Below are 55,754 nucleotides of genomic sequence, written 5' to 3'. Positions count from 1 at the left end.
CGCCGCGCCCACCGCCCCATCTTCCGCCGCGACCGCCGCGCCGCTGCCATCGACCATGAAAGACGTCATCGCCCTGATCGACGGCAGGCCGCTGCTGGCGGATCACCTCAATGACTGCGCCGCGCTTGTCGCGTTGGAGGCGCCGCACATCGCCGTCCGCCTGACCCACCCCTGGACGCACGGCGATTTCAAGAAGGATCTGGAACAGGCGCTCAACGCCGCCACGCCGGGGACGCGCTGGACGGTGCGTCTGGAGGAGAGCGGCGGCGAACCCACGCTGCTGGAGCAGGAGCGGGCGGCGCAGGCGGCCGAGCGCGAAAAGATTTTGGAGACCCCGGTGGTCAAGGCGGCGATGGCCGCTTTCCCCGACGCCGAGCTGGACGACCGGCTCGAACAATGGAGTGCAGGCGCATGAAGGATCTGAACGAAATATTGGGCATGGCGAGCCGTGTTCAGGAGGAATTGCAGCGGGCGCAGGACAATCTCGACAAGCTGGAAGTCGAGGGCGCGGCCGGTGGAGGGCTCGTCAAGGTGCGCGCGTCGGCCAAGGGCCGGATCATCGGCGTCAGCATCGACGAGAGCCTGCTTGCGCCGTCCGAAAAGCAGATGCTGGAGGATCTGGTCGCAGCGGCCTTCAACGATGCGCGCAAGAAGGCGGACGAGGTCAGCAATGCCGAAATGGGCAAGATGACCGCCGGCCTGCCGCTGCCGCCGGGCTTCAAGCTGCCTTTCTGAAGGCGCGATAAGGCCGCGTTCATCATGACGGACCTATGACAAGGCGCGATTGATTGCCGCGACGGGCATCCCCATAATGGCGGTGAACCGTAGAAGAAGAGAGCCGCTTCCGATCGGCTCCGGAGATTGAATGACTGTGTACTATCCCCTGCTGCCGCTGCGCGACATCGTCGTCTTTCCGCAGATGATCGTCCCCCTGTTCGTCGGCCGCGACAAGAGCGTCGCCGCGCTGGAGGCGGCGATGGAGGGTAACAAGGAAATCTTTCTGGTGTCGCAGCTGGACCCGGCCGAGGACGATCCGGGTCGGGACTCGCTCTATGACACGGGCGTGGTCGCGGTGGTGCTGCAGCTGCTGAAGCTGCCCGACGGCACGGTCCGCGTGCTGGTGGAGGGCAAGCACCGCGCGCAGCTCGACAATATGGAGGCGCGCGACACCTATCTGGTCGCGACTGTTTCCGATGTCGAGGAAGTCGAGGCGGAGGGACCGGAAGCCGCCGCGCTGATGCGGTCGGTGGCCGAGCAGTTCGAGAATTACGCCAAGCTCAACAAGAAGCTGCCCGCCGAAACCCCGGTGCAGCTGCGCGAGATCGAGGATGCCGGGAAGCTGGCGGATGCGATCGCGGCGAACATCAACGTCAAGGTGTCCGACAAGCAGACCCTTCTGGTCGAGGCCGATCCGGTCAAGCGGCTGGAGATGGTCTTCGCCTTCATGGAGGGCGAATTGGGCGTGCTTCAGGTCGAGAAGAAGATTCGCGGCCGGGTGAAGCGCCAGATGGAGAAGACGCAGCGCGAATATTATCTCAATGAGCAGCTGAAGGCGATCCAGCGCGAGCTGGGCAATGGCGATGGCGAGGAGGGCGACGAGGTCGCCGAACTCACCGAGAAGATCGCCAAGGCGAAGCTGAGCAAGGAAGCGCGCGCCAAGGCGACGGCCGAGCTGAAGAAGCTGAAGGCCATGCAGCCCATGTCGGCCGAAGCGACGGTGGTTCGCAACTATCTCGACGTGCTGCTGGGCCTGCCCTGGGGCAAGAAGGGCAAGGTCAAGACCGACCTTAAAAAAGCGCAGGCGATCCTGGACGAGGATCATTTCGCGCTGGAGAAGGTCAAGGACCGGATCATCGAGTATCTGGCCGTTCAGGCGCGCACCAATAAGCTGAAAGGCCCGATCCTGTGCCTGGTCGGCCCGCCGGGCGTCGGCAAGACCTCGCTTGGACGCTCGATCGCCAAGGCCACGGGCCGCGAATTCGTGCGCCAGTCGCTGGGCGGGGTGCGCGACGAGGCGGAGATACGCGGCCATAGGCGGACCTATATCGGCTCGCTGCCGGGCAAGATCGTCACCAACCTCAAGAAGGCGGGGACGATGAACCCGCTGTTCCTGCTCGACGAGATCGACAAGCTGGGTCAGGATTTCCGGGGCGATCCGGCATCGGCGCTGCTGGAGGTGCTGGACCCCGAACAGAACAGCAAATTCCAGGATCATTATCTGGAGATCGACGTCGATCTTTCCGACGTGATGTTCGTGACGACCGCTAACTCCTTGAATTTGCCTCAGCCGCTGCTCGACCGGATGGAGATCATCCGGCTGGAAGGCTATACCGAGGATGAGAAGGTCGAGATCGCGCAGCGGCATCTGGTGCCCAAGCAGATCGACGCCCATGGCCTGAAATCGGGCGAGTTCGAGGTAACCGAAGCGGCGATCCGCGACCTTATCCGCTACTATACGCGCGAGGCCGGTGTCCGTACGCTGGAGCGCGAAGTCGCGCGGCTGGCGCGCAAGGCGCTGCGGAAGATATTGGAGGGCACCGCCGACAGCATCGTCATTACGCCCGAGACCCTGGCCGATTTTGCCGGCGTGCGGAAATTCCGCCATGGCGTGGGCGAGGAGGAGCATCAGATCGGCGCCGTGACCGGGCTGGCCTGGACCGAGGTGGGCGGCGAACTGCTGACGATCGAGGCGGTGACGGTGCCCGGCAAGGGGATGATCAAGACCACCGGCAAGCTGGGCGAGGTCATGACCGAGTCGGTTCAGGCGGCCTTTTCCTATGTGAAGGCGCGCTCGCCGGGCTACGGGATCAAGCCGAGCTTGTTCAACCGGAAGGACATTCATATCCATCTGCCCGAGGGCGCGGTGCCCAAGGATGGCCCTTCGGCGGGTATCGGCATGGTGACCAGCATCGTGTCGACGCTGACCGGCATCCCCGTTCACAAGGATGTGGCGATGACCGGCGAGGTCACGCTGCGCGGGCGCGTGCTGCCGATCGGCGGGCTCAAGGAAAAGCTGCTGGCGGCGCTGCGCGGCGGCATCAAGACGGTGCTGATTCCGCAGGAAAATGAGAAGGATCTGGCGGAAATCCCGGCCAATATCCGCGAGGGGCTGGAAATCGTGCCGGTCGCGCATGTCGATGAAGTCCTGGCACGCGCGCTGCTTTCGGCGCCGGTCGCGATCGACTGGACCGAGGAGGATGATCTCGCCGCCCAGCCGCCTAGCCCCGCGTCGCGTGATAGCGATCCCACACTTCGTCACTGAAACGTCACGATCGGCGGAACGCCTCGCCTTTGATCCGAAATCTCTGCTGCACTGCGAATTTCGGTCAAAGCGGGGGGCTTCGTCGCTTTCCCTTTGACAGGGGCGGGAATCCTCGCCTTATTGCCGGCCCTACGCCCGCGATTCCTATACAACCAAACAGCACAAGGGGGTTCCCAAGGCATGAACAAGCAGGATCTTATCAGCGCGGTTGCCGAAAGCAGCGGCCTCAGCAAGAATGACGCGACCAAGGCGGTCGAGGGGGTGTTCGACGCGATCACCGGCGCGCTCAAGAAGGGCGATGAAGTTCGCCTCGTCGGGTTCGGCACTTTCTCCGTCTCGCAGCGCAAGGCGTCCACCGGCCGCAACCCGCGCACCGGCGAAACCATGACCATCAAGGCGTCGGCCCAGCCGAAGTTCAAGGCCGGCAAGGGCCTGAAGGATTCGGTCAACTGACGGCTGTGGCGCCGGTGTTGTCGCCGGCGCCTACCGTTTGACCTGAAGCCGGCATCGCGGTCGGGAAAGTTTGACGGAGAGTGGCGCGGCGGCGAGGGGGACAATCCCGGCAGCGGCGCATGTATGCCAAAGGCGGAAGGGACGAGGCTTTCGGGCTGTCGTCCCTTTCTTTTTGCGCGAACCGGGTTTGCCGGTCTAGGGAAGGGGGCATGAAGGGGAAATGGCCCGCTTTGTGGATGGCGCTCGGCCTTGGCGCCTGCGCCGGGGGCGACTATCGCCCGGTCAGCGACGCCCCGGTGCGGATCGGGCCGCCCTATGCCGTTCGCGGCGTCACCTATGTGCCGGCCGCCGATCCGTCCTATGACATGCTGGGGTACGCAAGCTGGTATGGATCGGAATCGGGCAATCGCACCGCCAATGGCGAGCGGTTCCGCGCCAAATGGATCACCGCCGCCCATGTCACCCTGCCGCTGCCGAGCTATGTAGAGGTGACCGCGCTCGACACCGGCCAGTCGATCTTGGTGCGCGTCAATGATCGCGGGCCGTTTTCGGGGAAAGGCCGGATCATCGACCTGTCGCGCGGCGCGGCCGAGGAACTGGGTGTTCGCGCGCAGGGGCATGTGCCGGTTCGGGTGCGGATCGTCGCGGCTTCGGACGAGGACCGGGCGCGGCTTCGCAAGGGCAAGCCCGCGCGGCCGCGCCCGCGCCTGTCCGACGCCGCGCTCGCCAATCTGCGCGCGCAGCTTCGCGCCGGCGGTATGTGAGAAATATCATAACCGTTTCGTTGCGCGCTTGACGGCCGGGGTGGGGGCGCATATGTCGCGCTTCTCTCGGGGCCGGACGGCTCCTGTGGCGATCGTAGCTCAGTTGGTTAGAGCGCCGGTTTGTGGTACCGGAGGTCGTGGGTTCGGATCCCATCGGTCGCCCCATTTTCGCTGTTGTTCAGGGCTTCGCAGCCGCTCCGTTCCGCATTATAGCGCCGCCATGGACGATGCGCGCGACAGGGGCCTGACCCTCAATCCCAAATATGACCGGGACGGCCTGATCACCGCCGTCGTCACCGATGACGCGACCGGCGAATTGCTGATGGTCGCGCATATGAATGATCAGGCGCTGGCCCTTACGATCGACACGGGGCTTGCCCATTTCTGGTCGCGCAGCCGGCAGTCGCTGTGGAAGAAGGGCGAGACGTCGGGGAACATGCTGGCGGTGCGCGACCTGCGGATCGATTGCGATCAGGACGCGATCTGGGTGAAGGCGGAGCCGGCCGGTCCGACATGCCACACCGGTGCGCGCTCCTGCTTCTTTCGTCGCGTCGGGCCGGACGGCCTTAGCAGCGTCGATGCGGCGGACTAGCCTTTCGCTTCTCTTTCTTCTGGCCGCCTGCCAGCGTGCGCCGGCCGGCGGGCAGGGCGGCGCGGCGGCTATGCCTGCGTCGGGCCTTGAACGCGCGGCGATCGAAAGCGGGGCGATCGCCGACGTTTCCGCCGTTTCGCCGGTCGGCCTTTACCAGCGCAGCCATGAGGCCGGGCGCGATGCGCTGTGCGTGACGCCGGCGAAGGACGGGCAGTTGCGCTTTGGGCTGGAGGCGGTGTTCGGCGAGGAGCCGAACTGCAGCGGCCATGGGCTTGCGCGGCGGACCGGCGACAAGCTGGTGCTGAGCTTCAAGGGTGGGGACCGCTGCATCATCGTCGCGCAATATGACGGTGATCAGGTCGCCCTGCCGGGGGTGGTCGACATGGCGTGCGCCGACCTGTGCGAGGGGCGCGGTTCGCTGGAGGGGGTGAGCTTTCCGCGTATCGCGGGCGACGCGGCGAGCGCGCTGCGGGCGCGGGATCGGGACGGCGAGCCGTTGTGCGGCAGCTGACGGCTCAGTCGCCGTCATCCTGCTGCGCCGGCCCATAGGCGTCGATCGCCATGAAGATTTGGGCAAGCGCTTCCCGCTCCTCCGGCTCGATCTCGGGCCGCCAGATTTCGAATAGCAGCACCACGCGGGTTTCGGCGCCGCGGTTCCAGGCTTCATGCTCGATACTGTCGTCGAAGATCAGCATCTCGCCCTTGCGCCAGGCGCGCGTTTCCGCCCCGACGCGCAAGGCGCAGCCATCGGGCGCGAGCAGGGGGAGATGGCAGATGAGGCGGGTGTTGAGCAGGCCGTGATGCGGCCGGATATGCGTGCCGGGCTTTAGCAGCGACCAAAGGGCGAAAGGCGAGCGGCCGGCGATGCGCGGCAGCGGCGCGCGATCCAGCGCGGCCATCGTCTCCGGGCAGAGATCGGCGTGACCCGCGACCGGCGCGCCCCTTTGCCACAGGTAGAAAGCGCCCCAGCTCGGATCGCCGCGCAGCGGGTTGTTGGGTGCCGGACGGTCCGCCGATGTTTCCACATAGGGAGCGAATTCGGGTTCGCGCAACCGCGCCGCCTCAAGCTCGCCAAGGATTGCGTCAGTGCGGGCTTCCAGTTCCGGCACCCAGTCGAACATCGCCCGTTCGTAGAAGGCGCGCTGGGGCAGGCCGGGGAAGTAGAACATGCTGGGTTGTTGCAGATAGAGTTCGGCCCGCCCGAGCAGCAGGTCCGTTGCATAGGCGATGCGCGGCAGGGCGGGGAGCGACCGTAGCGTTTCGGTGAGGTGATCTTCGAACTTCGCGCTGGCCTGCGCGACCTGCGCCTGGGCCTGTTGCAGCAGCGGCTGAAGTTGGGGCGGCGCGCCGGTGGCGGCCGCCTGCGCCAATGCGGTGCGATTGAAGCTCATGGCCATGCGATCGTCGCCGCGTCGCTGGGCATTCCGGGCCATCGCCAGCAACGCCGGAAGATCACGGGGCGCCGCGTCCAGAATGCGGCGGAGCGCGGCCGCTTCGCCGTCGAGATCGCCAAGCCGGTTATGGGCCTGCGCCAGCAGCATCGGCGGAGGGTCGGCCATGTCCGCCATCAGGGCGAGCGCCCGGCGCGCATCGCCCTGTCGCAGCGCCGCGAGCGCTGCCTGTCCCTTTTCCTGCTCCGTCATGCCGTCCGCCTTATCGAGCGGAGCCATGGCGCGGAAGCGCTTATTCGGCAGGGGCGGGGATCAGCGCCGGCGCGCGCCGATCCAGCGCTATGGCCGCGAGGAAGATGACGAGGCCGCCGAGCGCCAGAGCCGCACCGATCCAGCCGGTCGAGACGAGGCCATGGCCGGCTGCGATCGACAGGCCGCCAAGCCATGGCCCGAGCGCGTTGGCGACATTGAACGCGCTGTGGTGGAGCGCGGCGGCGAGCGTCTGTGCGTCGCCCGCCACGTCCATCAGCCGCGCCTGCAAGGGCGTGCCGAGCCCCCCGCCAATGCCGATGAGGAAGACGATGAGGCCGAGCGTCCAGATATTGCCCGCCATCAGCGGGAAGAGCGCCAGCGCCGCCGCGCTCCACAGCAGCACCCCGATCACCGTGCGGTTGCGGTTGCGATCCGCCAGCCACGCCACGGCAAGGTTGCCGAGCGTCATGCCGATGCCGAAGATCATCAGCACGAGCGGCACATATTTTTCGGACACATGCGTCACCTCGATCATGGTGGACGCCACATAGGTATAGACCGCAAACAGGCCGCCGAAGCCGATCGCCCCGGTCAGCAGGGTCAGCCACACCTGCCCCTTGCCGAGCGCGGTCAGTTCGCGCATCGGGCTGGCGTGCGGATCGCCCGCGTCGCGGGGCGCATGAAGGGCGACCAGGGTCACGGTCGCCAGCGCCAGCGCGGCGACGACGAAGAATCCCGACCGCCAGCCCAGCGCCTGGCCCATCCAGTTCGCGACCGGCACGCCCAGGACGGTGGCGATGGTGAGACCCGACATGACCTTCGCGATGGCGAGCGTGCGCTTCTCGATCGGCACGAGGCTGGCCGCCACCAGCGCGGCGACGCCGAAATAAGCGCCGTGCGGCACGCCGGAGAGGAAGCGGAAGACCAGCATCCAGCCATAGCTGGGCGATAGCGCGGAGAGACCGTTCGCCAGCGCGAACATCGCCATCAGGACGATCAGCAGCGTCCGGCGGGGCAACCGCGCGCCGAAGGCGGCGATCACCGGCGCGCCGGCGACGACGCCCAGCGCATAGGCGCTGATGGCATGGCCGGCGGTCGGCGCGTCGATGCCGAGGTCGCGCGCAAAGAAGGGCAGCAGGCTCATCGCCGCAAATTCGGTCGTGCCGATGGCAAAGGCGCCGACCGACAGGGCGAAAAGAACCAGCGCAGGGTGCGCATGATGGGTTTGGGCACGCATCGGGCGGCCTCCATGTTGCAGTGCAATAGCGAGAAGCGCCGCAGATGGGCCGCATGACAGCGCTGGTCAAGGCTGCATATGTATGCGTTTAGCGCATTCGCGCCTGTGGCCGGCGCAACCGGGCGATCAGCCGACCTGCGCCTTGCTGACGTCCAGCATCTTGCCATCGGTGATGACGACCATATCGCCGACCTTCGTCACGCCAAACAGCTTTTGCGCGAACGCCTTGGGCACGCCGATGCAGCCATGGGTCGCGCGGCCCCACTGGACATCGCTGCCGTGGATGAACACGCCGTCGCTGGTCAGCCGCTGGGCGTAGGGCATGGGCGCATTGTCGTATGTGCGCGAATAATAGTCGGCAATCTTCTGGCTGATCGGGAAAGCACCCTTGGGACTGGGTTTGTCGGTCGCGCCGTAGAGGATGACGGCCGCGCCGATCTCATAGCCGGCGCGGAACACCGAGAGCGTCTGCGCGCGCAGATCGACGGTGACGATGACGGGGCCGGCCTTTGGCGCGCCATTCTCGTCCCAGGCATAGTCGCCGTGGCGGAAGGGGCCTTCTATCTTCAGGACGCGCTTGACCCGCAGCGCGGCGGGATCAATCTCCATCGGCTGGTCGCTGCGGCGTTCGACCGGTGCGGCGGGTTTAGGGGCCGGAGCGGCCTTGGCCACGGGCGCGGATTCCGTGCCGGCAGGGCGGTCGATCCATTGCGACGCGATCAGCGCGCCACCGGCCAGCAAGCCACCGATCAGCAGCTTGGGACCGACACTCCAAACGATCGCTTTCACACCACGCATGGCTTCCCTCTTCATGGACGCCGATGCTTTACCGCGAAAAGGTTAAGCCGACCCTGCGCGCGCGACCTCCGCCGCGGCGATGGCGGTGAGGTTCAGGATGCCGCGCGATGTGACGCCGGGGGTCAGCACATGGATCGGCTTGGTCAGGCCCATCAGCATCGGGCCGACCGTGGGCGAGCTGGATGAGGCGGACAATGCGGTCAGCGTGATGTTGGCGGCATCGAGATTGGGCATGACGAGCAGGTTGGCTGGCCCCTCGAACCGCGAGTCCGGGACAAGGCGGTCGCGCAGCGCCTGGCTGAGCGCGGCGTCGGCGTGCATTTCGCCGTCGACCGCCAGATCGGGCGCGGCATCCCGCACGATCTTGAACGCCGTTCGCATCTTGCGCGCGCTGTCGCTGTGCGATGCGCCAAAATTGGAATGGGAGAGGAGGGCCGCACGCGGCACGAGGCCGAAATGGCGCAGTTCGGCGCAGGCGGCCAGCGTCATTTCCGCGACCTGCTCCGGCGTCGGATCGGGCACCATATGGGTATCGGTGATGAAGAGCGCGCCAGCGTCCAGGATCAGGCCCGAGAGCGCATAGACGCGGCTGTGGTCACAGGTTCGGTCGATGATCCGCAGCACATGTTCCACCTGGCCCCAATATTCGGACCGTCCGCCGACCAGCGCCGCATCGACCCGCCCGGTCCGCAGCAGCATCGCGGCGGTGATGGTCGGGCGGCGATAGACGTGGCGCAACACTTCGTCGGCCGGCACGCCCTTGCGCCCGGCGATGGCGCGATAGGCCTCGACCAGTTCGCCCATCACGAGATGGTCGGTCTCCGGGTCGATGACTTCGACATCCCGTTCGAAGTCGAAGGAAAGGCCGAGTTCGGGCAGCTTCTTTTCGAGGATGCGGCGGCGGGCGATGAGGGTCGGGCGCACGATCCCTTCATCCAGCGCATCGCGGATGGCGCGGAGCACGCGCTCATCCTCGCCCTCGCCATAGGCGATGCGGCAATGATTGCCGCGCGCGGCCTCGAACACGGGGAGCATCAACTGGCCCGAACGGGTTGCCTGGCGGGTGAGGCGGCGCTTGTAATCGTCGAGGTCGATCGCGCGGCGAGCGACGCCGCTGTCCATGGCGGCCTTCGCCACCGCGACCGCGATCTCGCCGATCAGGCGGGGATCGAAGGGGGTGGGGATGATATAGTCTGGCCCGAACGCCAGCTTGCGTCCGCCATAAGCCTGCGCCACGCTGTCATGCGCGGGCATACGGGCGAGCGCGGCGATCGCGTCGGCGGCGGCGACCTTCATCGCTTCGTTGATCTGGGTCGCGCCCACGTCCAGCGCGCCCCGGAAGATATAGGGGAAGCAGAGGACATTGTTGACCTGGTTGGGATAGTCCGACCGGCCGGTGGCGACGATCGCGTCGGGGCGGACCTCCCGCGCGGCTTCGGGCCGGATTTCCGGTTCCGGGTTGGCGAGCGCGAAGATCAGCGGATTGGGGGCCATCAGCGGCAGCCATTCGGGCTTCAGCACGCCGGGCGCGGACAGGCCCAGAAACAGGTTCGCGCCCGGCAGCACGTCGGGCAGGGTGCGCGCATTGGTGGTCCGGGCATAGCGCGCCATGTTGGGCAGCATCCCTTCGCGCCCCGCGTGGATCACGCCGTCCTTGTCGGTCATGGTGACATTGTCGACCGGCAGGCCCATCGACACCAGCAGATCGACGCAGGCGAGCGCCGCCGCGCCCGCGCCCGACGTCACCAGCTTCGCGTCGGCCAGCGTCTTGCCCTGGATCACCAGCGCGTTGCGGACGGCGGCGGCGACGACGATGGCGGTGCCATGCTGGTCGTCATGGAAGACGGGGATGTTCATCCGCTCCTTCAGCCGCGCCTCGATGGCGAAGCATTCGGGGGCCTTGATATCCTCCAGGTTGATGCCGCCGAAGGTCGGCTCCAGCAGCGCGACCGCGTCCACGAACTTGTCCGGGTCGGTCGTATCCACTTCGATGTCGAACACGTCGATATCGGCGAACTTCTTGAAGAGCACCGCCTTGCCCTCCATCACCGGCTTCGACGCCAGCGCGCCGATGGCGCCCAGGCCAAGGACCGCCGTGCCGTTGGAGATGACGGCGACAAGATTGCCGCGCGCGGTATAGTCCAGCGCCTTGTCGGGATCGGCGGCGATTTCGACGCAGGGGGCGGCGACGCCGGGCGAGTAGGCCAGCGCCAGGTCGCGCTGGTTCACCATCCGCTTGGTCGGCTCGATCCGGAGCTTTCCGGGTTGCGGATAGCGATGATAGTCGAGGGCGGCGCGGCGGGTGTTGTCGTCCATGCGCCGGGCATTAGAGCCTGCGTTCCGCTAGGGCAAGACAGTGCGCCCCCAGGGCGGCGCGGGCGCATATAGTCCGACCAGAAATTCGACGAAGGCCGTGAGTGCGCGGGTCGGATTGGCCTGCGGCAGGTGAACGGCGTAGAGGCCGACATCGGACGAGCCCGTATGATCGGGTAAAATCTGTCGGACAAGACCCTTGTCCAGCGCTTCGGCGATGTCCCAGAGCGAGCGCAGCGCGATGCCGCCGCCCGCCAGTGTGAGTTCGCGGACCAGTTCGCTGCTGTTGGTGCGCACATGGCTTTGCCCCTCGATCGTGACCGGACCCTTCGGCCCGACCAGCCGCCACGGCATCTGCCCGCGCGCGGCGAGCAGGCGATGCGCCTTGAGATCGGCGATCCGGTGGGGCGTGCCGTGCGCGTCCAGATAAGCGGGCGCGGCGCAGAGGATACGGTGATTAGTCGCCAGCCGCCGCGCCATGAGCGCGGGGCCGGGGTCGGCCGAGATGCGGAGAGCAAGGTCGAAGCGGCCGTCGAGCAGGTCGCTATAGTCGTCGGACAGGTCGACGCTGAGATCGACCGCCGGATGATCGTCCAGAAAGCGCTGGAGATAGGGGGCGAGATGGATCCGCCCGAAGGAGGTGGGGGCGCTGATCCGCAGGGGACCGCTCGCCATCGCCGATGTGCCCGAGACGCGGCGTTCGGCGTCGTCGAGGGCCGCCAGGATCGCGCGCAGGTCGCCATGGAGCCGCTCGCCCGCGGGGGTCAGCGCCAGCCGCCGCGTGGTGCGGTGGACGAGCGTCGCGCCGAGCCTTTCCTCCAGTCGCGCGAGGCGCTTGGACATCATGGCCGGCGAAATATGCAGCCGCCGCCCGGCTGCCGCGAGGCCGCCTTCATCGACTATGGTGACGAACAATTCATGGTCGGGGTCCATCATATTCGTTCACCAGAAGAATGACTGTGTTCGCATAATAGCGGATATGCAGCATAATGCAAAAGCGCTAAGATGGCATCGACGCACCTGTTCTGGGAGAAGAGCCATGACCGACCCGATGATCGACAAAGCCGGCCTTCAGGTCGCGGTGTCGCTCGCCGATTTCATCGAGCAGCGCGCCCTGCCCGGCACCGGCATCGCGCCCGACGCCTTCTGGGCAGGCGCGGCGGACATATTCGCGCGGTTCGCGCCGGAGAATGCGGCCCTGCTGCGGAAGCGGGACACGCTTCAGGCGCAGATCGACAGCTGGCACGAGCAGCGCCGGGGCCAGCCGCATGACGCCGCCGCATATGACGCCTTTCTGCGCGAGATCGGCTATCTGGTTCCCGAACCCGCGCCCTTCGCCATCGGCAGCGCGAATGTCGACCCGGAGGTCGCCACGATGGCAGGGCCGCAGCTGGTGGTGCCGATCCTGAACGCGCGCTTCCTGCTGAACGCGGCAAACGCGCGCTGGGGCAGCCTCTACGACGCGCTTTATGGCGCCGACGCCATTCCCGGCGCGGCGGCGGGGAAGGGCTATGACGCCGCGCGGGGCGCGCAGGTTATCGGCTGGGCCAAGGCGTTCCTGGATGACGCGATCCCGCTGGCGACCGGCAGTTGGGTCGATTTTGCCGGCGGGAATATCGTGCTGGCCGATCCGTCGCAGTTCGTCGGCGCGAGCGAAAAGGGCAAGCTGTTCCGCCACAATGGCCTGCATATCGAGGTCGTCTTCGATTCCTCGCATCCGATCGGCGCGACCGATCCGGCGGGGATCGCCGACGTCATTCTGGAGTCCGCGCTCACGACCATCTGCGACCTCGAAGATTCGATCGCTGCGGTGGACGCGGCGGACAAGGTCGCGGCCTATGCCAACTGGCTGGGGTTGATGCAGGGCGACCTGACCGACACGTTCGAGAAAGGCGGGGCGATGATGTCGCGTTCGCTCAATTCGGATCGCAGCTATACCGCGCCCGATGGAAGCGCCTTCACCCTGCCGGGCCGCAGCCTGTTGTTCGTCCGCAATGTCGGCCATTTGATGACCACGCCTGCGGTTCGCCTGCCCAATGGCGACGAAGCGCCCGAGGGCATAGTCGACGGCATCGTGACCAGCCTGATCGCGCTGCATGACGTCACGGGACGCAAGGCGAACAGCCGCGCGGGCAGCGTCTATATCGTCAAGCCCAAGATGCACGGGCCGGAGGAGGCGGGTTTCACCAACCGGCTGTTCGACGGAATCGAGGACATGCTGGGCATGGCCCGCCATACGCTGAAAGTCGGCGTGATGGACGAGGAGCGGCGCACCTCCGCCAATCTTGCCGCCTGCATCCATGCGGTGAAGGACCGCATCGTCTTCATCAACACCGGCTTCCTGGACCGCACCGGCGACGAGATGCACACGTCGATGCAGGCCGGCCCGATGATCCGCAAGGGCGAGATGAAGACGAGCGACTGGATCGCGGCCTATGAGGACCGCAACGTCCAGATCGGGCTCGCCTGCGGGCTCGACGGGCGGGCGCAGATCGGCAAGGGCATGTGGGCAGCGCCCGATCGCATGGGCGACATGCTCAGCCAAAAGGTCGGCCATCCGATGAGCGGGGCCAACACCGCCTGGGTGCCGTCGCCCACCGCCGCGACGCTGCACGCCACCCATTATCACCGCGTCGATGTGTTCGCGCGGCGCAGGGAACGCGCGGCGGAGGGAGTAGCGCCGCTGTCCAAACTGCTGACTATCCCGGTGGCCGTCGGCCGCAATTTCTCCGAGGAGGAGATCGCGCAGGAACTGGACAATAACGCGCAGGGCATATTGGGCTATGTCGTTCGCTGGGTCGACCAGGGCGTCGGCTGTTCCAAGGTGCCCGACATCCACGACATCGGCCTGATGGAGGATCGCGCGACGCTGCGTATTTCGTCGCAGCATATGGCGAACTGGCTGCTGCACGGCGTCTGCACGGCGGAGCAGATCGACGCCGCCTTCGGGCGCATGGCGACGAAGGTCGATGCTCAGAATGCGGGCGATCCGCTTTACGAGCCGATGCGCGGGCGGGAAGGGGAGAGCCTGGCCTATCAGGCGGCGCGCGCGCTGGTGTTCGAGGGGGGCGAGCAGCCGAGCGGCTATACCGAGCCGCTGCTCCATGCCTTCCGCGCGCGGAAGAAGGCGGCGGCGGCGCTGGAAATCGCCTGACGGCAGGCGAAGGGATGTTGTGACGAGGCCGGTCTGCGGTTAGCCCTTGGCGCCAAGCCAAGGGAGCCGCCATGACCATCCTCGTCCATCACCTCGACAACAGCCGGTCGCAGCGCATCCTCTGGCTGCTGGAGGAACTGGGCGAGCCCTATGAAGTGCGCCGATATGAGCGGGATCGCAAGACGATGCGCGCGCCTGCGTCATTGCGCGCCGTGCATCCGCTGGGCCGCTCGCCCGTGGTTGAGGTGGACGGGCACCGGCTGATCGAGACCGGCGCGATCATGGAGCATCTGGTCGCGCGCGCCGGCGGCAGATTCGGTGCGCCGGACGATGCGGAGGGCGCAATCCGCTACCGGCAGTTCATGCACTATGCCGAAGGATCGATGATGCCGCCGCTTTTGGCGCTGCTGGTCGTGAACCGGCTGGGCCTGCTCGGCCGGCCGGCGCGGCCGACGGTGCAGCGGATGCTGGACGATCATCTCGACTGGTTGGAGACGGAACTGGCGGACCGGCCCTATTTTGCGGGCGACACGTTCACGGCGGCGGATATGATGATGAGCTTTCCGCTGGAGGCGTCGCGGTCGCGCGGCGGGTTGGGCGGATCGCGCCCGCATCTGATCCGCTGGCTGGACGAGATGCACGCCCGCCCGGCCTATCGGGCGGCGCTGAAGGCGGGAGGCCCCTATGCCTACGCCTGATCGCCGGACGCTGTTGCGCCATGCCGCCGCCGGGATCGCTGTCGCGGCGATCAGCCCGCGCCTGTTCGCGCAGGAGCGCGCGGCCGAGGCGCTGAAGCCGCTGACCGGCGGCATCGCGCCGATCGGCGAGGCCGAGCGCGCCGATCGCCTGGTCCGCGCGCAGCGCATGATGCAGGCGGCGGGGATCGACGCGCTGCTGATCGAGCCGGGCGCGGGCCTCGTTTACTATACGGGCATACGCTGGCACCGCTCCGAACGGCTGACCGCTGCTGTCATACCGGCGAGCGGCGCGCCGCTCGTCGTCTGTCCGTTTTTCGAGAAGCCCTCGATCGACGAGTCGCTTGCGATACCGGCCGAGGTGCGCGTGTGGCAGGAGGATGAGAGCCCCTATGCGCCGATCGCCGACTTCCTGCGCGCCCGGGGCCTGGCGAAGGGCCGCATCGGGATCGAGGAGACGGTGCGCTATTTCGCCGTGGATGGGCTGAAGGCCGCATTGCCCGAAGCGACGTTGGTGCGCGACCCCGTCACCCGCGCCATACGGATGCGCAAGACCGCGGCCGAGATCGCGCTGATGCAGGCGGCGGCGGATGTGACGATGGCCGCCTATCGCTGGACCTATCCTCAGGTCAGGGCCGGGATGACGCCCGCCGAGATCGGCGCGCTGATGTCCGCCGCGACGAAGCAATTGGGCGGCAAGGTCGAGTTCAACCTCGTCCTGCTGGGCGAGGCCGCCGCCTATCCGCATGGCTCCGGCAAGCCGCAGGCGGTCCGCGCGGGGGAGGTGGTGCTGATGGATTGCGGCTGCACGGTCGAGGATTATCAGTCCGACATCAGCCGCAGCTGGGTGCATGGCGCGACCCCGACGCCCCGGCAGCGCAAGGTGTGGAACGATGTGGCGGACGGGCAGAAGATCGCCTTTGCCGCAGCGAAGATCGGCGCGCCGGCAGGGTCGGTGGATGATGCGGTGCGGCGGCATTATGAGGCGCTCGGCTATGGTCCGGGCTATGCGCTTCCCGGCCTGTCGCATCGCACCGGGCACGGCATCGGCATGGAGGGGCATGAGCCGGTCAACCTCGTCCATGGCGAAGCCACGAAGCTGGACGTCGGCATGTGCTTCTCCAACGAACCGGGGCTGTATCTGCCGGGTATGATGGGCATCCGGCTGGAGGACTGTTTCCATATGGCTGAGGCGGGGCCGGTTTGGTTTTCGACGCCGCCGGTGTCGATTGAGGAGCCTGTCGAGTAAAGGCGGCCATAGAGCATGATCGCGGCGGTAATCATCATCTTGATCTTCATGTCTGGTTTCGGCGCGGCGATTTTCCTCGCGCGACGGTGGAACGCTGCTGTCGGGATTCTCGGAGGTCTGGCTGTCGGCCTTGCAGGTTGGGCTGTCGCTTCCGTCGCAATGTTAATTTGGTTCGTCGCAGGTTAGCTGCCGTCCTTGGGGAGGGCAGGAATCTCCCTACTCCATCACCCCACCACCAAAAGGAAGTGAGATGCCAGCCTGCGCTGGCATGACGAAGGTTGGACAGCGACCAAAACCCCCGCTTGTGCGCCGCCGCGCTTCCCACTAAATCGCGGCCATGACATCGACCAACGACATTCGCCGCTCCTTCCTCGACTATTTCGGGGCCAACGGCCACACCATCGTTCCCTCGGCCCCGCTGGTGCCGCATAACGACCCGACGCTGATGTTCGTCAATGCGGGCATGGTGCCGTTCAAGAATGTCTTTACGGGGCTGGAGACGCGCCCTTACAAGACCGCGACGTCCAGCCAGAAGTCGGTGCGCGCGGGCGGCAAGCATAATGATCTCGACAATGTCGGCTACACCGCGCGGCACCATACCTTCTTCGAAATGCTGGGCAATTTCAGCTTCGGCGACTATTTCAAGGAGCAGGCGATCACCCATGCGTGGACGCTGCTGACGAAGGAATGGGGGCTGCCGGCGGAGAAGCTGACCGCGACCGTCTATCATACGGACGACGAAGCCTTCGACCTGTGGAAGAAGATCGCGGGCCTGCCCGAAGAGCGCATCATCCGCATCCCGACCAAGGATAATTTCTGGGCGATGGGCGATAGCGGGCCGTGCGGTCCCTGCTCGGAAATCTTTTACGACCATGGCGACCATATCTGGGGCGGCCCCCCCGGATCGCCGGAGGAGGATGGCGATCGCTTCGTCGAGATCTGGAACCTCGTCTTCATGCAATATGAGCAGGAAGCGAACGAGATCGTCAGCGAACTGCCCAAGCCCAGCATCGACACCGGCATGGGGCTGGAGCGGATCGCCGCCGTGCTCCAGGGCGTGCACGACAATTATGACACCGACACGTTCAAGGCGCTGATTGCCGAGAGCGGCGCTCTCAGCAAGACCGCGACCGACGGCGAGCATAAGGCGAGCCACCGGGTGATAGCGGACCATCTGCGCTCGACCAGCTTCCTGATCGCGGACGGCGTGCTGCCGGCGAACGAAGGACGCGGCTATGTCCTGCGCCGGATCATGCGCCGCGCGATGCGTCACGCGCATATCATCGGCGCGAAGGAGCCGCTGATGTATCGGCTCGTCTCCAGCCTCGTGTCGGAAATGGGCGGGGCCTATCCCGAACTGGTCCGCGCGCAGCCGCTGATCGAGGAAACCTTGCTCCGCGAGGAAACAAGGTTCCGCAAGACGTTGGAAAACGGCCTGAAACTTCTGGACGAGGCGACCGGCGATCTCGCCGACGGCGGCACGCTGCCGGGCGAAACGGCGTTCAAGCTCTACGACACCTACGGCTTCCCCTACGACCTGACCGAAGATGCGCTGCGTTCGCGCGGGCTGACGGTCGATCGCGCCGGGTTCGACGCCGCGATGGCGGAGCAGAAGGCCGCCGCGCGCGCCGCGTGGAAAGGGTCGGGCGAGAAGGCATCGGACGAAATCTGGTTCGATATCGCCGAAAAGGCCGGCAACACCGAATTCATCGGCTACAGCTCGATCCAGGGCGAAGGCGAGGTGCTGGCGATCGTCAAGGACGGTGTGAACTTCGACCAGGCGACCGCCGGCGAGACGGTGACGATCGTCACCAACCAGACGCCTTTCTACGGCGAAAGCGGCGGCCAGATGGGCGACGCAGGCGTCATCAGTTCGCAGGCCGGCCTGTCGGCGAAGGTCGAGGATACGTCCAAGCCGCTCGGTCGCCTGCACGCGCACCGCGCGACGATCGAGGCCGGGAGCGTCAAGGTTGGCGACACGGTGCATCTGGCGGTCGACGTCGATCGCCGCGACCGCATCCGCGCCAATCACAGCGCCACCCACCTGCTCCACGCCGCGCTGCGCAAGGAGCTTGGGGCTCATGTCACGCAGAAGGGCAGCCTGGTCGCACCCGATCGGCTGCGCTTCGACTTTTCGCATCCCGAAGCGCTGACTCACAAACAGTTGGCGGCGGTCGAGGCGGATGTGAACGGGCAGATACGCTATAATGAGGTGGTCAACACGCGCCTCATGACCCCGGACGATGCCATCGCGGCGGGCGCGATGGCGCTGTTCGGCGAGAAATATGGCGACGAAGTGCGCGTCCTGTCCATGGGCCGGGGCGGGCCGCTGGCCGAGGAACTCCATTATTCGGTCGAGCTGTGCGGCGGCACCCACGTCAACGCGACGGGGGACATAGCCCTGTTCAAGATCGTGTCGGAAAGCGCGGTTTCATCAGGCGTTCGCCGGATCGAGGCGCTGACCGGAGAGGCCGCTCGCCTCTGGCTGACCGAGCGTGACGACAAGCTGCGCCAGACCGCCGCTGCATTGAAGACCACGCCGGAGGAGGTGCCTGCGCGCATCGCCGCGCTGGTCGAGCAGAGCCGACGGCTGGAGCGCGAACTGGCCGACGCGAAGAAGGCGCTGGCCTTGGGCGGCGGTGGCGCGGCCAAGGCAGCGGGGCCAGAGCAGGTCGGCACGGTCAACTTTATGGGCCAGGTGATCGAGGGGCTGGACCCCAAGGAGTTGCGCGGGATCGTCGATCAGAACAAGGCGACGCTGGGCAGCGGCGTGTCCGCTGTGCTGGCCGTGGTCGACGGGCGCGCGAGCATCGCGGTCGGCGTGACCGACGACCTCATCGCCAGCATCAGCGCGGTCGATCTGGTCCGCGCGGGTGTCGAGGCGCTGGGCGGCAAGGGTGGCGGCGGCCGGCCCGACATGGCGCAGGGCGGTGGCCCGGATGGCGACAAGGCGCAGGCGGCGATCGACGCGGTGAAGGCGGCGCTGGCAAGCGTCCCGGCCTGACGCGGCCGGGATGCGGCGCGACCTGCCAGCCCTGATCGCGGAGATCGTCGCGCTGGCGGCAGAGGTTGAGGATCGCGGGCAGGTCGCGACCTATATCCCGGAGCTGGCGAAGATCGATCCGGCGCAGTTCGGGATTGCGGTCGCCACCGCGGATGGGCGTGTCCTGACCGGCGGCGACGCCGAAACCGGCTTTTCGATCCAGTCCATTTCCAAGGTGTTCGCGCTGACCCTGGCGCTCGGCAAGGTCGGCGACCAGCTGTGGGAGCGGGTGGGGCGGGAGCCGTCGGGCAACGCGTTCAACTCCATCGTCCAGCTGGAGCAGGAACAGGGGATTCCGCGCAACCCCTTCATCAACGCGGGTGCGATCGTCGTGTCCGACGTCAATCTGGGCGGGCACCAGCCGCGCGTCGCGATCGGCGAGATACTGCGCTTCATCCGCTATCTGAGCGGCGACGACGGGATCGCCATCAACGAGGATGTCGCCGCATCCGAAACCGTCACCGGCTTTCGCAACATGGCGCTGGCCAACTATATGCGCGCCTTCGGCAATGTCCGCCATCCGGTCGATCTGGTGCTGGGCCTCTATGTCCATCAGTGCGCGATCGAGATGAGTTGCCGGCAGCTGGCGCTGGCGGGCCGCTACCTGATGCTGGGCGGCCGCCATCCCGACGGCGGGCGGGTGATATCGCCGGGGCGGGCGCGGCGCATCAATGCGCTGATGCTGACCTGCGGCCATTATGATGCGTCGGGCGATTTCGCTTTTCGCGTCGGCATTCCCGGCAAGTCGGGGGTGGGTGGAGGCATATTGGCGATCGTGCCCGGTTGCGCTTCGATCGCGGTCTGGTCGCCGGGCCTCAACGCCAATGGCAACAGCCAGATCGGCACGCAGGCGCTGGAGCGGCTGGCGATCGGCATGGGATGGTCGGTGTTCAGCGGGCAGGAGGGTGCGGCCTAGCCCACCTCGTCCGGGCGCAGCCGGCGCAGTTTTGGCGCGGTCTCCATCTGCGCGGCGTCCTTGATCCCGACACGCAAATCCTCCCGCATCTGGTGGATGGAGGCGATCACCGGCCCCATTGCGACGCCCAGATCGACCAGCGCAGTTTCGGCGAGTTGCAACGAGCTTTCCAGCGTCTCAGGCACGGCGTCGCTTGCGCCGGCCTGATACAGCTGTGCCGCATGGTCGGTGTCGCGCGCGCGGGCGATGATGGGCAAATCGGGCACCCAGCCGCGCACCCGCCGCGTGACACGTACGGACAGCACCGGATCGTCCATCGTCAGAATGAGCGCGCGCGCATGGCCCAGGCGCAGCTTGTCGAGCATCTCCGCGCGCGCCACGTCGCCGAACAGGATGGGATAGCCCTGCCGCCGCGCCTCCGCGACGACATCGGGATCGGACTCGACCACGATGAAGCGCTGGCGATGGGTCTTGAGCAGGTCGCAGACCATGCGGCCGACCCGGCCGAAGCCAATGACGACCGCCGCCGCCTCGGTCTGGTCCTCCTCTGCCTCCACCCGTTCCTCGCCCAGCGCCATTTCCAGCCGGCGCGACACATCATGGCCGATCCGCGCCAGCAGCGGGGTGATGGTGAGGCCGATCGCGGTCACGATCTGCCAGAAGGCGGCAGTGGAGGGCAGGATGAGTTGCGCCGCCGCCGCCGTGGACAACACGATCAGGGTGGTTTCGGACGGGCTAGACATCAGCAGCCCGACCTCCATCGCCACGCCCTTGCGCGCGCCGGAGATATAGAGCAGCGCCGCCGTCACCAGCGTCTTGGCGATGACGACCCCCAGCACCGCGAGCAGCAGGCTGGGCCAGTTGGCGAGTATCACCCGGATGTCGAGGCTCATGCCCACGGTGATCAGGAAGACGCCGAGCGCCAGCCCCTTGAACGGCGCGGTCATCACCTCGACCTCGCCATGATAGTCGGTTTCGGCGATCAGCAGCCCGGCGAGCAGCGCGCCGACGATCGGCGAGAGGCCGGCGATCGAAGTCGCAAGGCTGGATACGATCACCACCAGCAGGCTGGCCGCCAGGAACACTTCGGGACTCTTGGTCCGCGCCGCCTGGCTGAAGATATGGGGCAGGGTGAAGCGCCCGAGCACCAGCATCACGGCAATGGTAATGCCGCCCTTCAGCAGGGTGTTCGCCATCTCGCTCCATGGACCGTCCGGGCTGGCGGCGACGGACGGGGCGAGCGCGCCCAGCATGAAGATGATGGGGACGAGCGCCAGATCCTCGAACAACAGCATCGAGAAGGCTGCGCGTCCGACCGCGCTCTGTGTGCCGACCATCGGCAGCACCACGGCAGTGGAGGATAGAGCAAGCGCCAGCCCCAGCCCGATCGCGCCGGCGGTCGGTTGGCCCAGCAGATAGAGGCCGAGCGCGATCAGCAGCCCGCTGCCGAGCAGTTCGGTCGCGCCGACGCCGAAGACCTGCGTGCGCATCGTCCACAATCGGCGGAAACTCAGCTCCAGGCCGATCGAGAAGAGCAGCAATATGACGCCCAGTTCGGCAAAGGGCTCGATCGCTTCCCGGTCGGAAATGGTGACATGGTAGAGCCACGGATATTGTCCGACGAGTGCGCCCAGACCCGCCGGTCCCACCGCGAGACCCACCAGAATGAACCCGATCACGGGACTGATGCGGAAACGGGCGAAACCGGGGATGACGAGCCCCGCTGCTCCCAGGATCACCAGAGAGTCGCTGAAGCTATGTGGGTTGATCGCGCCGGCCATGCCCCATCATTGCGGGTGAGACATGAAAAGGCTACCCCCTCGACGGCACTGCGGCGGGAAAAAGAACCGGCATCGTTCCCGGTGGTGCGGACGGCGGGACTTGAACCCGCATTTCCAGGGGAAGGCGGATTTTAAGTCCGCTGCGTCTACCGATTTCGCCACGTCCGCGCGCCGTCCTGCGGCCCGCCTTCCCTGACGGCTGGCGGGCAGCAGGTCAAGCGGCCGATGGGGTCAGGCGTCGCCCTTGACGTTCAGCCGTTCGCGCATTTCCTTGCCCGGCTTGAAATAGGGCACGCGCTTGGCGCAGACCGGCACCTGTTCGCCGGTTCGCGGATTTCGCCCTGTGCGCGCTTCGCGCGCGCGCGTCGTAAACGCGCCGAAGCCGCGCAGCTCGACGCGCCCCCCGCTCGATAGTCGCTCGACAATCTCCTTGAAGAAAAGGTCGACGATTTTTTCGACCTCAGGCAGGTTTAGCCCAGGATTTTCCTCGGCCAGTTTCTGGATAAGTTCCGAACGGATCATTGGTTCTCAGCGCCCCTCAATGCTGTGTCCCAAGGATCTACAATAGAGCGTCGGCCCGCCAATGACAATGAGCGTGCGAAAATTGCGTTACCGTTTCGAGACGATCGGTTTATTCTGCAATTTCAAAGCAAAAGGCCCGCCGGACGGGGTCCGGCGGGCCTCTTCCCCAAAGGGCAGCAGGAGGGGTTTTAGCCCTCGCTCTTGGCCTTGAGCGCTTCGCCCAGGATGTCGCCCAGCGACGCGCCGCTGTCGGACGAGCCATACTGCGCCACAGCCTGCTTCTCTTCGGCGATCTGCATCGCCTTGACCGAGAAGGTCGGCTTCTTGGCGCGGTCGAAGCCGGTCACCATGGCATCGAACTTCTGGCCGATCTGGAAACGCTCGGAACGCTGTTCGTCGCGGTCGCGGCCAAGGTCGCTGCGCTTGATGAAGCCGGTCGCGCCGTCTTCGCCGGCCTGGACTTCCAGGCCGCCGTCACGAACTTCCAGAACCGTGACGGTGACGATCGCGTTCTTGTTGAGGCCGGCCGATGCGGCCGAGGTGCCGCCGGCTGCCGGGCCGCCGCGCTCAAGCTGCTTCATGCCGAGGCTGATGCGCTCCTTCTCGACATCGATGTCGAGAACGACGGCCTGAACGGTCTCGCCCTTGCGGTGCAGCGCCAACGCGTCCTCGCCCGAAATGCCCCAGGCGATGTCCGACATATGGACCATGCCGTCCACGTCGCCGTCCAGGCCGATGAACAGGCCGAATTCGGTCGCGTTCTTGACTTCGCCCTCGACGGTCGAACCCACCGGGTGACGTTCGGCGAAGCTGTCCCAGGGGTTGCTGATCGCCTGCTTGAGGCCGAGGCTGATGCGGCGCTTGTCGGGATCGACTTCCAGGACGATGACGTCGACTTCCTGGCTGGTCGACACGATCTTGCCGGGATGGACGTTCTTCTTGGTCCAGGACATTTCGCTGACATGGACCAGGCCCTCGATGCCCGGCTCCAGCTCGACGAACGCGCCATATTCGGTGATGTTCGTGACGCGGCCCGACAGCTTGGCGCCGATCGGATATTTGGCCGATGCGCCTTCCCACGGATCGCTTTCAAGCTGCTTCATGCCAAGCGAAATGCGCTGGGTGTCGCGGTTGATGCGGATGATCTGGACACGGACGGTGTCGCCGATGTTGATCATCTCGTTGGGGTGGTTGATCCGCTTGTAGCTGAGGTCGGTGACGTGCAGCAGGCCATCGATGCCGCCCAGGTCCACGAACGCGCCGTAATCGGTGATGTTCTTGACCACGCCCTCGATGATCTGGCCCTCGGCCAGCGTCTGGATGAGGCCGCTGCGCTGTTCGGCGCGGGTCTCTTCCAGAATGGCGCGGCGCGACACGACGATGTTGCCGCGGCGACGATCCATCTTGAGGATCTGGAAGGGCTGAGGAATGTCCATCAGCGGGGTGACGTCGCGCACCGGGCGGATGTCGACCTGGCTGCCGGGCAGAAACGCAACGGCGCCGTCGAGATCGACGGTGAAGCCGCCCTTGACGCGGCCGAAGATGACGCCTTCGACGCGGGCGTTCTCGGTGAACTCGCTCTCCAGCTTGTCCCACGCGGCTTCGCGGCGGGCGCGGTCGCGCGACAGCATCGCTTCGCCATGCGCGTTCTCGACGCGGTCGACATAGACTTCGACTTCGTCGCCGACCTTGAGGTCAGCCTTCTGGCCGGGCGCGGCGAATTCGCGCAGCGGCACGCGGCCTTCGGACTTGAGGCCCACGTCGATGACGGCCAGGTCATTTTCGATGGCGGTTACGGTGCCCTTGACGACGCGGCCTTCGAACCCGCCGTCCTCGCCACCGAGGGAATCATTGAGCAGCGCGGCGAAATCGTCGCGCGTGGGGAATGCCGTAGAGGCCATTAAGTCGTTCCTTCACTCGTCATTGCTGGCCAACCGGTTGTATCCGATGGTCTTTGGCCAAACCGCCCGTGCCGCCGGACGCGGAACGGGCATCAGCGCGGCGTTCCGGCTGGCCAACACGCAGGCGAGAAAAGCGAAAAGGGCGCGCGGCAGAACCGCACGCCTTGTCGGGTCAGCCGTGACGGCGACCTTCAAGCTGGGCGTCGACAAGCGCGATCGCTTGGCTGACGGCGGCGTCTATAGTCAAATCGCTCGTGTCTAGCAAGTCCGCGCCGTCGGCCTGCTTGAGCGGCGCATGATCCCGGCTCATGTCGCGCGTGTCGCGCGCCTGGATGTCGGCGATGAGGCTGTCGAGATCGGGCGTGCCGCCATGGGAAAGCGCGTCCTGATAGCGGCGTTCCGCGCGCACCCTGACGCTTGCCGTGACAAAGATCTTGGCGTCGGCGTCGGGCGCGATCACGGTGCCGATGTCGCGCCCGTCGAGGATCGCGCCGCCCGGCTGGGTGGCGAAGTCGCGTTGCCGCTGAACCAGCGCGTCGCGCACGCTCTGGTGCACCGACACGCGGCTGGCGAGGCTGCCGACCGCTTCGGTGCGGAGTGCTGGGTCGGCAAGCGTCGCATCATTGAAATCGCAGGCGGCCAGCGCATCGGCCTCCATGTCCGGGTCGCGCCCGGCCTTCAATACCGACAGGCCCACCGCGCGATAGAGGAGTCCGGTGTCCAGCACCGGCAGCCCATAATGGCGGCCCAGCGCCTTGGCGATCGTGCCCTTGCCCGATGCGGCAGGACCGTCGACGGCGATGATCATGCGCGCTTCCTTCGCAAGGCGTTGCCCAGCCCGAGCAGCGCGATCGCCGCCCAGACGATCTCCAGCGTCATCGACGCCAGATTGAAATGCACCGTCAGCGACCAGATCAGCAGCAGCGATCCGACGAGGTTGAGGAGGTTGAAAATGACGAAGTTCAGGCTTTTCGCCATGTTGCTGTAGGCGTAGGCGACGACCATCAGGCCGCTGCCGATCAGGCCGATAATATTGGCAAGGTCGAATGTCATGCGATGGCTCCCAGTTGCTGGAGCAGCGGCACGAAAGTCGGGAAACTGGTCGCCACCGGGCGCATGTCATCGATGGTGACACCGTTTTTCGATACGAGGCCCGCGACGGCGAAGCTCATGGCGATCCGATGATCCAGCTTCGTCGCGATCGGACCGCCGCCGGACAAGGGCGCCCCGCCGCTGCCCTCGATGACGATCCCATCCTCCAGTTCCTCGACCGGGACGCCGATGGCGCGCAGACCCTGCGCCATGGTGGTGATGCGGTCGGACTCCTTGACGCGCAGTTCTTCGAGGCCGCGGAAGATGCTGCGCCCTTCGGCACAGGCGGCGGCGATGAAGGCGACGGGATATTCGTCGATCATGCTGGGCGCGCGGGCGGGGTCTGGCTCGACGCCTTTCAAAGCGGAGGCGGTGACGATCAGGTCGCCGACCGGCTCGCCGCCGACTTCGCGGGCGTTGATGACCTCTATCGAGCCGCCCATTTCGCGCAGCAAGTCGATGACGCCGGCGCGCGTGGCGTTGAGGCCGACATTGAGGATCGTGACCTGCGATCCTGGCACCAGCAGTGCCGCGACCATCGGGAAGGCGGCGGAGGAGGGGTCGCCTGGCACGACGATATGCTGCGGCCTGAACTCCGGCTCGCCGAGGAGGGTGATGATCCGGGCCCCGTCCGCCGCGACCTCGACATTCAGGTCCGCGCCGAAGCCCCTGAGCATACGCTCGCTATGGTCACGCGTGGGGATCGGCTCGACGACGCGGGTGATGCCCGGCGTGTTCAGCCCCGCCAGCAGGATCGCGGATTTCACCTGAGCCGAAGCGACGGGCAGAGTATAGTCCAGCGGCACCGCCGGGCATGCGCCGCGCATCGTCAGCGGCAGGCGATCGCCGGGGCTTGTCGTAAAGCTTGCGCCCATCCGGCTCAGCGGTTCGGTGACGCGTGCCATCGGACGCTTGCTTAAGGATGCATCGCCCACGAAGGTCGCGGTCAGATCATGGCTGGCGAGCAGGCCCATCAGCAGCCGGGTCGACGTGCCGCTATTGCCCATGTCGAGCGCCGTGTCGGGCTGAAGCAGGCCGCCCACGCCGACGCCATGGATATGCCAGACGCCGTCCGCATCCCGTTCGACCTGCGCGCCCATCGCGCGCATCGCGGCGGCCGTTGCGAGCACATCCTCGCCCTCCAGCAGCCCCTCCACCCGGCTTTCGCCGACGGCGAGCGCGGAGAGCATCAGCGATCGGTGGGAAATGCTCTTGTCGCCCGGCACGGTGACGCTGCCCGACAGCGGCGGCGCGGCGGTGAAAATGCGGGGGGCGGGGTGATCGTCTGTCGGGGTCAATGGCTGTCCAATGGGCTGGAACCGAAAAAAGGCGACGCGGCTTTTGACAGCGCGGTTTGCCTATGGCAAGGCGCGCGACGTTTCGCGGCCAACACCCGTTGCGCCGCGTGATTTCTGTTTGAGCATTAAGAAGGAACAGGCCGGACATGGTGAAGGCTGAATGGGGCACGAAGCGGACCTGCCCGAAATGCGCGACTCGCTTCTACGACCTGGGCAAGGACGATCCGGTCACCTGCATCAATTGCGGTGCGGCCTGGGAACCGGAACCGGTCCTGAAGTCCAAGCAACCGCTGCCCTATGAAGAGGTCGCGCCCAAGAAGGTCATCGAGACCGCGGACGGCGAACTCGAAACGGCAGATGACGATCTGGACCTCGACATCGATGTCGATGAAGATGGCGATTCGCCGGATAACGACGTCGATCTGGGCGGCGACGACGATCTGGGCGTCGATGCCGGCGGGGACGAAGACGACGATAATTAAGTTCAAATTTCCGCTTGCCAACCGGATCGCCTGATCCTAGAGGCAGCGACCTCGAAGCGCCGGACCCAAACGGCGCTTCCATCTGGTGACGGGGCCTTAGCTCAGCTGGGAGAGCGCCTGCATGGCATGCAGGAGGTCAGCGGTTCGATCCCGCTAGGCTCCACCAGGTTTTCGGACAATGAAATGTCCGGGGGACATTTTCCCGAAAAACTTCCGAAGCGACAGCGAAGGGGTGTAGCCGAAGAGGAAGCCGTCCGGGGATGGCTTCCGGCGAAATTCCCGGAGCGACAGCGAAGGGGGTGTAGCTCACCATGAAGTCGTCCGGGACGGCTCCCCATGACAAACGCACCCTGCGCTTATGACAAAGCATGAGCTTCTACGCTTACCTTCTGCGATGCAGCGACGGCTCTTTCTACGCCGGCCATACCGATAATCTGGACCTACGCGTCGCGGCGCATAAGCAAGGTGACGCGAGCGGTTATACCGCGCCTCGCCGGCCCATCGCACTCATCTGGAGCGAAAGCTTTGGCACACGTGATGAAGCGCTGGCTGCCGAGCGGCGCATCAAGGGATGGAGTCGCGGTAAGAAGCAGGCTCTGGTCGAGGGGAATTGGGAGCGCATCAAAGTGCTGGCGCGTAACAGGCAGACTGGCGGCTAGGGAAGCGCGCGTCCTTCGACAAGCTCAGGACGAACGGACAAGGGGATGAAGCTGTTACTCCTGCCCAATCCGCGCCTTCGCATGCAGTTCCGCCCGGGACAGCAGCAAATCCAGATCTTCTCGCGCGATGTCGAAGCTTTCGTGCATGTCCTCCAGCGCCCGATCGATATCCTCGGTATGAAGGCCGGCGGCGGCCTGCTCGGCGCGGGCGGCTGGCGGTGGCAAGGCGGGCCGGTGCGGGTAGCTATGGCCGCTGATGCGGTGGAACAGCATCGCCAGCAAGACCAACGCGATCGAATTGATTCCCACCGGCGCTAAGGCGAAGCCATATCCGGCTGCATGGATGCTGTCGCTGCCGATCACGGCCGTCAGCGCCGCCGCGCCGCCCGGCGGGTGCAGGCAGCGCAGCAGCGACATCAACAGGATCGCGCCGCCGACCGCCAGCCCGCTCGCCAGTTCGACATTCGGCACCAGCCGATAGACCATCACGCCGACCAGCGTTGAAAGGATATTGCCGCCCACCACCGACCAGGGCTGCGCCAGCGGACTGGCCGGAACGGCGAACACCAGCACCGCCGAAGCGCCGAGCGGTGCGACGATGACGGGCAAGTCGCTGCTGGCCAGCGGCAGTTGCGAACAGACGACGATCGTTAGCGTGATGCCGATGGCGGCGCCGAGGCAGGCGGCAAGGCGGCCGGGGAGTTGCGCGCCCGCAAGGATGGGCTTGAAGAAGCGATAGGGCATCGGAACACTCGGTCCGGATGATGGTCGAACCGCCCTAGGGCACGCTCACGAAACTGTCCATTACGCGCTTTCGTCCCGCCGTCTCGAAGTCGATCTCCAGCTTGTTGCCCTCGATCTCCGCGATGGTTCCATAGCCGAATTTCTGGTGGAACACGCGCAGTCCCACCGCCATGTCGTCGCGCCCCTTGTTGCCGAGCGACACGGCCGAGGCGCGCGCCTCCACGATCCGCACCGGCTCCCGGCTGAACTGGCCGGAGGATTGCGCCCGCTGCCAACCCGGCCCGCGTCCGGTGCCGCGCGCGACGTTGGCGAAGGGATCGTCCCTTTCCGACCAGTTGGCGCGCCACAGCGACGCGCCGCCGGTCATGCTGCTTTCCTCCTCCACATGTTCGGGCGGCAGTTCGCCCACGAAGCGGGAGGGGATGGAACTGGTCCACTGGCCGTAGATGCGGCGGTTGGCGGCGTGGAGGATGGTGCAGCGCTTGCGTGCGCGGGTGATCGCCACATAAGCGAGGCGGCGCTCCTCCTCCAGGCTGTTCAATCCGCCTTCGTCCAGAGCGCGCTGCGACGGGAAAATGCCTTCCTCCCAGCCGGCGAGGAACACATTGTCGAATTCCAGCCCCTTGGCGGCGTGGATGGTCATGATCGTGACCTTGCGCTCCTCCGCCTGCGCCTCGTTGTCCATGACGAGGCTGACATGCTCCAAGAAGGCGCCCAGCGTTTCATATTCCTCCATCGCGCGGGTGAGTTCGGTGAGGTTCTCGAGCCGCCCGGCGCTTTCGGTCGAGCGTTCGGCCTGAAGCATGGCCGTGTAGCCGCTTTCGTCGAGGATCTGCCGCGCAAGCTCGCCATGGGGCAGTTGCGCCGCGCGATCCCGCCAGCGGGCGAGATCGCCGATGAACGCGCCCAGCGAGCGGCGCGCCTGCGGCGTCAGCTCGTCGGTGTCGAGGATGCGCGCCGCCGCCAGTGTCAGAGGCACGCCCTGCGCGCGGGCAAGGCGATGCAGCTTCTCCACCGCCTTGTCGCCGAGGCCCCGCTTGGGAACATTGACTATCCGCTCGAAGGCGAGGTCGTCGGCCGGCTGGTTGACGAGGCGGAGATAGGCGAGCGCGTCGCGGATTTCGGCGCGCTCATAGAATCGGAAGCCGCCGACGATGCGGTAGGGCAGGCCGATCTGGATAAAACGGTCCTCGAACTCGCGGGTCTGGTGCTGGGCGCGGACGAGAATCGCGACTTCCTCCAGCGATGCGCCGCCGCGCTCGATCGCCTCTATCTCCTCGCCAACGCGGCGCGCTTCCTCCGGCCCGTCCCATATGCCGACGACGCGCACCTTCTCGCCGACGTCGATGTCGGTCCACAATGTCTTGCCCAGGCGATTGCCATTTTCCGCGATTACGCCCGACGCCGCGCCCAATATGTGCGGCGTGGAGCGATAATTCTGCTCCAGCCTAATGATGGTCGCGCCGGGAAAATTCTTTTCGAACCGCAGGATATTGGCGACTTCTGCCCCGCGCCATGAATAGATGGACTGGTCGTCGTCGCCCACGCAGCAGATATTTTTCCGGTTCTGCGCCAGCAGCCGCAGCCAGAGATATTGGCTGGAGTTGGTGTCCTGATATTCGTCCACCATGATGTAGCGGAATTTCTGCTGATATTGCTCCAACACGTCGCGATGCGTCTTCAAGATCGTCAGAACATGCAGCAGCAAGTCACCGAAATCACAGGCATTCACATCGCGCAGCCGCGCCTGGTAGGCGGCATAGAGCTTCTGCCCCTTGCCATGCGCATAGGCTTCCGCCTCGCCCGCGCCGACCTCGGCCGGGGTCAGCCCCTTGTTCTTCCATTGATCGATCAGTCCGGCGAATTGTCGCGCGGGCCAGCGTTTCTCGTCGATGCCTTCCGCCTGGATAAGCTGTTTGAGCAGCCGAAGCTGGTCGTCGGTATCGAGAATGGTGAAGTTGGCCTGCAATCCCACCAATTCGGCATGGCGACGCAGCATCTTGGCCGCGATCGCGTGGAAGGTGCCGAGCCAGGGCATTCCCTCGACCGCATCGCCGATCATGCCGCCGACGCGTGCGCGCATTTCCCGCGCGGCCTTGTTGGTGAAGGTGACGGCCAGGATTTCGGACGGCCAGGCGCGGCGCGTGGCAATAAGGTGGGCAAGCCGCGCGGTCAGCGCCGCCGTCTTGCCGGTGCCCGCGCCGGCCAGCACCAGCACCGGCCCCTCGGTCGTCAGCACCGCCTCGCGTTGCGGCGGGTTGAGGCCGCGCAGATAGGGCGGATCATTGGGTGAAGGGGCGGGCAGCGTCATCATGGACAACTAGGAGCGCAAGGGGGTGGGGGCAAGGGCGGGCCCCTTGCGGCGAGCTTCATTCTATGAGAACAAAAGGCGAATCATGCAAGACAGGAACCGCGATGCTGACGGGAAAATGCCAGTGCGGCGCGATCCGATACGAGGCGGAGGGCAAGCCGGCGCACAGCGCGATCTGCCATTGCAGCGACTGCCGCGCGAGCGCCGGCGCGCCGATGGTCAGTTGGGCCTTGTTCCAGCAGGATCAGGTGACGATCCATGGCAATCCGGTCCGCTATCAGTCGTCGGAACATGCGACCCGCCATTTCTGCGGCACCTGCGGCACCGGGCTCTTTTATACCAACCCCACCGTCTTTCCCGGCGCGATCGACATCCAGACGAGTACGCTGGATGATCCCGCCGCGCTGCCGCCCGAGGGGCAGATCCAAATGGCGGAGGCGCATCCGTGGATGGCGAGCCTGGACAAGCTGCCTGCTTTCGATCGTTATCCCGAGGAGCCATGACGTCAGATTGAGCGGCTGGTCGCGCGGGGCGCACATCCGGTCGTCTCATTACGGAACGGGCGTCGCCACCTTCTTGTTCTATGCTGCGCCCGAGCGGGCGACGGGGCGAGAACAGAAGGAAAGGATGATCCCGATGAGGAAACTGCTCCTGGCCGGCGCGGCGCTGCTGAGCCTCGCAGCCATGCAAGGCCCTGCCACCGCACAGGTTATGGGAACCCCCGGAAGCCAGCCGCCCGGTGACGCCATGACGCCACCCGCCGATCCCGCCGCGCCATCATCGCCGACCCGAGCTGCCAATCCGCCGGCCGATCCTGCTCCGAGTGCGGCCATGCCGCCGCCCGCCGACCCCAATGCCGGCCAGCCGACCGGTGCGGTCCCGCCTGAAACCGGGATGGTTCCCGCACCTGCGGGCGTTCCGCGCGACCCCGGTGCGCCGGTCGGATCGGATGCAAACCCCGTTACCGTGGGCGGCAACATGACGCCCCCGCTGACCGAGACAAAGGCATATCCGGTCTGTTCGCGGACCGTTCAGGACAGCTGCGTCAATCCCGGCGAAGCGCGCAAGGCCCTCAAGCCCCGCTGATCGGAACGCTGCGAAAATGACGAGGGCGGCTAGCAGTGGCCGCCCTTGTCATGTCACCCGTCCGCGCGGAGAAGGGTCAACCGCGCCTTGCCGACGTCGCGCACCGCGTCGACTGCAAACCCCTTGACGGCCACATCTTCGCGCCGATCGGTTTCGACGCTGATCCAGGTCGCGGCCTGGGTCCAGCCGAGCCGGGCGAGCTTGTCGAGCGCCACCTGTCCTGCGCCGCTCTGATAAGGCGGGTCCATGAAAATGAGGTCGAGCGCCTTTGGCGCTGGTCCCAGCGACAGGACGCTGCCCGCGCGGATATCGGGGCGTACGCCGAGCTTTTCGCCGTTGGCGCGGATCGCGTCCAGTGCCGCCTTGTCCTGCTCGACGAACAGGCAGGACGCCGCGCCGCGCGACAGCGCCTCGTAACCCAATGCGCCCGATCCGGCGAAGAAATCACCCACGGCCAGCCCCTCGAACGATCCCAGCCGGCTGGTCAGCATAGAGAACAGGGTTTCGCGCGTCCGGTCGGCGGTGGGGCGGGTGGCGTCTCCCTTGGGCGCGACCAGCGGACGGCCGCGCCACTGGCCCGCGATAATCCTCATTCGGAGCGAGCCTTCAGGCTGTTGCGGAACAGGATGAGGTCATGCTGCCGGACTTCCTCGACCGCGCCGACGGGCATCTCGCCCAGAGTGAACGGGCCGTAGGCGGTGCGGATCAGCCGGCTGACCTTCAGCCCCAGATGTTCGAGCACGCGCCGTACCTCCCGATTCTTGCCTTCGGTCAGGGTCATTTCGATCCACTGGTTGCGCCCGGTCCGCCGTTCCAGATTGGCCTCGATCCGGCCGTAGCGGATGCCCTCGATTTCAAGACCCTCGAACAGATCCTCCAGCTGCTGCTGGCTGACGTCGCCGAACGCACGGGCACGGTAGGTGCGGGGCACGCCGGTCGCGGGCAGTTCCATCTGCCGCTTGAACCCGCCATCGGTGGTGAGCAGCAGCAGTCCCTCGGTATTCATGTCCAGGCGCCCGATCGGCATCAGCCGCGGCAGCCCTTCTGGCATGCGGTCGTAGATGGTCGGGCGGCCGGCCGGATCGCGCTCGGTGGTGAGGCACCCGGTGGGCTTATGGAACAGGAACAGTCGCGCTGGCGCCGGTGCGGCGACCGCTACGCCATCGACGGTGACGCCGTGCAGAGAGGTCAGCAGCGTCGCGGGCGTATCGATCATCACGCCATCGCGTGCGATGCGACCCTCCGCGATCATCCGCTCGATTTCCCGGCGGGAGGCGACGCCCGCGCGCGCCAGCAGCTTGGCGATACGCTGCGGCTCAGCAGTGTCGACGCCGGACGCGGCGCGCGCCGGATGTGGGTTGGCTGGGCGAGGGGCGGCAGGCTTGATCGACGGCTTGCTACCAGCGGCCGCGCGCTTGGCCGGCGAAGGCGCGTTCCGGCGCTCGCCTCGTGTCGGCCGAAGCGCCCCGGCGCTCCGATCCCCACCTTCCGTTCCTCCGGGCCGCTTCGGTCCGCCGGGGCCTCGCCGGCGCGGCGGTCCGGATTTTTTGGGCGGTTCCAACAGGGCATTCCTTTTCTTGCGCGCCGGCCATTCCCACATGCGTGCAAAACCGGCATCAGGCTGAAATGTGCGACGCCGGCGCTCGAAAGAGGGGTTTTGGCGACCCCGCCGGCAACCCGGCGCCGGGGCGCGGCGTTTCATCGGGTGCATGGCGGAAACAGGGCGGACTTGGCAAATGTTTTTCGGGCTGCTGAAGCAGGATGAGGGCAAGCCGCAACGGCGCAAGCGCAGCGTCCGCACCGTGCTGGTGGTGGAGGATGAGCCGCTCGTCGCGTTCGATAATGAACATGCGCTGGAACAGGCCGGCTATCGCATTGCCGCCACGGTCAACGATTACGACCATGCCGTACGCGTGATGGACGAGGGCGGGGTCGATCTGGTGATCGCCGATGTGGGGCTGCATGGCGAGCGCAACGGCATCGATGTCGCGCGCCATGCCGCGGCGCGCGGGCTGCCGGTTCTTTTCGTGACCGGACGCTGCCCGGTCGACGCGCGATCGATCGCGATGGGGTGCCTTGCCAAGCCTTATGCGCCGCGCGACCTCATTGCGTCGATCGTGGTGATAGACGCCCTGCTGCGCGGGGTGCGCCGCCCTAAGCTGCCGCCCGGCCTTAGCCTGTTCGACGCGGCGGACTGATCCCTGGCAAAGCGCTTGCACAGGATGCGTCAGGCCATATGGTGGCGCGCGAGACGCTTTTCAGGGGGACGCGGAGTTCATGACCGACGCCATGCAGGCCCGCCGCAGTTGGGCGGACGCGGTAAAGCCCTATGTCCAAAAGGGACCGCTGGCCGCCTTCTTTCTGGGCGTGTCCTCCGGTTTCCCCTACGCGATGATCGGCGCGACGCTGACCACGCGGCTGGCGCAAGATGGCATCGACAAGAAGGCGGTGACGGCGTTCACGCTCGCTTTCCTCGTCTATAATCTTAAATGGCTGTGGGCGTGGGTCGTGGACGGCGTTCGCCTGCCGCTGATCGGTCGGCTGGGGCAGCGCGTGTCCTGGCTGCTCCTGGCGGGCGTGCTGGTGATGGCGGCCGTGGTCAATCTGGCCCTGGTCGATCCCACGACAAGCCTTATCCAGACCGCCTATGCCGCTGTCTTGGTGGGCGCGGCGGGCGCGACCTACGATATCGTCATCGACGCATACCGGATCGAGATGCTGAAGCCCGAACAACTGGGCGTCGGATCGGGCATGTCGCAATATGGCTGGCGCATCGGGTCGGTCGCGGCAGCCTCCCTGGCGCTGGTGTTGGCGGCGCGGATCGGGTGGCAGGGCGCCTATGTCGCCTGCGCGGTGTTCGCATTGCCCGCAATGCTGACTGGCCTTCTGCTCGGGGAACCGGAACGACACCGCGATCCCGCCGGCAGGCGCGGGATGGACGAGGTCTGGCAGTCGATAGCCGGGCCGCTGATGGAGTTTTTCCGCCGTCGGGGCGCTTTCCTCGTCCTGCTCTTCATCCTGCTGCACAAAATTGGCGACACGCTGGCGAACCTCACCTTCCGCCTGCTGTTCGACGATCTTGGCTATAGCAATGACGAGATCGTGATTTATGACGTGGGTGTCGGCTTCTGGGCCTATCTGATCGGCATCTTCATAGGCGGCGTGCTCTACGCGCGGCTGGGCATGAAAAGGTCGGTGCTGCTCAGCCTCGTCCTCATGTGCGTCTCCAATTTCAGCTTCGCCGCCCTTGCTGCGGTTGGCAAAAGCAACTGGGGGATGGCCGGGGCGATCGGCTTCGAGAATTTTGCGAGCGGCATCGGCGGCGTCACCGTCGTCGCCTATTTCTCCGCGCTCTGCGACCTGCGCTTTACCGCCGCGCAATATGCGCTGATCTCGGCGGCGGCGAGCATCGTCGGCCGCTTTCTGACCGGCGCGAGCGCGGGCGCGCTGATCGAGCGGTTCGGCTATGTCGATTTCTACCTGCTCACCACCGCGCTGGCCGTGCCCGGCATCCTGCTCTTCTGGGCGATGATGCGCGCCGGCCTGATCGACGCGAGCGTCGGGACGGCGGCAACAGAGCAAGGCGATCAGCCCGCGTAAAGCTCCAACGGCCTGCCGACGTCGGCATAGGCTTGCGCCACCGCCTGAAGGCAGGTGAGCGCGCCCAGCGCATGATCGTTACCGAGCAGGCGGCTTACCCCGTCGTAAGCCGCCTCGGGATCGCGCAGCGCGACCGCCGCCGCCTGCATCAGCGTCGCTTCGTCAGCGGTCATGCGGGCGCAGCAGCAGGGAGCGACCAATATCCTGCGGCTGGACGCCCGCGCCAGTTCCAGCATCATCGCGCGCATGAGCACCAGCGGGCGGCGATAGCTGCGCCCGAACGCGCCGAGCATCGCATTGGCCGTATGGGCGTCGTTGACCCCGGCGCTTGCCATGCGGCGGACGCCGAAAAGGAAGAGGCGGCTGCCATAGCCACCGGGCATCGGCCGGGGCAGATCGAGGGGGGATGTCTCTCCATAGGCCATAGATTCGCGCCTTCTGCTGCGGGTGGGTGCGCGCAGATTACGCTATTGCAAATCATTCGCAAGATAAAATCAGTCGGGAAACTGCCCGTTGAGCCGCAGCACTTCGCCAGCGAGATAAAGGGAGCCGGCGATCAGCAGCTTGGGGCGCGCTTCGTCAACCATCATCGCGGCGATGGCGCGCACCGCGCCCTCCGGCCCGTCATGCGCGGTGCAGCCGATGCCCCATCGCGCGGCGATGGCGGCAAAACGCTCGGGCGGATGATGCTCATGCCCCGGCACCGGCAGGGCATGGATGTGCGCGATCTTGCCGGCGAAGGGCGCCAGGAAGCGGTCCGCGTCCTTGTTCGACAGCATGCCGATGACGAGGTGCAAGGACTGGCCCGCCAGCCTGTCGGCGGTGAACCAGTCACTGATCGCCTTGCCCGCCGATTCATTATGCCCACCGTCCAGCCATGCCTCCGCGCCATCCGGCAGCGGGGCAAGCAAGGGCCCGCGCTCCAGCCGTTGCAGCCGCGCCGGCCAATGCGCCCAAAGCGGTGCGGCCTTGAGCGCGGCCTCAGGCAAGGACACCGCCTGCTGGTGTCGCAGCATTGCGAAGGCGAGGGCAGCATTCTGTACCTGATGCGCGCCGGCGAGCCGGGGCAGGGGCGTTTCCAGCCGGCCATGGGTGTCGCGGTAATGAAGCCGATCGCGATAGGCCGCGCCGTCCCACCCTTCGCCCTGGCCGATCCATATCGTGCCGGCGCGCCCCGCCGCGTCGGCGATGATGGGGTGAAGACCATTCGGATAGCGCTGCGTCACCAAGGGCGCACCCGCTTTGGCGATGCCGGCTTTTTCGGCGGCGATCTGTTCCAGCGTGTCGCCCAGAAACGCTTGATGGTCGATGCCGAGTTGCGCGATGCCGCATATCACGGGATCAGCGATGATATTGGTCGCGTCCAGCCGCCCGCCAAGCCCCACCTCGATGATGCAGGCGTCAGCCGGATGCTCGGCGAAGGCGAGGAAGGCGGCGGCGGTCGTCACCTCGAAGAAGCTGGCGTTTACGCCTTCCGCTATGTCGAGCACCCGTGCGAGATAACGGGCGAGTTGCGCGTCCTCGATCAGCTTGCCGGCGATCCGAATGCGTTCGTTGAAGCGGACGAGGTGGGGCGAGGTGAAGACGTGCACGCTCTTGCCGTCCGCCTCCATTGCGGCGCGCAGGAAGGCGCAGGTCGATCCCTTGCCGTTGGTGCCGGCAACGTGGAAGACCGGGGGCAAAGCGCGGTGCGGATCGCCCAGCCGCTCCAGCAGCCGCGTGATCCGCTCAAGCCCCAATATGTCCGCGCCGGGCGAGAGCGACCAAAGCCGGTCGAGTTGCGCCTGCACGTCCGGGTCGTCGGAAACGGCATGATCCGGCACGGCGCTGTTCCCCTTCGCGGCGGGTCAGGCGGCGGCGCGCGGCGCCAGATAGCCGATGATCCGCGCCAGCGTGTCGCGCAGGTCGCGGCGATGCACGACCATGTCGAGCATACCGTGCTCCAGCAGATATTCGGCGCGCTGGAACCCGTCGGGCAGCTTTTCGCGAATGGTGCTTTCGATCACGCGCTGGCCCGCAAAGCCGATCAACGCATTGGGTTCGGCGATCTGGATGTCGCCGAGCATGGCGTAGCTTGCGGTGACGCCTCCGGTGGTCGGATCGGTCAGCACGACGATATAGGGCAGGCCCGCCGTGTGCAGCTTCTGGATCGCAACGGTCGCGCGCGGCATCTGCATGAGGGACAGGATGCCCTCCTGCATTCGCGCGCCGCCAGCGGCGGTGAAGATGACATAGGGGCATTTATGCGCGATCGCGTCGTTTACGCCCTGAATGAAGGCCGCGCCGACGCCCATGCCCATCGAGCCGCCCATGAAGGCGAAATTCTGCACGCCCATCACCAGCGGCACGTCGTCGATGGCGCCGCGCGCGTTGATCAGCGCGTCCTGGTCTCCGGTCGCCTGCCGGGCCGCCTTGATCCGGTCGGGATAGCGTTTAGAATCGCGGAACTTGAGGGGGTCTTCCTGTACCGCCGGGGTCGGCAGCAGGATGAAGCCGGCGTCCAATATCTGCTCGAAGCGCTCGTTCGGTCCAATGCGGCCATGATGGTCGCAGCGCGGGCAGACAGAGAGATTCTCCTCCCATTCCTTGATGAAGATCATCTCCGCGCAGGACGGGCATTTGTGCCACAGCGTCTCGGCCGTGGTTTCCTTCTTCGCGATGAAGGGGATGGCGTTGCGAACGCGGTTGATCCAGCTCATGCGGCGGGCTCCTGGGTTCGGGTGAGCGCGTTGCTGAGCGACGCGACGAATTCGCGGACGAAGGGCGCGGCGGCGTCGCCATGGCTGCCGACGATATCGACAATGGCTGAACCGACGACGACGCCATCGGCGACACGACCGATGGCGGCGGCCTGCTCAGGCGTGCGGACGCCGAAGCCGACGGCGATCGGCAGGTCGGTGGAGGCCTTGAGGCGGCCGACCGCCAGCTCGATCGACGCCTGCGCCGCCTGCTGCTTGCCGGTGATGCCGGCGACGGCGACATGGTAGAGGAAGCCACTTGCGCCATCCAGGACGGCCGGCAGGCGGGCGGCGTCGGTCGTCGGCGTGGCAAGCCGGACGAGGTGGACGTCCGCCGCGCGCAAGGCGGGGCCGATCTCGGCATCCTCCTCGGGCGGAACATCGACGCAGATGACGCCGTCTACGCCCGCGGCCTTGCACTGATCGGCGAACCAGTCCGCGCCGCGCGCGAGCATCGGGTTGGCATAGCCCATCAGAATGAGCGGCGTGTCGGGATGGCGCGCGCGGAAATCGGCGGCGATGGCGAAGATGTCCTTCGTCTTCGTGCCCGACCCCAGGCTGCGCAGGTTGGCAAGCTCGATCGCGGGGCCATCGGCCATCGGATCGGTGAAGGGCATCCCCAACTCGATGATGTCCGCGCCGCCCTCGACCAGCGCGTCGAGGATCGCAGCCGATGACGCCACATCGGGATCGCCCCCGGTGACGAAGGTGATGAGCGCCGCGCGGCCCTGCGCCTTGCAGGCGGCGAAGCGGGTGTAGAGGCGGTCAGTCATTTACTTTGTCTCGTTGAAACGTCGCGATCAGGCCGAAGGTCATTGCCATTGCACCAGCCCATAGCAGATTATGCTGCATCTCGGATGTTCTACCCATCACAGCTTCCAATACAAATCGCGCCGTGAGGAATATCGGAAATCCGATCGTAGCGGTTAACAAGCCCTTTCGAGGCTTGAACGTCACATCTCCACTCCCAGCGCGTCTGCCACGGTGAAGATATCCTTGTCGCCCCGGCCCGACAGGTTGATGACGATGATCTGGTCCGCGTCCATCGTTGGCGCGACCTGCTCGGCAGCGGCGACGGCGTGCGCGGATTCCAGCGCAGGGATGATGCCTTCCAGGCGGGAGAGGGTCTGGAAGCTTTCCAGCGCCTCGTCATCCCGGATCGGCATATATTTCACGCGCCCGATCTCGTGCAGCCAGCTATGTTCGGGGCCAATGCCGGGATAGTCGAGGCCCGCCGAAATGCTGTGCGCCTCGGTGATCTGGCCGTCTTCGTCCTGGAGGAGGTAGGTGCGGTTGCCGTGCAGGATGCCCGATGCGCCGCCGGCTAGCGACGCGGCGTGCTTCTTGTCCAGACCCTCGCCCGCCGCCTCGACGCCGATCATCGCGACTTCGGGGTCATCGAGGAAGGGGTGGAACATGCCGATGGCGTTGGAGCCGCCGCCCACCGGCGCGATCAGCAGGTCGGGCAGGCGGCCTTCCGCCTCCAGCATCTGCGTGCGGGTTTCCTGGCCGATCACCGATTGGAAATCGCGGACCAGTTCCGGGTAGGGGTGTGGCCCTGCCGCCGTGCCGATGATGTAGAAGGTGTCGTGGACGTTCGACACCCAATGGCGCAGCGCGTCGTTCATCGAATCCTTGAGCGTTGCGGAGCCCGAATGGACCGGCACCACCTCCGCGCCCAGCAGCTTCATGCGAAACACGTTGGGCTTTTGCCGCTCGACATCCTTCGCGCCCATGAAGATCTTGCATTCCAGGCCGAATAGCGCCGCCACCGTCGCAGTGGCGACGCCATGCTGGCCGGCGCCGGTCTCGGCGATCACCTTCTTCTTGCCCATGCGCCGGGCGAGCAGCGCCTGGCCGATACAATTGTTGATCTTGTGCGCGCCGGTGTGGTTCAATTCCTCGCGCTTCAGGTAGATTTTCGCGCCCTTGCCCTCTGGAGCCGTCGCTCGCAGCGCTTCAGTCAGGCGGCCGGCATAATAAAGCGGGTTGGGGCGACCGACATAGGTGCGGAGCAATTCGGCCATCTCTTCGTCGAACGCCGGATCGGCCTTCGCCGCCTGGTAAACCTTCTCCAGTTCCAGGATCAGCGGCATGAGGGTTTCGGCCACATAACGACCGCCGAACGCACCGAAATGGCCGCTGGCGTCGGGCTGGCTTCTCAAGCTGTTGGGCAAATTTATGGTGTCGGTCATGGATCGGGCTTTCTGAAAGGACATGTCTGGGCGTTCGCTTGGTGGCAAGCGATCAGCGCCATCGTCCTTCGATACGCGCGCGGCGAGACATCGGCGTCAACATGCGCTCACCGCTTTGCAGAAGGCCATGATTTTGTCCACACTCTTGATGCCTGGCGCATCCTCTATGCCCGAAGAGACATCGATCAGCGGGGCGGCGATCAGGCGGATCGCCTCGCACGCATTGGCGGCGGAGAGGCCGCCCGACAGGCCCCAGGGCAGGGCTGGACTGGCATCCCGGAGCAATGTCCAGTCGAAGCGTATCCCCATGCCGCCGGGCAGCGTGCCCTCGGGCGTCTTCGCGTCGAACAGCAGCAGGTCCGCCGCGTCGGCGTAGGCGATCGCCCCGTCGATGTCGGCGCGGGTCTTGACCGAGATCGCCTTCCACACCGGCAGGTCGAAGCGCTGGCGAACGGCTGCGACGCGCTCTGGACTTTCCTTCCCGTGAAGCTGCAAAGCCGTCAGCGCGCCGGTGCACACGAGGCGGGCGATCTGGTCGTCATCGGCATCGACGAGCACCGCGACCCGCCCGACATGATCGGGAACGGGGGTCGCCAGTGCCCTGATCTGGTCCGGTTCGACATGGCGCGGGCTTTTGGGGAAATGCACGAAGCCGAGATGGCTCGCCCCCGCTCGCACTGCCGCGCCGACGGTTTCCGGCGTCGAAAGGCCGCACATCTTGATGGCGAGTCGGGACATGGGACGGCGCTGTAGCGGGGAAAGCGGCTCAAGTCACATGATGGCCGGGTGCGGTCAGGTCCATGTCGTGCAGCGCGAGCCATTCGTCGGCATGGGCGATGCAGGCGGCGCCAAGAAATTTGTCGAGCGCGGCCACTATCTCCGCGTCGCTCATCGCTTTCGGGTCGAGCGGCGGATGCCAGTGCAGGTCGAAATGCGGCCCGCCGGTGCGGACGAGATGGAAGGGCAGGAACTGCGCGCCGACCTTGCGCGCCAGCCGCAGCGCGATCGAGAGATTGCCTGAGGGTTCGAGCGGGCGGCCGAAGGTCGGGAACCAGACCTGAAGATCGCGCCGCTCGTCCGCGAGGATGTAGAGCGTGGCGCGGTCCTTCTGCGTCAGATGCTTGAGCACCCCGCGCGCCGCGCCCTCGCCGCCGATCGCCTCGCCCATATAACTGGATCGCGCTTTCTTCAGTTGCGCGGCGATCTTCGGGTCGTCGGGGTCTTCATAGACGCCAAGGCCCGGCCGGTCGGTCGACCATTTGATATGCGCGGCGAGCAAATCCCAGTTGCCGAGGTGGCAGGTGAAGGCGATCATCGGGCCGGGGCCGTCGAGAACCGCCTGATATCCTGGCTTGTCGATCACCCGCACATGCGCGTCGTTCACCAGCCGGTCGATATTGGCGAGTTCGCCCATGGTGCGGCCGATATTGATCCAGCGCCGGGTCAGCATCGCCTCGCGTTCGGCTTCGGGCAGGTCCGGGCGCAGGATGGCGAGATTGGCGCGGGCGCGGGCGTCGCGCAGCTTCATGTGGGGACGGGCGAGGCGCAGCGACAGGAATCCGCCTAGCCAGGACGCGATCGGCGCAGGCAACCATCTGAGCAACCAGAAGAGAAAGGGGTTGGAGAGCATCGCCCGAGCGTCATACAGGAGCAGTCGGGACGGTAAAGAGGCGCGGGCATGATCTGGCTATGGCTGCTGCTACAGGCGCTGACGCTGATCGGCGTCCTCAATTATTGGCGGCATCTGCCCAGAGACCGGAAGGAGGAGGCGCCGTACGGTACGGTGGTGATCCTCAGCGTGCGCGATGACTGGGACGGCGGGCCGGACATGATGGCGCGCCTGAAGGCGCAGAGCGCGCCCTTTCGGCTGCTGATCGCGACATCGGGGAATTGCCCTGCTGCGGTGGCGCTGGAGGAGGAGGAGGGCGTGCAGGTGGTCGCGGCCGGCATCGCGACGGACGAAGGCCAGAAGGTCCACAAGCTGCGCGCCGCGCTGGGCGCGTTGCGGCCCGAGGATAAATGGCTGGTCTTCATCGACGCTGATATCGAACCGCCGCCGCGGCTGATCGGTCGGCTATTGTTCCCGCTGGTGCGCGGCAAGGCGGACATTGCCACTGGTTACCGGATGCTGCTGCCCGAAGGCGGCGCGGTGGCTGCGCTGGTCGGCGCGGTGGAGATGCAGCTCGCGACCCTGCCTCGTTTCGCTAGTGCAACGATGCCCTGGGGCGGTTCGATGGCGATGAGTCGCGCTGTTGCCGATCGACTGGACTTGCACTCCGTGCTGGCCGGTCGCCTCTCTGACGACATGGCGATCGGGCTTGCCGGCTGGCGCGCGAAACTGCGGCTTCGCCCGGTGCGTGATTTGCTGGTGGCAAGCCCGCTCGCAGGCGACGCGCGCGGCCTGATCGGCTTTGGCGTGCGGCAATATCGGCATATCGTCACCAACAGCATCGGCATGTGGGGACTGGCGACGACCGTGGTCGCGGTCCAGTCGGCGGGTTGGCTATGGGCGCTGGGCTGGGGCGGCTGGCCGGCAATCGCGATCGGCTATGGCGCGGCGTGGGGCAGGGCGCTGGTGCGGCGGCAAATTATCGCAGGCGTGGCGGAGTCGGCTCAGGCCGCGAAGGCGCGGCGCTCGCTGATATGGGATATGGCAGCACCCTTCCTCGTCACCTGGGCGCATTTGGCAATGCAGGTCGCTGCTGCAACATCAAACCGCATCCGCTGGGGCGGGTGGGATTATGTGGTCAGGCGGGGCAGGGTGGTGCGAATGACTCGCGCCACCCCCTAAAACCCCGCCGGAAACAGGTGCCGTCCGTCCTCGCCGATCCGCAGCACCACCTTGCCCGCGACCGCGCTCATCGGCAGGTCGCCATAAAGGTGCGGGAAGAGCGCGCCGCCGCGCGAAACCTCCCATCTCACCGCATCGCCGAACGGGGCGAGGTCGATCATCAGCATGACGAGCCGATCCTGCCCCGCAAAATGCTTCGCCACCGTCTCCGCCGCCTGATCGCGCGTGGACATGTGGATGTAGCCGTCCGCCAGATCGACGGGCGCACCTTTGAACACCCCGTCGTCCTTGAATTGCGCGAACTGATCGGCGGTCAGCACCTTATAGGCGAAGAGATCATTCACGCCTCAGAGCTGTCCAGATCGCTGTCCGCTTCGCTTTCCTCGATCTTCGCGGCGCTGACCACATGCTCATCGTCGGCGACGTTGAACAGGCGCACGCCCGCCGAGTTGCGGCCGATAACCCGCAGGGAATCGAGGCCCATGCGAATGAGCTTGGCCTGATCGGTGACGAGCATGAGCTGGTCGGCGCGGGTCGCGGGGAAGCTGGCGACGACCGGCCCGTTGCGGCCGATATTGTCGATATTGGTGATGCCCTGACCGCCGCGCCCGGTGCGGCGATATTCATAGGCTGACGACAGCTTGCCATAGCCGTTGGCGCAGACGGTGAGGATGAACTGCTCGGCTTCCTGCATATGCGCGAACATTTCGCGGTCCTGCATTTCGCCGTCCTTTTCCGGCTTCCATGGGGCGAAGCGCAGATATTCCTCGCGCTGTTCGGCGTCCGCGCCGGAGCGGTGGAGGACGGAAAGCGAGATCACCTCATCCCCGGCGGCCAGCTTCATGCCGCGCACGCCAGTCGAGTTGCGGCTCTGGAATTCCCGCACATCCTCCGCCTGGAAGCGGATCGCCTTGCCCTGCCGCGTGGCGAGCAGAACATCGTCGCTTTCGTCGAGCAGGGCGACGCCGATCAGCCGGTCGTCCTCATCCTCGCCCTCGAACTTCATCGCAATCTTGCCGTTCGACGGCACGTTGGCAAACGCGTCCATGCTGTTGCGGCGGACCGAGCCTTTGGCGGTGGCGAACATGACGTGGAGCTTGGCCCACTCCGCCTCGTCCTCCGGCAGCGGGAGGACGGTGGAAATCGTCTCGCCCGGCCCCAGCGGCAGCAGGTTGACCATCGGCCGCCCGCGCGTGGCCGGGCCGCCCTCTGGCAGGCGCCAGACCTTGAGGCGATACACCTTGCCGGCGGTCGAGAAGAACAGCACCGGCGTATGGGTCGAGGTCACGAACAATTCGGTGACGGCGTCCTCGTCCTTCGTCGCCATGCCCGAGCGGCCCTTGCCGCCGCGCGCCTGGGCCCGGAAGGTGTCGAGCGGGGTGCGCTTGATATAGCCCTGCATGGTCACGGTGACGACCATGTCCTCACGCTCGATCAGATCCTCGTCCTCGATTCCGTCGGCGGCGGCGGTGATCTCCGACAGGCGCGGGGTCGCGAATTCGCGCTCGATCGCCTCAAACTCCTCGCGCATCACGGCGTAGAGCTTGCGCCTGTCGGCGAGGATGGCGAGATATTCGGTGATGGCTTCCGCCAGTTCGGCCAGTTCCTTGCCGATCTCGTCGCGGCCGAGCGCGGTCAGGCGATGCAGGCGCAGGTCGAGGATCGCCCGGACCTGAATGTCGGATAGCTGGTAGCTTTCGCCGGTGACTTCGGTCTCGATCGCCTCGACCAGCTTCAGATAAGGCGCGATTTCGCCGATCGGCCATTCGCGCGCCAGCAGCGCCTCGCGCGCTTCGGCGGGGCTGCCCGACCCACGGATGATCCGCACCACTTCATCGAGATTGCTGACAGCGACCACCAGGCCGAGCAAGATGTGCGCGCGGTCCCGCGCCTTTGCCAGCTCATATTTGGTCCGCCGGGTGATGACCTCCTCACGGAAGCGGACGAACGCTTCGATGATCTCGCGCAGGCCGAGCAGTTCGGGCCGGCCCCCACGGATGGCGAGCATGTTGGCGGGGAAGCTCGATTGCGCCGGCGTGTTGCGCCATAGCTGGTTGAGCACGACTTCCGGTGTCGCGTCGCGCTTCAGGTCCATGACGATCCGCACGCCTTCGCGGCTCGATTCGTCGCGAATGTCGCTGATGCCCTCGATCCGCTTGTCCTTGGCGGCTTCGGCGATCTTCTCCACAAGGCCCGACTTGCCGACCTGATAGGGGATTGCGGTCAGCACGATCGACTGGCGGTCGCCGCGTCCTTCCTCAATCACATGGCGCGACCGCATCATGATCGAGCCGCGCCCGGTATGATAGGCGCTGCGCGCGCCCGACTGGCCCAGGATCAGCGGCGCGGTCGGAAAATCGGGGCCGGGGACGATCTGGATCAGGTCGTCGGTGGTGATGCCGGGATTGTCGATATAGGCAAGGCAAGCGCGCAGCACTTCGCCCAGATTGTGCGGCGGGATGTTGGTCGCCATGCCGACCGCGATGCCGCCCGCGCCGTTGACCAGCAGGTTGGGGAAGCGCGCCGGCAGCACCTGCGGTTCGCTTTCCGACGCGTCATAGTTGGGGGTGAAGTCGACCGTGTCCTTGTCGAGATCTTCCAGCAGGGCGTTCGCGACCTTCGCCAGGCGCGCCTCGGTGTAGCGCATGGCCGCCGGCGGATCGGGGTCCATCGATCCGAAATTGCCCTGACCGTCGATCAGCGGCACGCGCATCGACCAGTCCTGAGTCATGCGCGCCAAGGCGTCGTAGATCGAGCTGTCGCCGTGCGGGTGATATTTACCCATCACCTCGCCGACGAGGCGGGCGGACTTGCGGTAGGGGCGGTTGTAGACGAACCCGGATTCCTGGGCGGAGAAGAGAATGCGGCGATGGACCGGCTTCAATCCGTCGCGCACGTCCGGCAGGGCGCGGGCGACGATGACGGACATGGCATAGTCGAGATAGCTGGTCTTCATCTCCTCGACGATGGAGATGGGGCTGATGTCCGAAGGGTCGGCGAGGACGGTCTCGTCGGTCAAAGCGATTCTCTTTTTGGATGGTTCGGGTCGGTCGCACAGCCCTAGCCGAGCGAAACAATTCTGTCACCCCTCGCGCGCACGCGCGCGCCTGCGCGTGCAGCCAAAGGGGCGTGCGGGCGCAATGGGATCGCGGCCGGAACGAAAGCGGGTGCATAAGAGTTGCAAAGCGCGCGGAATTAGGCTTGTTCAATGGCCGTTCACGCGCCGTCCCCTAACCGGCGCTCAACAGCAGACAAGGCCGCCGGAGTCCCCATTCTGGCGCAGAGGAGATGAGGATCATGCGTTTTGTTACCCCGGTGGCGCTTGCGCTGGCTCTGGCGCTGACGGGCGGAGCGGTTTCGGCCCCCGCCTTTGCCGCGAAGAAGGAAGAGAAGAAGGCCGGGCCGAAGCTGAACGTGTCGCCCGAGGTCATAAAGTCGCTCCAGGCCGCCCAGAAGGCAACGGAGGCCCAGGATTTCGCGGGTGCCAAGACGGCAATCGCCGACGCAGACAGCAAAGCGAAGTCGAACGACGACAAATATCAGATCGGCGCGATCAAGCTCAATCTGTCGATCAGCTCCAAGGATGCAGCGCTTCAGACCGAGGCGCTGAATCAGATGCTCGACAGCGGCCTGACCCCTCCCGAGCAGGCCGGCCAGTTCAATGCCATCGCGGCCGATCAGGCGCTTCAGGCAAAGAATTACGATGTCGCAATCCAGCGCGGCCAGGCCGCGCTGGCGGTCGGGTACAAAGCAGAGGCGGTTCAGCCCACCATCGCGCAGGCCTATTTCGGCAAGGCGGGCACGACCAACGCATCCGCCGAGCCGGCGCGGGGCTTCACCCAGCAGGGATTGGCGGCGCTCAAGGCAGCGGCTGATGCCATGAAGGCGGCCGGGCAGCAGGTTCCGGCGCAATGGTATCAGATCGGTGTCGGCCGGGCCGAAGCCGCGAAGCTGCCTGACGTGACCGAGTGGGCGAAGATGGCATACCAGGCTGAACCCAGCGGCCAGAATCTCCGCACGCTCGTTCGCCTGTTCCAGCGCGCCAATCCCACCATCTCCAACCGCGAAAATCTGGACGTGCTGCGCCTGCTCGGTGCATCGGACGGCCTCGTCATCGCCGCCGACTATGCCGAATATGCGGAAATGGCGTCCAAGACCGGTATCTTTGGCGAGGTCAAGTCGGTGATCGACAAGGGCCGGGCGAAAGGTGTACTGAACGCTTCGCAGGGTGCCGACCTCTATCAGGCGGCAACCAGCAAGATCGCGGCGGATCAAAGCTCGCTCGGCTCGGCCGCCGCGGACGCCCAGAAGGCCGCCAATGGCAAGATCGCGGCGGCGACCGGCGACGCCTATCTCGGCTATGGCGACTATGCCAAGGCGGCGGCGATGTTCGAACTCGCCAAGCAGAAGGGCGGGGTGGACGCAGACGAAGTCAACACCCGTCTGGGCATCGCCAAGACGCTGGGTGGCGACGCGGCCGGCGCGAAGGCGGCTTTCGAGGCGGTGCAGGGCGGATCGCGCAAGCAGGTCGCGGGCCTCTGGATTGCCTATCTCGGCACCAAGGGCGCTTAAGGTGAAAGTCCGCGCCGCCGCCGGTAAAACGGCAGCGGCACGGGCGTAACAAAATGATAACTCGCCTGCGGGGAGGGCCTTTTCCGGCCATGCTCAGTCGTTTAAATCTGGTTCGCCTGCCGCTGCTGGCCGTGTCGGTCGCTTTGCTCCCTGCGCCCGCGCTCGCCAAGAAGAAGGCGCCCGACGTCGGCCCGCCTATCCTCATGTCGGACAGCTTCCGCGCCAATGCGCAGGCGGCCGACGCGGCGTTGAAGGCGCGCGATGCCTCGGCTGCCGGCCCGCGTGTCTCGGCGCTGATGCCGAGCAACGACTTTGAATCCTATATCGCTGCCAGCATGCGCTTTCAGCTCGCCCTGTTGCGAAGCGATGTGCCGGCCCAGCGACTGGCGTTGACCGACCTGTTCAAGACCAGCGCCCTGCCACGCGCACAGGCGCCGCGGCTTCGGTACGTCGCGGCCTATCTCGCCTTCCTTGCCGGCAAATATGATGACGCGACCGCTGAGCTCGATACGGCCCGCGCGCTTGGCTATCAGGGTGTCGACGCGACGATGCTGCGCGCCGACATCGCGCTCCGTCGCAACAAGCCCAAGGATGCGCGCCCCTATGTGCAGGCCGCCATCGCGCAGCAGAAGGCGGAAGGGAAAGCCGTTCCGGCGGCTTGGAGCGATCGCGCGATTTCGATGGCGTATCAGGCGGGCGACTGGACCGAACTCGGGCAGCTCTATCGCGAGCGGCTCGCGCAGATGGACAATCGGGAGGAGTGGCGCACCGCCCTCGTCAACTATCAGGCGGCGGCGGCGATCGAACCGCAATTGCAGCTCGATCTCTATCGGCTGCAGGCCGCTAATGGCGCGATGGCGAGCGAGCGGGATTATCAAAACTACGCCCAGGCCGCCGAAAAGTCCGGCTATTATGCCGAGGCCAAGGCGATCATCGAAGCCGGGCGCGCCGCTGGCAAGCTGACTCCGACGCAGCCGACGACGACCCAGTTGCTCAAATCGGTGGCGCCCAAGGCGGTCAAGGAAATCACGGCCCTCAAGACGGACGCGGCCAAGGCGTTGACATCGGCCAACGGCAAGACGGCGCTGGCGGCGGCCGACAGTTATTTCTCCATGAGCCAGTTTCCCAAGGCCGCCGAACTCTACCGCATCGCGCTGGCAAAGGGCGGGGTCGATGCCGATCGCGCCAACGCCCGGCTTGGCGTGGCGCTCGCGCGGTCGGGCGACCTTGCCAACGCCCAGGCGACGCTGGCGCAGGCCGGCGGCAAGTGGATCGGGGTCGCGGGTTTCTGGTCGATCTGGGTGGACCATCGCAGCCAGAGCGCGGGCCTCAAGACGCCACCTGCGACCTGATCACACCGGGAGCGGGACGCCCGGCAGATTTTTGGACGTGCGAATGGTGAGGGACGTCTTGACGCTCACGACATTGGGCGCCGGCGTCAGCTTCGACGTCAGGAACTGCTGAAAACTCTGCAAATCCCGCGCCACGACCTTTAGAATGAAGTCGATTTCGCCGTTCAGCATATGGCATTCGCGCACTTCGGGCAGCGCGGCGACATGATCCTGAAACGCTTTCAGGTCGGCCTCCGCCTGGCTCTTGAGGCTGACCATCGCGAACACGGTGATGGTGTAGCCCAGCATCGCTGGATCGACCACCGCATGATAGGCTGTGATCGCGCCCGCTTCCTCCAGCGCGCGCACGCGGCGCAGGCAGGGCGGCGCCGTCAGCCCCACTTTACGCGCCAGGTCGACATTGGTCATCCTGCCGTTTTCCTGCAATTCCCCCAGAATTTGCAGGTCGATATCGTCGATATTGGGGCCGGCCATCGAAGTGATTATTTCCTGTCCTGTTGATGCCGACCATAATAATAATATTTCAGGCCAATGCAATTGTCCCACTATGCGACGATCGCTTTCGTTCGCAGCGGACGGCCCTTCCCCTTTGCGGCGACTGGCCCTATCGGTAGTGAAGCCGGGCTTGGGCCGCGGTGCTATGGGGATTTTGGTGCGCTTCGACGATCTCATGCAGACGGTGCTGGCGGCGGACGATCGCGCCGGGCTGAGCGCGGTGACGTTGTGGCGGCAATGCGCGGATTTGCTGGCGCAACGCGACCGCGCGGACCGGCCGGGAATGGGCGCGGAGGAGCGTGACGCGCTGCTGGACCGGCTGAAGGCGCTCCAGCCGCGCCTTTCCGAGACGCAGCGGATCGCGAGCGTCGTCGAGCTAGGCAGCCGGCTCCGTTCGCCTGCGCTCGTGCGCTTCTTTGCCCATGATCGCCCGTCGATTGCGGCGGCGGCGATGGCGCGGGCGCAGCTCCCCGACGCCGCCTGGGTCACGCTGCTGCCGCACCTCACCCCGACCGCGCGCGGCGTGCTGCGCGGCCGGCGCGATACGGGGCCAGCGACCCGCCAGGCGCTCGAAGCGTTCGGGGCGCATGATCTGGTGCTGACGACGGTGCGCGCCGACATGATGGGCGAGCCGGACATGCTCCTGACGCCAGAGATGGCGGAGGTCGATGCGGCGACCATCCCTGACGTGGCGGAGCCACTTCCGGCAGCCGGTGGCGAAGACCAGATCCGCAATCTCGTCGATCGCATCGCGCGCTTCACCAGCAACCGCAAGCCGCCTGTGACGGAGGAAAGCCCGCCGCCGCCCACAGCCACAGCGCCACGGGCCTTCGCGTTTGAGACCGACGCCGCCGGCACGATCCTCTGGATCGACCGGGGGCCGCGTGCCGCGCTGATCGGCCTGTCGTTGGGCGATGCCGCGCTGGAAGGCGGCAGCGGGCCGGACGGTCATGTCGCGGGCGCCTTCGCACGGCGGAGCGGATTCCAGAATGGCCGCTTCACCATCGTTGGCGGGGCGATGGCTGGCGAATGGCGGGTGTCGGCGACGCCCTTTTTCGATCCGCGATCGGGCCGGTTCCAGGGCTATCGCGGGCAGGCGCGCCGCCCCTATCTGCATGAAGTGGCGAGCGAGCCACGCCCCGCCACCATGGCGATCGCCGGCCTGTCCGCCGACTCGCTGCGACAGCTGGTGCACGAACTGCGGACGCCGCTCAACGCGATATTGGGCTTTGCCGAAATCATCGAGCAGGAGTTGTTCGGCCCCGCCGGGGTGGAATATCGCGAAATGGCGGGCAAGATCGCGCTTGATGCCCGCCACTTGCTGGTCGCGTTCGACGACCTCGATCTCGCCGCCAGGGTCAGCCGCGGCGATGGCGCGGGCACGGCGCAGCCGGTCGACCCCGCGCTGCTGGTCACTCAGGTGGCGAGCCGCTTCCATGAACAGGGCGGCGCGACGATCGACATCGCGATCGCGCCGGACCTGCCGCAGGTGCGGATCGATCCGGTGCAGGGCGAGCGGATGGTGCAGCATCTGCTCCGGACCGCCGTGTCGGTCGCGACGGAGGGAACACCGGTCACCGGCGCCTGCTGGATCCAGCCCGATGGCGGAACAGGGCGCGTGATCCTGGCGATCGACCGCCCGGCGACGCTGGCAGGTCTGGATGAGGCCGAACTGCTCGATCCCGGTTATCAGGGCGATGGCGATTGGGCGGACGGGCCGTTGCTGGGCCTCGGCTTTTCGCTGCGGTTGATAAGGGGACTCGCCGCGACATGCGGCGGCAGCCTCGATATCGACGCGGCGCGTTTTCTCCTCGCCATGCCGGCGGTCAGCACTGCGGGTGAGCGGGTAGGGCAGGGCTAAACCCTATCGCAACCATTGCGGCTTAGGGCCATGTGCATGACGCTTCCCTATCATGACGGCAATCTGTTGCGCGCGCCGCTGCCGCAGGACAGGATCGTCCTCGATCCCGGCTTCGGTACGCGCTTCATGCTGTTCGTCGACACCGAGGAAGAGTTCGACTGGGATGCGCCGTTCAGCCGCACCGGACATGGCGTCACCGCCATCGAAGGCATGGCGCGGGGCCAAGCCTATTTCGCGGCCGCGGGGGTGAAACCCGTCTATGTGACCGACTATCCCGTCGTCGATGATGATCGCGCGGCGGACATGATGGGGCAGTGGCTGTCCGATGGCGCGGCGGACATCGGCGCGCATCTCCACCCATGGGTCAATCCGCCCCATGTCGAGGCGGTGAACGCCGCCAACAGCTATGTCGGGTTCCTGCCCGAGGCGGTCGAGCGCGCCAAGCTGGAGGCGCTCTGCCAACGGATCGAGACCCGGTTCGGCCGCCGCCCGATCGCCTATCGCGCGGGGCGCTACGGCGTCGGGCCGAACAGCGCGGGGCTGCTGGAGGCAGCGGGCTTCCGGCTCGACACGTCGGTGCGGAGCCGGTTCGATTACAGCCATCAGCATGGCCCGGATTTCCATGGGCTGCCGCAAAACCCTTATTGGGCGGGGCCGACGCGGTCGCTGGTGGAACTGCCTCTGTCCACCGCCTTTGTCGGGTTGCTGCGCGGTGGGGGCGAGCGCCTCTATCGCCGGGCGCAAACGATGGGGCCACTGGCGGGCGCATTGGCGCGCGCAAGGATGCTGAGCCGGGTGCCGCTGACGCCCGAAGGCGTGCCCGTGCAAGAGGCGATCGCAGCCATCGACGCGCTGATCGAGGAAGGCGTGCGCGTCCTCAATTTCAGCTTTCACTCGCCGACGCTCGCTCCCGGTCATACGCCCTATGTTCGCGACGAGCGTGATCTGACCAGCTTTTATGACTGGTGGGACAGGGTGCTGAACCATCTGGCGCGGCGCGGGGTGGAGCCGGCCGGGCTCGATCAGCTTCTTGCCGCCGTGCCGCCGCGCACTATGGCTTGCAAAGCGGCCTGAGCCTGCCTAATCGGTCAGCGTCAACGGGTGGGGCCTGTAGCTCAATGGTTAGAGCTGGCCGCTCATAACGGCTAGGTTGCGGGTTCGAGTCCTGCCGGGCCCACCAGCGCTTCACCACATTCGTGACATATGGTATCGGTAAGTCCTTATAAAAGAAGGACTTACCGACCAATGTTCTACCATATGCTAACATAGGGTCCCAAGGGCTATCACGACTCGTGTGTGTAAAAATGGGGGTAAACGGCGCCAGAAAGTGTGTAAAAGTGACGCTGAATATCAACGAGGTGAAGAACGCCAAGCCTAAGGCCGACAGCTACAATCTGACCGACGCCAATGGGCTTTCTCTCCAAATATCGCCGCGGGGCACAAAAACCTGGCACTATCGCTATCGGCACAAGGGGCTGCCAAAGACGCTGACCCTCGGCCGCTACCCCGAGGTCGGCCTCGCCGCGGCGCGACTCGCGCGTGACGATGCCCGACGAATCGTGCTTGCCGGCAAGGATCCCTCCTGGGAGCGCAAGCGGCAACGCCAGGAAGACATTCGAGGCGCACAGGCCACCTTCCGCAAACTCGGCGACGAATGGCTTGAGGAACATGAACCCCTTTGGTCCCAGGCAAACGCCGTGCGCGTCCGTCATCGCTTCGAGCGCGACGTCTATCCAGCCTTCGGGCATGTGCCGATCAGCGAGATCGAGGCCACCGACGTTCTGCGAGTGCTCAAGAAGATTGAAGCACGCGGCTCCATCGAGACAGCCAAGCGCGTGCGCGGATATATCCGCGCCGTGTTCGCCAAAGCGAAAGGCGAGAGACTGCTCTCGGCGACGATGTTGCTCGAGATCGATGAGCTGAGAGGTGCCTTGAAACCGGCGCGTCGCGGGCGACGTCAGCCTGCCTTGACTAACGTGCCCGCGCTTCTCGACCTTCAGCAATGCGTCGACAAGTCCACTTCGAGCCTTCTGATCAAACTTGCGTCACGGCTGCTGGCGCTCACCGTCGTGCGCACAGGCGTTCTGCGGACCGCACCCTGGACCGAATTTGAAGGCATCGACTGGGACAGGCCCGATTCGCCCTGCAAGAAGCCGATCTGGCGAATCCCCGCCGAGCGAATGAAACTGGTCGTCGAAGACAAAGACAATCCTGCCTTCGGTCATGACGTTCCGCTCTCGACACAAGCTGTTGCGGTGCTCCGAGCCATTCGCGTCCTGTCGGGATCGAGCGAGCTTCTCTTTCCGCATGCGAAGTCATGGCGCGAGCCAATGACCGACGCGGCTATCAGCGGCATGTACAAGCGGATGGCCCACGGGAAGTTCAAGAATCGCATGGTTCCCCACGGGTGGCGATCCGCATTCTCGACGATCATGAACGAGCGCGCCGCGGAGCTTGAGCGCGACCTCGATCGCATGCTCATCGACATCACCCTTTCGCATGTCCCACCCGGCGTATCGGCCTCGGAATGGGCCTACAACAGAGCGCGCTACCTCAAGCCGCGTGGCGACCTTCTCCAGAGCTGGGCGGACCTAATTACAGAAGGGCTGCTCGACCCGGCAGGGCTTTTGCCTCAGGGTGCCCGATAGCCGAGCGGGTCCGCCACGAAATCGTCGATGTCGCTCTCGTACCAGGCCACGCTGTAGACACCGATGCGCTTACGCTTCGGAAAGGTCCCCGCTGCCTCGCGGCGCCGGATCGTCATTGATGAGAGACCGGTTCGTTCGATCACAGCCTTGGTACGGAGCAGCCGGTCTTTTCTGCGATCCTTGATGGCGTGCGCGCCCAACGGGGCGTCGCCGGTAATCTCTTCGATCATAGACAACCTTCTCGATCCGAAGGTCTGGCCGCCACAACACTATTCTGTCACAGGTTTAGTGGCACTGCAACATCACACCACGTTCAGCTGCCGAGGCGCGGCCGGGTAAATGCTGACGAGCGATGCAGCATAACTTTCGCGATATGTCGCATTTCTCGCGACAACGGTTATATAACAATGGACAAAAATGACAGAAAAACCAGAGTAGATTAGGTGCGGTTACGCGCTTATTCTAGCTGACACGCCACGAATACTATATGTGCCAATGCCCGACGCTCACTCCCGCTGGCGCGCCGTTCCTCGTTCGCATTTCCAGTTGTTACCGTCGCAATAAATCAGCGAAGGTTATCTGGCAGTCGAATAGCGCTCGAACGATGAGATAAGGCCGCTGGGCATTTCCATAGGCACGCCGTGCGCCTTCCACATGCTCGTGGGCCGTTGCCCGAGATATGCGCATAAGTTGTCCAATCTCCTCATCCGTTTTTCCCCGCCCGATGAGGACGGTTGCTTCGTGCTGCCGTGGGGTGAGAACGGGCGGTGGCTGAAGATTGATGCCGGAGTTCCGTCTGATGATGCGTCGAGCAGCCTCAAACGCAAAGCTTCCACAGAGTTGCGCAATCGGCAATGCATTGCCTTTCAACCTCTCCAGCGACGGCGCACCAAAGGAGCAGGTTCCCTGGTACTCGCCTGGGAGATGGACTGGAACAGTGAACCCTTCCCCTAGTCCAAACGCCACCGCCTCGGCTAGAATTTGCTTCTGACGCGGAGTTAGTCTGATGATATTTGGGATGTCGCTCCAACGAAATCCCACAACCGTCTTCATGCTGGCAGAATGTACTGGGTCGTCAAAGAAATATTGGCGTTCTAAAATGTGATGGACCCAATCGGCGTTATAGGTAGAAAGCCGAATGGCATCGTTAGGAGGCTGCCCAAGATCGACATGATGCCCCATGGCGAATTGGCGGAAACCAAGCGTGCGGGTGACGCGCTCGAGCGCTTCGAGTAGTTGGCTTTCGTCGCGCGCGCGCATGAAGCTCTGGAGGAATTCGTCCAGATCACGGACAGACAGCATAAGTCACCTATCTCCTGTTGGGCGTTACCCCTCAGGTGACCTCCCCTTTTACGTAGCTATTCAAGGGATTGGTGTCGCCTCCTTGTTCCCATAATCGCTCAAGTTATCCATGCGGATGCGAGTAATATCAAGGTGCATTGATCAGAACCCATGGGCCCATTGGCGCAGTCCGAGTGACATGATGCGCCAGGGCTGCTCGACGAGC

At 65.7% G+C, this 55,754-nt stretch carries 52 protein-coding genes and 4 tRNA genes (1 of these 56 running past the window's edge); 28 read left to right on the top strand and 28 right to left on the bottom strand.

What is annotated here, in order from left to right; genetic code table 11:
• The 8 genes from ACETPF_RS16530 to ACETPF_RS16495 form a co-directional block, all read left to right on the top strand.
• Positions 1-415: the end of a DNA polymerase III subunit gamma/tau gene (locus ACETPF_RS16530; RefSeq protein WP_373935651.1), read on the top strand. Its footprint begins 1,196 nt before the window's first position; 415 of the gene's 1,611 nt are visible here — the last part of the coding sequence; its start codon lies beyond the left edge, outside the window; its stop codon occupies positions 413-415.
• Positions 412-735: a YbaB/EbfC family nucleoid-associated protein gene (locus ACETPF_RS16525; protein WP_373935650.1), complete on the top strand. Its 324-nt coding sequence runs from the start codon at positions 412-414 to the stop codon at positions 733-735. The genes ACETPF_RS16530 and ACETPF_RS16525 overlap by 4 nt, the downstream gene beginning before the upstream one ends.
• 130 nt (positions 736-865) lie before the next feature.
• Complete coding sequence (gene lon / locus ACETPF_RS16520) at positions 866-3,262, top strand: endopeptidase La (protein WP_373935649.1); 2,397 nt, start codon at positions 866-868, stop codon at positions 3,260-3,262.
• Positions 3,263-3,442: 180 nt separating this feature from the next.
• Complete coding sequence (gene hbs, locus ACETPF_RS16515; RefSeq protein ID WP_024019962.1) at positions 3,443-3,715, top strand: non-specific DNA-binding protein Hbs; 273 nt, start codon at positions 3,443-3,445, stop codon at positions 3,713-3,715.
• Between the two features lie 209 nt (positions 3,716-3,924).
• Positions 3,925-4,479, top strand: coding sequence for a septal ring lytic transglycosylase RlpA family protein (locus ACETPF_RS16510; RefSeq protein ID WP_373935648.1), 555 nt, complete (start codon positions 3,925-3,927; stop codon positions 4,477-4,479).
• Between the two features lie 88 nt (positions 4,480-4,567).
• Positions 4,568-4,644 (top strand) — tRNA-His (locus ACETPF_RS16505).
• Between the two features lie 55 nt (positions 4,645-4,699).
• On the top strand, positions 4,700-5,071 hold the full coding sequence (gene hisI, locus ACETPF_RS16500; RefSeq protein ID WP_373935647.1) for a phosphoribosyl-AMP cyclohydrolase: 372 nt from the start codon (positions 4,700-4,702) through the stop codon (positions 5,069-5,071).
• Positions 5,058-5,582, top strand: a complete 525-nt coding sequence (locus ACETPF_RS16495) for a hypothetical protein (RefSeq protein ID WP_373935646.1) — start codon at positions 5,058-5,060, stop codon at positions 5,580-5,582. Before hisI ends, ACETPF_RS16495 begins: the two co-directional genes overlap by 14 nt.
• A 4-nt stretch (positions 5,583-5,586) precedes the next feature.
• Here the strand turns inward: ACETPF_RS16495 and ACETPF_RS16490 are convergent, their stop codons facing one another.
• From ACETPF_RS16490 to ACETPF_RS16470, 5 genes are all read right to left on the bottom strand, one after another.
• Positions 5,587-6,714 (bottom strand): aspartyl/asparaginyl beta-hydroxylase domain-containing protein, encoded by a 1,128-nt coding sequence (locus ACETPF_RS16490; RefSeq protein WP_373935645.1) that lies wholly within the window; start codon positions 6,712-6,714, stop codon positions 5,587-5,589.
• A gap of 40 nt (positions 6,715-6,754) precedes the next feature.
• Positions 6,755-7,951, bottom strand: coding sequence for an MFS transporter (locus tag ACETPF_RS16485; RefSeq protein WP_373935644.1), 1,197 nt, complete (start codon positions 7,949-7,951; stop codon positions 6,755-6,757).
• Between the two features lie 126 nt (positions 7,952-8,077).
• Entirely contained in the window at positions 8,078-8,749 is a 672-nt protein-coding gene (locus tag ACETPF_RS16480; RefSeq protein ID WP_373935643.1) for a L,D-transpeptidase family protein, read from the bottom strand.
• 42 nt (positions 8,750-8,791) lie between these two features.
• Positions 8,792-11,065 (bottom strand): NADP-dependent malic enzyme, encoded by a 2,274-nt coding sequence (locus tag ACETPF_RS16475; protein WP_373935642.1) that lies wholly within the window; start codon positions 11,063-11,065, stop codon positions 8,792-8,794.
• Positions 11,066-11,092: 27 nt separating this feature from the next.
• Positions 11,093-11,998: a LysR family transcriptional regulator gene (locus ACETPF_RS16470; protein ID WP_373935641.1), complete on the bottom strand. Its 906-nt coding sequence runs from the start codon at positions 11,996-11,998 to the stop codon at positions 11,093-11,095.
• A gap of 103 nt (positions 11,999-12,101) precedes the next feature.
• Between ACETPF_RS16470 and ACETPF_RS16465 the strand changes: the two genes are divergently transcribed.
• The 6 genes from ACETPF_RS16465 (at position 12,102) to ACETPF_RS16440 (ending at position 20,119) form a co-directional block, all read left to right on the top strand.
• On the top strand, positions 12,102-14,216 hold the full coding sequence (locus ACETPF_RS16465; protein ID WP_373935640.1) for a malate synthase G: 2,115 nt from the start codon (positions 12,102-12,104) through the stop codon (positions 14,214-14,216).
• Positions 14,217-14,287: 71 nt separating this feature from the next.
• Positions 14,288-14,914 (top strand): glutathione S-transferase family protein, encoded by a 627-nt coding sequence (locus tag ACETPF_RS16460; RefSeq protein WP_373935639.1) that lies wholly within the window; start codon positions 14,288-14,290, stop codon positions 14,912-14,914.
• Positions 14,901-16,160: a M24 family metallopeptidase gene (locus ACETPF_RS16455; RefSeq protein WP_373935638.1), complete on the top strand. Its 1,260-nt coding sequence runs from the start codon at positions 14,901-14,903 to the stop codon at positions 16,158-16,160. The genes ACETPF_RS16460 and ACETPF_RS16455 overlap by 14 nt, the downstream gene beginning before the upstream one ends.
• A gap of 15 nt (positions 16,161-16,175) precedes the next feature.
• Positions 16,176-16,346, top strand: coding sequence for a hypothetical protein (locus ACETPF_RS16450; protein WP_373935637.1), 171 nt, complete (start codon positions 16,176-16,178; stop codon positions 16,344-16,346).
• Positions 16,347-16,497: 151 nt separating this feature from the next.
• Positions 16,498-19,164 carry an alanine--tRNA ligase gene (alaS, locus tag ACETPF_RS16445; RefSeq protein WP_373935636.1) on the top strand — a complete coding sequence of 889 codons (2,667 nt, stop codon included), beginning with the start codon at positions 16,498-16,500 and terminating at the stop codon, positions 19,162-19,164.
• Between the two features lie 10 nt (positions 19,165-19,174).
• Entirely contained in the window at positions 19,175-20,119 is a 945-nt protein-coding gene (locus tag ACETPF_RS16440) for a glutaminase (RefSeq protein WP_373935635.1), read from the top strand.
• Here the strand turns inward: ACETPF_RS16440 and ACETPF_RS16435 are convergent.
• The 7 genes from ACETPF_RS16435 to aroA form a co-directional block, all read right to left on the bottom strand.
• Positions 20,116-21,900 carry a cation:proton antiporter domain-containing protein gene (locus tag ACETPF_RS16435; protein WP_373935634.1) on the bottom strand — a complete coding sequence of 595 codons (1,785 nt, stop codon included), beginning with the start codon at positions 21,898-21,900 and terminating at the stop codon, positions 20,116-20,118. The two genes, ACETPF_RS16440 and ACETPF_RS16435, sit on opposite strands and share 4 nt — an antisense overlap.
• A gap of 82 nt (positions 21,901-21,982) precedes the next feature.
• Positions 21,983-22,068: transfer RNA gene (locus tag ACETPF_RS16430), tRNA-Leu, on the bottom strand.
• Positions 22,069-22,131: 63 nt separating this feature from the next.
• Positions 22,132-22,422 (bottom strand): integration host factor subunit beta, encoded by a 291-nt coding sequence (locus ACETPF_RS16425; RefSeq protein ID WP_373935633.1) that lies wholly within the window; start codon positions 22,420-22,422, stop codon positions 22,132-22,134.
• A gap of 188 nt (positions 22,423-22,610) precedes the next feature.
• The gene (gene rpsA, locus ACETPF_RS16420; protein WP_373935632.1) at positions 22,611-24,323 is read right to left on the bottom strand and encodes a 30S ribosomal protein S1; all 1,713 of its coding nucleotides are present in this window, start codon (positions 24,321-24,323) and stop codon (positions 22,611-22,613) included.
• A gap of 172 nt (positions 24,324-24,495) precedes the next feature.
• Complete coding sequence (gene cmk, locus ACETPF_RS16415) at positions 24,496-25,131, bottom strand: (d)CMP kinase (RefSeq protein ID WP_373935631.1); 636 nt, start codon at positions 25,129-25,131, stop codon at positions 24,496-24,498.
• Positions 25,128-25,376 (bottom strand): CBU_0592 family membrane protein, encoded by a 249-nt coding sequence (locus tag ACETPF_RS16410; RefSeq protein ID WP_373935630.1) that lies wholly within the window; start codon positions 25,374-25,376, stop codon positions 25,128-25,130. Before ACETPF_RS16410 ends, cmk begins: the two co-directional genes overlap by 4 nt.
• Positions 25,373-26,605: a 3-phosphoshikimate 1-carboxyvinyltransferase gene (gene aroA, locus ACETPF_RS16405; RefSeq protein ID WP_373935738.1), complete on the bottom strand. Its 1,233-nt coding sequence runs from the start codon at positions 26,603-26,605 to the stop codon at positions 25,373-25,375. The genes ACETPF_RS16410 and aroA overlap by 4 nt, the downstream gene beginning before the upstream one ends.
• Before the next feature lie 254 nt (positions 26,606-26,859).
• Between aroA and ACETPF_RS16400 the strand changes: the two genes are divergently transcribed.
• From ACETPF_RS16400 to ACETPF_RS16390, 3 genes are all read left to right on the top strand, one after another.
• Positions 26,860-27,195 carry a TIGR02300 family protein gene (locus ACETPF_RS16400; protein WP_373935629.1) on the top strand — a complete coding sequence of 112 codons (336 nt, stop codon included), beginning with the start codon at positions 26,860-26,862 and terminating at the stop codon, positions 27,193-27,195.
• Positions 27,196-27,285: 90 nt separating this feature from the next.
• A tRNA-Ala gene (locus tag ACETPF_RS16395) sits at positions 27,286-27,361 on the top strand.
• Between the two features lie 202 nt (positions 27,362-27,563).
• Positions 27,564-27,854: a GIY-YIG nuclease family protein gene (locus ACETPF_RS16390; protein WP_373935628.1), complete on the top strand. Its 291-nt coding sequence runs from the start codon at positions 27,564-27,566 to the stop codon at positions 27,852-27,854.
• Positions 27,855-27,908: 54 nt separating this feature from the next.
• On the opposite strand, the gene ACETPF_RS16385 is transcribed toward ACETPF_RS16390, so the two are convergent.
• Both ACETPF_RS16385 and ACETPF_RS16380 read right to left on the bottom strand, forming a co-directional pair.
• Positions 27,909-28,598 (bottom strand): HPP family protein, encoded by a 690-nt coding sequence (locus ACETPF_RS16385; protein WP_373935627.1) that lies wholly within the window; start codon positions 28,596-28,598, stop codon positions 27,909-27,911.
• Positions 28,599-28,632: 34 nt separating this feature from the next.
• Positions 28,633-30,909 (bottom strand): ATP-dependent helicase, encoded by a 2,277-nt coding sequence (locus ACETPF_RS16380; protein WP_373935626.1) that lies wholly within the window; start codon positions 30,907-30,909, stop codon positions 28,633-28,635.
• A 104-nt stretch (positions 30,910-31,013) separates the two neighbouring features.
• On the opposite strand from ACETPF_RS16380, the gene ACETPF_RS16375 reads away from it, so the two are divergent.
• Both ACETPF_RS16375 and ACETPF_RS16370 read left to right on the top strand, forming a co-directional pair.
• Positions 31,014-31,412, top strand: a complete 399-nt coding sequence (locus tag ACETPF_RS16375) for a GFA family protein (protein WP_373935625.1) — start codon at positions 31,014-31,016, stop codon at positions 31,410-31,412.
• Between the two features lie 133 nt (positions 31,413-31,545).
• Positions 31,546-31,995, top strand: a complete 450-nt coding sequence (locus ACETPF_RS16370) for a Fe-S oxidoreductase (protein WP_373935624.1) — start codon at positions 31,546-31,548, stop codon at positions 31,993-31,995.
• Between the two features lie 53 nt (positions 31,996-32,048).
• Here the strand turns inward: ACETPF_RS16370 and rsmD are convergent, their stop codons facing one another.
• Both rsmD and ACETPF_RS16360 read right to left on the bottom strand, forming a co-directional pair.
• The gene (gene rsmD, locus ACETPF_RS16365; RefSeq protein ID WP_373935623.1) at positions 32,049-32,588 is read right to left on the bottom strand and encodes a 16S rRNA (guanine(966)-N(2))-methyltransferase RsmD; all 540 of its coding nucleotides are present in this window, start codon (positions 32,586-32,588) and stop codon (positions 32,049-32,051) included.
• A complete protein-coding gene (locus tag ACETPF_RS16360; protein WP_373935622.1) occupies positions 32,585-33,247 on the bottom strand; it encodes a pseudouridine synthase in 663 nt (220 codons plus the stop codon). The genes rsmD and ACETPF_RS16360 overlap by 4 nt, the downstream gene beginning before the upstream one ends.
• 484 nt (positions 33,248-33,731) lie before the next feature.
• Here ACETPF_RS16360 and ACETPF_RS16355 point away from each other — a divergent pair, with 484 nt between their 5' ends.
• Together ACETPF_RS16355 and ACETPF_RS16350 are read left to right on the top strand one after the other, a co-directional pair.
• Positions 33,732-34,193, top strand: a complete 462-nt coding sequence (locus ACETPF_RS16355; RefSeq protein WP_373935621.1) for a response regulator — start codon at positions 33,732-33,734, stop codon at positions 34,191-34,193.
• A 79-nt stretch (positions 34,194-34,272) separates the two neighbouring features.
• Positions 34,273-35,595, top strand: coding sequence for an AmpG family muropeptide MFS transporter (locus ACETPF_RS16350; RefSeq protein ID WP_373935620.1), 1,323 nt, complete (start codon positions 34,273-34,275; stop codon positions 35,593-35,595).
• On the opposite strand, the gene ACETPF_RS16345 is transcribed toward ACETPF_RS16350, so the two are convergent.
• The 7 genes from ACETPF_RS16345 to ACETPF_RS16315 form a co-directional block, all read right to left on the bottom strand.
• Complete coding sequence (locus ACETPF_RS16345; protein ID WP_373935619.1) at positions 35,583-36,020, bottom strand: DUF6628 family protein; 438 nt, start codon at positions 36,018-36,020, stop codon at positions 35,583-35,585. The genes ACETPF_RS16350 and ACETPF_RS16345 overlap by 13 nt on opposite strands.
• A gap of 69 nt (positions 36,021-36,089) precedes the next feature.
• The gene (locus tag ACETPF_RS16340; RefSeq protein WP_373935618.1) at positions 36,090-37,418 is read right to left on the bottom strand and encodes a bifunctional folylpolyglutamate synthase/dihydrofolate synthase; all 1,329 of its coding nucleotides are present in this window, start codon (positions 37,416-37,418) and stop codon (positions 36,090-36,092) included.
• Between the two features lie 24 nt (positions 37,419-37,442).
• Positions 37,443-38,294 (bottom strand): acetyl-CoA carboxylase, carboxyltransferase subunit beta, encoded by an 852-nt coding sequence (gene accD, locus ACETPF_RS16335; RefSeq protein ID WP_373935617.1) that lies wholly within the window; start codon positions 38,292-38,294, stop codon positions 37,443-37,445.
• Positions 38,291-39,106 carry a tryptophan synthase subunit alpha gene (trpA, locus tag ACETPF_RS16330; RefSeq protein WP_373935616.1) on the bottom strand — a complete coding sequence of 272 codons (816 nt, stop codon included), beginning with the start codon at positions 39,104-39,106 and terminating at the stop codon, positions 38,291-38,293. Before trpA ends, accD begins: the two co-directional genes overlap by 4 nt.
• Before the next feature lie 180 nt (positions 39,107-39,286).
• A complete protein-coding gene (gene trpB, locus ACETPF_RS16325) occupies positions 39,287-40,528 on the bottom strand; it encodes a tryptophan synthase subunit beta (RefSeq protein WP_373935615.1) in 1,242 nt (413 codons plus the stop codon).
• Between the two features lie 96 nt (positions 40,529-40,624).
• A complete protein-coding gene (locus tag ACETPF_RS16320) occupies positions 40,625-41,266 on the bottom strand; it encodes a phosphoribosylanthranilate isomerase (protein ID WP_373935614.1) in 642 nt (213 codons plus the stop codon).
• Between the two features lie 28 nt (positions 41,267-41,294).
• Positions 41,295-42,158, bottom strand: a complete 864-nt coding sequence (locus tag ACETPF_RS16315; protein WP_373935613.1) for a lysophospholipid acyltransferase family protein — start codon at positions 42,156-42,158, stop codon at positions 41,295-41,297.
• Positions 42,159-42,206: 48 nt separating this feature from the next.
• On the opposite strand from ACETPF_RS16315, the gene ACETPF_RS16310 reads away from it, so the two are divergent.
• Positions 42,207-43,319: a glycosyltransferase family 2 protein gene (locus tag ACETPF_RS16310; RefSeq protein ID WP_373935612.1), complete on the top strand. Its 1,113-nt coding sequence runs from the start codon at positions 42,207-42,209 to the stop codon at positions 43,317-43,319.
• On the opposite strand, the gene ACETPF_RS16305 is transcribed toward ACETPF_RS16310, so the two are convergent.
• Both ACETPF_RS16305 and gyrA read right to left on the bottom strand, forming a co-directional pair.
• Positions 43,316-43,663, bottom strand: coding sequence for a DUF952 domain-containing protein (locus tag ACETPF_RS16305; protein WP_373935611.1), 348 nt, complete (start codon positions 43,661-43,663; stop codon positions 43,316-43,318). The genes ACETPF_RS16310 and ACETPF_RS16305 overlap by 4 nt on opposite strands.
• Positions 43,660-46,338, bottom strand: a complete 2,679-nt coding sequence (gene gyrA, locus ACETPF_RS16300) for a DNA gyrase subunit A (protein WP_373935610.1) — start codon at positions 46,336-46,338, stop codon at positions 43,660-43,662. The genes ACETPF_RS16305 and gyrA overlap by 4 nt, the downstream gene beginning before the upstream one ends.
• 278 nt (positions 46,339-46,616) lie before the next feature.
• Between gyrA and ACETPF_RS16295 the strand changes: the two genes are divergently transcribed.
• Together ACETPF_RS16295 and ACETPF_RS16290 are read left to right on the top strand one after the other, a co-directional pair.
• A complete protein-coding gene (locus ACETPF_RS16295; RefSeq protein WP_373935609.1) occupies positions 46,617-47,891 on the top strand; it encodes a hypothetical protein in 1,275 nt (424 codons plus the stop codon).
• Positions 47,892-47,980: 89 nt separating this feature from the next.
• Positions 47,981-49,243, top strand: coding sequence for a tetratricopeptide repeat protein (locus ACETPF_RS16290; RefSeq protein WP_373935608.1), 1,263 nt, complete (start codon positions 47,981-47,983; stop codon positions 49,241-49,243).
• Here the strand turns inward: ACETPF_RS16290 and ACETPF_RS16285 are convergent, their stop codons facing one another.
• Positions 49,244-49,717 (bottom strand): Lrp/AsnC family transcriptional regulator, encoded by a 474-nt coding sequence (locus ACETPF_RS16285; RefSeq protein WP_373935607.1) that lies wholly within the window; start codon positions 49,715-49,717, stop codon positions 49,244-49,246.
• Positions 49,718-49,883: 166 nt separating this feature from the next.
• On the opposite strand from ACETPF_RS16285, the gene ACETPF_RS16280 reads away from it, so the two are divergent.
• The 4 genes from ACETPF_RS16280 (at position 49,884) to ACETPF_RS16265 (ending at position 54,247) form a co-directional block, all read left to right on the top strand.
• Positions 49,884-51,599 carry a sensor histidine kinase gene (locus ACETPF_RS16280; RefSeq protein ID WP_373935606.1) on the top strand — a complete coding sequence of 572 codons (1,716 nt, stop codon included), beginning with the start codon at positions 49,884-49,886 and terminating at the stop codon, positions 51,597-51,599.
• Positions 51,600-51,635: 36 nt separating this feature from the next.
• On the top strand, positions 51,636-52,673 hold the full coding sequence (locus ACETPF_RS16275) for a polysaccharide deacetylase family protein (protein WP_373935605.1): 1,038 nt from the start codon (positions 51,636-51,638) through the stop codon (positions 52,671-52,673).
• 30 nt (positions 52,674-52,703) lie between these two features.
• A tRNA-Ile gene (locus ACETPF_RS16270) sits at positions 52,704-52,779 on the top strand.
• Between the two features lie 157 nt (positions 52,780-52,936).
• Positions 52,937-54,247, top strand: coding sequence for a tyrosine-type recombinase/integrase (locus ACETPF_RS16265; protein WP_373935604.1), 1,311 nt, complete (start codon positions 52,937-52,939; stop codon positions 54,245-54,247).
• Here ACETPF_RS16265 and ACETPF_RS16260 read toward each other — a convergent pair.
• Complete coding sequence (locus tag ACETPF_RS16260; RefSeq protein WP_373935603.1) at positions 54,232-54,477, bottom strand: helix-turn-helix transcriptional regulator; 246 nt, start codon at positions 54,475-54,477, stop codon at positions 54,232-54,234. The genes ACETPF_RS16265 and ACETPF_RS16260 overlap by 16 nt on opposite strands.
• Positions 54,478-54,796: 319 nt before the next feature.
• On the bottom strand, positions 54,797-55,549 hold the full coding sequence (locus ACETPF_RS16255) for a helix-turn-helix transcriptional regulator (RefSeq protein WP_373935602.1): 753 nt from the start codon (positions 55,547-55,549) through the stop codon (positions 54,797-54,799).
• Between the last annotated feature and the right edge of the window lie 205 nt (positions 55,550-55,754).

This window comes from Sphingobium agrisoli, from assembly GCF_041877245.1.
GTDB lineage: Bacteria > Pseudomonadota > Alphaproteobacteria > Sphingomonadales > Sphingomonadaceae > Sphingobium.
Note: the sequence above shows the minus strand (reverse complement) of the source record. Positions and strands in the feature narration are given on the sequence as shown.

What these genes read in the sequence shown, in the direction of transcription:
- ACETPF_RS16525 (WP_373935650.1), top strand. Translation starts at nt 412, where the DNA reads ATGAAGGATCTGAACGAAATATTGGGCATGGCGAGCCGTGTTCAGGAG.
- lon (WP_373935649.1), top strand. Translation starts at nt 866, where the DNA reads ATGACTGTGTACTATCCCCTGCTGCCGCTGCGCGACATCGTCGTCTTT.
- hbs (WP_024019962.1), top strand. Translation starts at nt 3,443, where the DNA reads ATGAACAAGCAGGATCTTATCAGCGCGGTTGCCGAAAGCAGCGGCCTC.
- ACETPF_RS16510 (WP_373935648.1), top strand. Translation starts at nt 3,925, where the DNA reads ATGAAGGGGAAATGGCCCGCTTTGTGGATGGCGCTCGGCCTTGGCGCC.
- hisI (WP_373935647.1), top strand. Translation starts at nt 4,700, where the DNA reads ATGGACGATGCGCGCGACAGGGGCCTGACCCTCAATCCCAAATATGAC.
- ACETPF_RS16495 (WP_373935646.1), top strand. Translation starts at nt 5,058, where the DNA reads ATGCGGCGGACTAGCCTTTCGCTTCTCTTTCTTCTGGCCGCCTGCCAG.
- ACETPF_RS16490 (WP_373935645.1), bottom strand. Translation starts at nt 6,714, where the DNA reads ATGACGGAGCAGGAAAAGGGACAGGCAGCGCTCGCGGCGCTGCGACAG.
- ACETPF_RS16485 (WP_373935644.1), bottom strand. Translation starts at nt 7,951, where the DNA reads ATGCGTGCCCAAACCCATCATGCGCACCCTGCGCTGGTTCTTTTCGCC.
- ACETPF_RS16480 (WP_373935643.1), bottom strand. Translation starts at nt 8,749, where the DNA reads ATGCGTGGTGTGAAAGCGATCGTTTGGAGTGTCGGTCCCAAGCTGCTG.
- ACETPF_RS16475 (WP_373935642.1), bottom strand. Translation starts at nt 11,065, where the DNA reads ATGGACGACAACACCCGCCGCGCCGCCCTCGACTATCATCGCTATCCG.
- ACETPF_RS16470 (WP_373935641.1), bottom strand. Translation starts at nt 11,998, where the DNA reads ATGATGGACCCCGACCATGAATTGTTCGTCACCATAGTCGATGAAGGC.
- ACETPF_RS16465 (WP_373935640.1), top strand. Translation starts at nt 12,102, where the DNA reads ATGACCGACCCGATGATCGACAAAGCCGGCCTTCAGGTCGCGGTGTCG.
- ACETPF_RS16460 (WP_373935639.1), top strand. Translation starts at nt 14,288, where the DNA reads ATGACCATCCTCGTCCATCACCTCGACAACAGCCGGTCGCAGCGCATC.
- ACETPF_RS16455 (WP_373935638.1), top strand. Translation starts at nt 14,901, where the DNA reads ATGCCTACGCCTGATCGCCGGACGCTGTTGCGCCATGCCGCCGCCGGG.
- ACETPF_RS16450 (WP_373935637.1), top strand. Translation starts at nt 16,176, where the DNA reads ATGATCGCGGCGGTAATCATCATCTTGATCTTCATGTCTGGTTTCGGC.
- alaS (WP_373935636.1), top strand. Translation starts at nt 16,498, where the DNA reads ATGACATCGACCAACGACATTCGCCGCTCCTTCCTCGACTATTTCGGG.
- ACETPF_RS16440 (WP_373935635.1), top strand. Translation starts at nt 19,175, where the DNA reads ATGCGGCGCGACCTGCCAGCCCTGATCGCGGAGATCGTCGCGCTGGCG.
- ACETPF_RS16435 (WP_373935634.1), bottom strand. Translation starts at nt 21,900, where the DNA reads ATGGCCGGCGCGATCAACCCACATAGCTTCAGCGACTCTCTGGTGATC.
- ACETPF_RS16425 (WP_373935633.1), bottom strand. Translation starts at nt 22,422, where the DNA reads ATGATCCGTTCGGAACTTATCCAGAAACTGGCCGAGGAAAATCCTGGG.
- rpsA (WP_373935632.1), bottom strand. Translation starts at nt 24,323, where the DNA reads ATGGCCTCTACGGCATTCCCCACGCGCGACGATTTCGCCGCGCTGCTC.
- cmk (WP_373935631.1), bottom strand. Translation starts at nt 25,131, where the DNA reads ATGATCATCGCCGTCGACGGTCCTGCCGCATCGGGCAAGGGCACGATC.
- ACETPF_RS16410 (WP_373935630.1), bottom strand. Translation starts at nt 25,376, where the DNA reads ATGACATTCGACCTTGCCAATATTATCGGCCTGATCGGCAGCGGCCTG.
- aroA (WP_373935738.1), bottom strand. Translation starts at nt 26,605, where the DNA reads ATGCTCTCCGCGCTCGCCGTCGGCGAAAGCCGGGTGGAGGGGCTGCTG.
- ACETPF_RS16400 (WP_373935629.1), top strand. Translation starts at nt 26,860, where the DNA reads ATGGTGAAGGCTGAATGGGGCACGAAGCGGACCTGCCCGAAATGCGCG.
- ACETPF_RS16390 (WP_373935628.1), top strand. Translation starts at nt 27,564, where the DNA reads ATGAGCTTCTACGCTTACCTTCTGCGATGCAGCGACGGCTCTTTCTAC.
- ACETPF_RS16385 (WP_373935627.1), bottom strand. Translation starts at nt 28,598, where the DNA reads ATGCCCTATCGCTTCTTCAAGCCCATCCTTGCGGGCGCGCAACTCCCC.
- ACETPF_RS16380 (WP_373935626.1), bottom strand. Translation starts at nt 30,909, where the DNA reads ATGACGCTGCCCGCCCCTTCACCCAATGATCCGCCCTATCTGCGCGGC.
- ACETPF_RS16375 (WP_373935625.1), top strand. Translation starts at nt 31,014, where the DNA reads ATGCTGACGGGAAAATGCCAGTGCGGCGCGATCCGATACGAGGCGGAG.
- ACETPF_RS16370 (WP_373935624.1), top strand. Translation starts at nt 31,546, where the DNA reads ATGAGGAAACTGCTCCTGGCCGGCGCGGCGCTGCTGAGCCTCGCAGCC.
- rsmD (WP_373935623.1), bottom strand. Translation starts at nt 32,588, where the DNA reads ATGAGGATTATCGCGGGCCAGTGGCGCGGCCGTCCGCTGGTCGCGCCC.
- ACETPF_RS16360 (WP_373935622.1), bottom strand. Translation starts at nt 33,247, where the DNA reads ATGATCGCGGAGGGTCGCATCGCACGCGATGGCGTGATGATCGATACG.
- ACETPF_RS16355 (WP_373935621.1), top strand. Translation starts at nt 33,732, where the DNA reads ATGTTTTTCGGGCTGCTGAAGCAGGATGAGGGCAAGCCGCAACGGCGC.
- ACETPF_RS16350 (WP_373935620.1), top strand. Translation starts at nt 34,273, where the DNA reads ATGACCGACGCCATGCAGGCCCGCCGCAGTTGGGCGGACGCGGTAAAG.
- ACETPF_RS16345 (WP_373935619.1), bottom strand. Translation starts at nt 36,020, where the DNA reads ATGGCCTATGGAGAGACATCCCCCCTCGATCTGCCCCGGCCGATGCCC.
- accD (WP_373935617.1), bottom strand. Translation starts at nt 38,294, where the DNA reads ATGAGCTGGATCAACCGCGTTCGCAACGCCATCCCCTTCATCGCGAAG.
- trpA (WP_373935616.1), bottom strand. Translation starts at nt 39,106, where the DNA reads ATGACTGACCGCCTCTACACCCGCTTCGCCGCCTGCAAGGCGCAGGGC.
- trpB (WP_373935615.1), bottom strand. Translation starts at nt 40,528, where the DNA reads ATGACCGACACCATAAATTTGCCCAACAGCTTGAGAAGCCAGCCCGAC.
- ACETPF_RS16320 (WP_373935614.1), bottom strand. Translation starts at nt 41,266, where the DNA reads ATGTCCCGACTCGCCATCAAGATGTGCGGCCTTTCGACGCCGGAAACC.
- ACETPF_RS16315 (WP_373935613.1), bottom strand. Translation starts at nt 42,158, where the DNA reads ATGCTCTCCAACCCCTTTCTCTTCTGGTTGCTCAGATGGTTGCCTGCG.
- ACETPF_RS16310 (WP_373935612.1), top strand. Translation starts at nt 42,207, where the DNA reads ATGATCTGGCTATGGCTGCTGCTACAGGCGCTGACGCTGATCGGCGTC.
- ACETPF_RS16295 (WP_373935609.1), top strand. Translation starts at nt 46,617, where the DNA reads ATGCGTTTTGTTACCCCGGTGGCGCTTGCGCTGGCTCTGGCGCTGACG.
- ACETPF_RS16290 (WP_373935608.1), top strand. Translation starts at nt 47,981, where the DNA reads ATGCTCAGTCGTTTAAATCTGGTTCGCCTGCCGCTGCTGGCCGTGTCG.
- ACETPF_RS16285 (WP_373935607.1), bottom strand. Translation starts at nt 49,717, where the DNA reads ATGGCCGGCCCCAATATCGACGATATCGACCTGCAAATTCTGGGGGAA.
- ACETPF_RS16280 (WP_373935606.1), top strand. Translation starts at nt 49,884, where the DNA reads ATGGGGATTTTGGTGCGCTTCGACGATCTCATGCAGACGGTGCTGGCG.
- ACETPF_RS16275 (WP_373935605.1), top strand. Translation starts at nt 51,636, where the DNA reads ATGACGCTTCCCTATCATGACGGCAATCTGTTGCGCGCGCCGCTGCCG.
- ACETPF_RS16260 (WP_373935603.1), bottom strand. Translation starts at nt 54,477, where the DNA reads ATGATCGAAGAGATTACCGGCGACGCCCCGTTGGGCGCGCACGCCATC.
- ACETPF_RS16255 (WP_373935602.1), bottom strand. Translation starts at nt 55,549, where the DNA reads ATGCTGTCTGTCCGTGATCTGGACGAATTCCTCCAGAGCTTCATGCGC.